Origin of the sequence: Xanthomonas sp. 4461, assembly GCF_024806475.1 — a bacterium.
GTDB classification, from domain to species: domain Bacteria; phylum Pseudomonadota; class Gammaproteobacteria; order Xanthomonadales; family Xanthomonadaceae; genus Xanthomonas; species Xanthomonas arboricola_F.
In genome coordinates this window covers 57,002-111,960 of record NZ_JANTYV010000004.1, presented here as the reverse complement: position 1 = coordinate 111,960, position 54,959 = coordinate 57,002, and the positions used below count along the sequence as shown (strand labels likewise).

Here is a 54,959-nt window from a genome sequence, read left to right as displayed (position 1 = left end):
TGGCGCGCGTCAAGCAGCTGGCCTCCAGCCTGCACGACTGATCCACCCGACGGCATCGCGGCCATGCCGCGATGCCGTCCCCGTCTTGGGAGAGCGATATGCGCACCTTGCTGTTGGTCATGCTGAGCGCCCTGTGCGCGCCAGCCATCGCTGCCTCGCCGTCTGCCACGCCCGCAGCGCCCACGTCATCCACGTCGAGCCCGGAGCAGATCAAGCTGCAGCTGCGTGAGTACTTCTTCGATGCCGCGCGCGAAGGCCGCCAGGACATGCTGGCCGAGTTCATTCGCTCGCACTACGACCTCAACACCCGCGACGAGAAGGGCTATACCGCGCTGATCCTGGCCGCCTACCACGGCCAGCGCCCGGCGGTGGAACAGTTGCTCAGTGCCGGCGCCGACCCCTGCGCGCAGGACAAGCGCGGCAACACCGCGCTGATGGGCGCGATCTTCAAGGGCGAGCTCGGTATCGCCAAGCGCCTGATGCAGGCCGACTGCGCGCCCGACCAACGCAACAACGCCGGCCAGACCGCAGCGATGTACGCAGCGCTGTTCCAGCGCACCGACGTGCTCAAGGATCTGGCCGCCAAGGGCGCAGACCTCAGCCTCAAGGACGGGCAGGGCAACGATGTGACCAAGTTGCAGCGCGGCGAATTCGCCACTGCCCCGGCCCGCTGATCGGGTTTGGTCGAGCGCTTCGCATGCCTTGCGCGCCTTGCCAGTTGCGCGTCTGCTCAAGCTGCTCTTGATACTGCGTCACACCTCGTGGCGTGGACGATGGTCTAGAGCGACACGCGCCAGTCGGCTGCTGACGTCACGCGTGTTGATGCTGCAGGCGATATCGCGCTTGGCGCGCGGAAGCCGCCAACACCGCCATCGCGTCGTACTGCCGCGCAGCCCGCAGGCAGGCGCGACCGATGTCGGGACTTCGGGTCGACCGCGCAGACGCGGCGGCGGTTCCGGAGCGTACGTATCTATCCGATCCTTGCCCGCTACGGGTGTCAGCCGGTCCCGGTACGTCGATAGCGCGCAATGATCGCGGCCGGTACGCGGTCGACGCAGGCGAGTAGGCAGGCGGGTTCAGGGCAGCTCACACAGGGACGGTGCGCCCGCCAGGCGCGCGTCTGCGGCGTCGGTGCGCATGTATCGCTCGTACGACCCTGGGTGCGGGTGCCGTCCACGCCGATCCGATGACTGCCCGCCACGTTGTTGCCGGCTGTTCTCTGTCCCTGCGCCAATTGCGGACAGACGGCGGTAGATCATCCAGTCCGTTGCGCCGGCCCGTCCGGATGGCTCCGCATGTCACTGGCCACGGCGCCCGGACGGATACGTCGTTGATCGGGCTGTCGCCCGCATCTGGACGTCTGTGCGGCGCGCTCATCCCCGTGGGGGCGTGCACATCAGCAGTGCAACGACAGCCGCGATCGCGATGCCCGTGGCCTGGTTTCGCGCGCGCCAAACCGTGACGTCCATCCTGTCGGGTTTCCGTCGCGCCTGCGCTGGAAGTCTGGCGCCAGTGATGATTTTTCCGCCATCCCGTCAGGAGATTTCCGACGCGCAAAGCCTTGCGCGCCAAGGCTTTGACATAAAACTGAGCGCGCGCTGACTTGCTTAAAATTCGCTCAAAAAAAGCGCAGAAAACAGTTCAAGAACGGGCCGGGAACGCCGATGCTTCAGCCATCGCAGCCTGGAACCCCCGCCATGAAGATCGATCCCTCCATCCCTTTCCTGATGTCGCTGCTGGCCATGGTGCTGTGCACCGCAACCGCCGTCGTCGCGCTGGTGTTCGGCCAGGTGCATGTGCTGGCGACCTCGTGGAGCTTCTACGTGGTGATGGGGACCTCGCTGATCGTGCTGGCTGCCTCCTACCACGCCCTCGGCAAGCCGCTGAGCGCCGAAGAGCGTGTGGGTTTTCGTAACCCGTAATCGCATCAGCGTCCAGGTAGCGGGCGCGACGCGCCTATCCGAGCACCGGACGAAAGAAGCTGCGCTCGTAACTGATGATGCAACGCGTTCGCTCCGCATAGGCGAACGCAGCCAGGCACTGCGCATCCTGCAGCGATGCCTCCCGATAGCGCGCGTACTCGGCGAGCGAGGGAAACGAAAACAGCGCCAGGGCGATATTGTTCGCCCCTTCCGAAGGCAGGAAGTAGCCGTGATGCTGGCCGCCGAAGCGCGCCACCAGCGGGATCCACAAGCGAGCGTAGTGTTCGAATTCGGCCAACTGATACGGATCGATCACATAGCGCAGCGAACAGGTGATCATGTAACGCCTCCGGCAGGCAGGGCGCCCCAGCATGCCATGCCGCACCGCCGCAGATTCATCGACGCCCGTGTAAGCTGTTGATCCTGCTTCGCATTCCAATGGTCGCTCGCCGCGGCCAACCGTCGATGACCGTTTCCGCCGATCGCTACGCCGCCTCCCTGCGCCTGTCCGTTGCCCCGATGATGGACTGGACCGACCGCCATTGCCGGGTGTTCCATCGCCTGCTGGCGCCGTCCGCACGCCTGTATACCGAGATGGTGCATGCCAACGCGGTGATCCATGGCGATCGCGCACGGCTGATCGGGTTTGATACGGCCGAACACCCGTTGGCGCTGCAACTGGGCGGCAGCGATCCGGCCCTGCTCGCGCAGGCGGCCGGCATCGCGCAGGAATGGGGCTACGACGAAATCAACCTCAACTGCGGCTGCCCGTCCGACCGCGTGCAGGCCGGGCGCTTCGGTGCCTGCCTGATGCGCGAGCCTGCGCTGGTGGCCGAGTGCGTCGCTACCATGTGTGCGGCCACTGACCTGCCGATCACGGTCAAATGCCGTCTGGGCGTGGACGACGATAACGATTACGCGGTGTTCGCCAGCTTCGTCGACCAGGTGGTCGCGGCCGGCGCGGCGATGGTGGTGGTGCATGCCCGCAATGCCTGGCTCAAGGGCCTGTCGCCGAAGGAAAACCGCGAAGTGCCGCCGCTGCGCTACGACTGGGCATACCGCCTCAAGCAGGAGCGTCCCGGTTTGCCGGTGGTGCTCAATGGGGGCATCGCCGCCGTCGATACTGCGCTGGCGCATCTGCAGCAGGCCGACGGCGTGATGCTCGGTCGCGCCGCGTACCACGACCCATATGTCCTGCATCAGCTCGATGCCGCATTGACCCAGCGCCCGCAACGGCCACGCGAGGCGTTGCTGCGTGCGTTGCGCCCCTACGTGGAGTCGCAACTGAAACAAGGGCTGGCGCTCAAGCACATCACCCGGCACGTGCTGGGCCTGTTCCATGGGCAGCCAGGCGGGCGGGCGTTTCGCCAGGTCCTCAGCGAAGGCGCACACCGCCCGGGCGCTGGCTGGGAGCTGGTGGAGCAGGCGCTGCAGCGCACCGACAGCCGCGCCTGGCGCATTGTGGCGTGACTGGCCCGGCGCTTGCATCAGCTGAATTGGCAGATCGGGACTCTTCCTGGCTGCGGTTTGACGGCCCGGCCTCCAGAGCGAAAGCCTTGCTGGCAGGGCGTCTGCCCGGCAGAGACATTCATTTCACTGAATGGCGTTAACACGAAGCTAAAAAGTTCAGATCGGATTCACCCCCAAAAATCAAGAATTTGGCTCAATTTCTGTCGCCCGGCCCTGTGTGATGCACTGCCGGTTTCACGAATTTTGAATGTTCCTGAACAACCCGCTAGGATCCAGTTGTGACCCATCCGCTCAGCCGCGCTCGCTATGTCGTCCTGGTCGCCCTGTTGGGTGCCATGGCCGCGCCGTCGGCGTGGAGCCAGGGGTACCCGATGGCGCAGGGTGGTCGCGAGGGCATGCCGGCATCGGCGCGCGGCAATAGCCGCACCTTGTCCGACACCATCCGCCATGTGCAGCGGTCCACCGGTGGACAGATCCTGGGGGCCGAGCGCGTGCCGTTCGATGGCGGCAACCTCAATCGGGTCAAGTACATGAAAGACGGGCGCGTCCACACGGTGTACGAGCCGGAGCAGACGCAGGCCGCGCCACCGCGCAGCCCCCCGCCTCCCGACGCGCCACCACGCGACGATAACCACTGAACGTAGATAGTTCGGCGTTCAGTCTCATAAATTCCCCGGCCGTGGGCCGATAACGTTACTAGGGAGAGTGCATGCGTATTCTTTTGGTCGAAGACGAAGCTCCGCTGCGCGAGACCCTTGCCGCGCGTCTGAAGCGTGAAGGCTTTGCTGTCGACGCTGCACAGGACGGCGAAGAAGGCCTCTACATGGGCCGCGAAGTGCCGTTCGATGTCGGCATCATCGATCTGGGCCTGCCCAAGATGTCGGGTATGGAGCTGATCAAGGCGCTGCGCGACGAGGGCAAGAAATTCCCGGTCCTGATCCTGACCGCGCGTTCGAGCTGGCAGGACAAGGTCGAAGGCCTCAAGCAAGGTGCCGACGATTATCTGGTCAAGCCGTTCCACGTCGAAGAGCTGCTGGCTCGCGTCAACGCGCTGTTGCGCCGTGCCGCCGGCTGGAGCAAGCCCACGCTGGAATGCGGCCCGGTGGCACTGGATCTGGCGGCGCAGACAGTGAGCGTCAATGGCGCCAACGTCGACCTGACCAGTTACGAGTACAAAGTGCTCGAGTACCTGATGATGCACGCCGGCGAATTGGTCTCCAAGGCCGATCTCACCGAGCATATCTATCAGCAGGACTTCGATCGCGACTCCAACGTGCTGGAAGTGTTCATCGGTCGCCTGCGCAAGAAGCTCGACCCCGATGGTGAGTTGAAGCCGATCGAGACCGTGCGTGGTCGGGGCTATCGCTTCGCCATTCCGCGCACCGAAGGCTGAGTCCGCGCGTCGGCAGGCAGGAAGACTTAGGTGCCGATGCGCTCCAAGTGGTACAAACGCTGGCGTCCGCGCTCTTTGCAGGCGCGCCAGCTGCTGGCCGCCAGCCTCAGCCTGGTGGCCTTCCTGGCGCTGGCCGGGTACGCCCTGGATGTCGCCTTTGCCGACACCGCCGAGAAGAACCTGCGTGAGCGGCTGAAGAACTACGCCTCGGCTTACGCTGCCAACATCGACTTTGTCCGCGACGGCTCGATCTATATCGGCGGGCAACCACCCGACCCGCGCTTCGATGTGCCAGGCGGCGGTCTGTACGTGGAAGTAGTGCGTCCGGACGAAAGCTGGACCTCGATGTCGGCCGAAGGCCCGAACATTCCGCATGGCCGCATGCTGGAGCCGCGCCAGGAAGAATTCATCGGGCCGCTGGAGATGACCCAGATCGATGGCAGCCTGGGCCAGTTGTATCGCTATGGCCTGGGCGTCAGCTACGTCGAGCGCGAGCACGGCGGCGAGATCCCCTACACCATCTATGTGATGGAAGACGCGCGCTCGATGGGCGCGCAGCTACGTGTTTTCCGTGGCGCGGTATGGTTTTACCTCGGCAGTGCCGGCGTGGTGCTGCTGGTGCTGCAGGCCTTCATCCTGCAATGGAGCCTGCGCCCGCTGCGGCGCGTGATCAACGAGCTGACCAAGGTGCAGCGCGGCGAGATCCAGCGCATGAGCGAGCAGCATCCACGCGAGCTGGAGCCGCTGACCGACAGCATCAACGCCTTCATCGAGAGCGAGCGCGATAATCTGGAGCGCCAACGCAATACGCTGGCCGACCTGGCGCACAGCCTGAAGACGCCGATCGCGGTACTGCGCACGCAGCTCGATAGCGGCGCTTCCGAGCACGACCTGCACAAGGAGATGGACGTGCAGCTGCGGCGCATGAACGACCTGGTGTCGTATCAGCTGGCGCGTGCAGCCTCCAGCGGCCACAAACTGTTTGCCGCCCCCTTGCAGATCGAGCCGTCCGCCGAAGAAATCGTGCGCGGTCTGGAAAAGGTGTATTCGATCAAGGGCGTGCTGTGCGAATTCGATATTTCCCCGGATGCGCGCTTTCATGGCGAGCCGGGCGATCTGCAGGAATTGCTGGGAAACCTGCTGGAAAACGGCTTCAAGTGGGCGCGCAGCCGGGTGCTGCTGACCGCACAGCCCGGCCCGACCACCGGCAGCCGGCGTGCCGGCCTGATCCTGTCGGTGGAAGACGACGGCCCCGGCATTGCGCCGGAAGATGTCGCCAAGATCCTGCAACGTGGCGTGCGTGGCGATGAGCGCGTACAGGGCCATGGCATCGGCATGTCGATCGTGCAGGACCTGATCAAGGCCTACCGCGGTGAGCTGCAGGTGGTGCGCTCGCAGGAACTGGGTGGCGCCCGCTTCGATGTGACCCTGCCTCCGGGGTTGTGACACGCGCGCGTGTCCGGATGAACCGGTGGGCAATGGCCTGCACGGCTCCGACAACCGTTTAACGCCTCGAACGTTTGCTTGACCATACTGGTCCGGTTGCAGGTACCTGCGATGGAGAGCTGCATGAGCGAGCGCGTTGCACAGGTATCTTGCGCGCAGACGCGCCCTTTGCCACGGCGATGGCCGCGCACCTGGCGCCGTGCGTTGCTGCTTGCCGGCTGCGCGTTGGCTGCTGCCGGCCACGCTGCCGAAACGCCGCTGACACCGACCCAGACGCGCTGGCTGCAACGTGCCACCTACGGTGTGGATGCCGATGGCGCAGCGCAGTTGCAGCGGCTCGGCCCGAAACGCTATGGCGCGCTGCTGCTCCAGCCCGGCGACGATGCTGCGTTACCGGCGCCGGTGCGCGCGCAGCTGCAGGGCTTCGATGCGTTGCATACCCCGCTGGAAACCTTGCTGACCCGCTACGAGGCCGACAAGATCCGGCTTCAGGCCATGCCCGATGGCGATGAGAAAGTGGCCTTGCGCAAGGACTGGCAGGCGCGCGGCGGGCAGATGCTCACCCAGGCGCGTCAGGCGCAACTGCTGCGTGCGGTATATGCACCGGATCAGCTGCGCGAGCAACTGGTGTGGTTCTGGCTCAATCACTTCAGCGTGTACGCCGACAAAGGCCGCGTGAAGTGGATGGCCGCCGATTACATGGAAAACGCGATCCGTCCCAATGCGACCGGCAAGTTCGCCGACCTGGTGATGGCCACGCTGCAAAGCCCGGCGATGCTCGAGTATCTGGACAACGCCAAAAATGCCAAGGGCAAGGTCAACGAGAACTACGCGCGCGAACTGATGGAGCTGCACACGTTGGGCGTGCATGGTGGCTACACCCAGCAGGACGTGCAGCAGCTCGCGTTGATCCTGACCGGCGCGGGCCTGGTGCCGATCAAGGCCGATGGTGCGCCGCCGGTGTCGGCGACCGTGCCTGGCCAGCCACAGGCGGTGCGCAAGGGAGTGTTCGAATTCAACCCGGCGCGCCATCAGCCCGGCGACAAGATGCTGCTCGGTCAGCGGATTGCCGGCGGTGGCCTGGATGAGATTGAACGTGCCGTGCAGATGTTGGTGCGCCAGCCGGCATGTGCGCACTTCGTCTCGCAACGCATGGCCGAGTACTTCGTCAGCGACACGCCACCGCCAGCGCTGGTTGCGCGGATGGCCAGCGTCTTCCAGCGCAGCGACGGCGATATCAGCAAGGTCATGCAGACCATGCTGGCTTCTGCGGAATTTGCACAGGCGCAGCCGCGCAAGTTCAAGGACCCCAATCGCTTCGTGGTGTCGGCGATGCGGCTGGCCTACGAGGACCAGCCGGTGATCAATGCCGCCCCGATGGCCAGCTGGGTGCAGCAACTGGGCGAGCCGTTATTCGGCCGCATCACACCGGATGGATGGTCGCTGCAATCGCAGGCCTGGACCAGCTCCGGGCAACTGGCGCGCCGATTCGAAGTGGCGCGCGCGCTGGGCAGCGGCCCCAGACAATTGTTCCGGCGCGATGGCGACAACGACATGCCGATTCCGCCGCTGACGCGCATCGACACGCGCGCGGCGTATCGCTGGATCGCGCCATCGCTGGCGACAGGCACGCAGCAGGCGCTGGAGCAGGCGCGCTCGCCGGCGGAATGGAACGGATTTTTGCTTGCGTCGCCGGACTTCAACTATCGCTGACTCACATCACTGGTTCACCGACGCGGATTCACCGAGTGCGATGCAGTCATCGCCGTGGGAGTACACCATGCAACGACGTCAATTCCTGCTTGCTTCTGCCGCCGCAGCCACAGCGCTGCCTTGGGCCGGCCGCTTGTTTGCCGCGCCACGCGATAGCGCGCGCATGCTGGTGGTGTTCTTGCGCGGCGGCTACGACAGCAACAATCTGTTGGTGCCGCACGGCAGCGATTTTTATTATCAGTCGCGGCCCACGCTGGCGATTGCGCGACCGGATGCGGCCAATCCCGACAGCGCCATCGCGCTGGACGCGCAATGGGGTCTCAACCCGGTGATGCGCGATGCCTTGCTGCCGTTGTGGCAGCGCAATCAACTGGCGTTCGTGCCGTTTGCCGGCACCGACGATGTGTCGCGCAGCCACTTCGAAACCCAGGACGACATCGAATCCGGCCAGGCCGGCAAGCATCGCGATTACCGTTCCGGGTTCATGGCACGCCTGTCGGGCGTGCTCAGCGGTGTGCCGGCGATTGCCTTTACCGATTCGCTGCCGCTGACCTTCCAGGGCGGCGGCGATCTGCCCAACGTGTCGTTGAGGGGCATCGGCAAGGGCGGACTGGACGCGCGTCAATCGCAGATCCTGTCGCAGATGTACGACGCTACGCCACTGGCGACGGCAGCGCGCGAAGGACTTGCGTTGCGCCAGCAGGTCACCGCCCAGTTGCGCGAAGAGATGGAGCAGGCCGGCCGTGGCGCTGCCAGCGCACGCAGCTTTGCCGATGAAACCCGGCGCATGGCGAGCTTGATGCGCGAGCGGTATCGGCTGGGATTTGTGGATGTCGGCGGCTGGGATACGCATGCCAATCAGGGCAGTGTTGCGGGCGGACTGGCCAATAACTTGCGCAATCTCGGCGAAGGGCTGGCTGCGTACGCCGATGCGTTGGGCCCGGCGTGGAACGAGACGGTGGTGGTGGTGATCTCCGAATTCGGCCGCACCTTCCGCGAGAACGGCAGCAAGGGGACCGATCACGGGCATGGCACCACCTACTGGGTGTTGGGCGGTGGCGTGCGCGGCGGGCGCATTGCCGGCGAGCAGGTTGCGGTGGATCAGGCGCAGCTGCTGCAAAATCGCGATTATCCGGTGCTGACCAATTACCGCAGCCTGTTCGGCGGCGTGCTGCAGCGGCTGTGGGGGCTCTCGCCGGCGCAGCTGGAGCGCGTGTTTCCGGGCGCGACACCACGGGATCTTGGCTTGGCGTAGGGCGCGCCGACCGCCGATGGCAGGACCGTTGGGCGCGCAGGGCGGTGTTGAAATCGGCATGCACCGCGCAATGCAGCGGCTCTGGGCCGTGCGCATGAGCTGGCGGCCATGTGCTGTCGATCAGCCGCTCCCGGTGCGCGCCAAAACGATGCTGCTCTCAGGCAACCGAAGCGCCGCTGGCCTTGGGTGCGAGGTGCTGGCGCGTCCGCTCCCGTTGTCCAAGGTTCCGGACCATGCGCTGCTCAGCGATGACGCGTTGCGACACGCGGGTGCATGCGTGCGGGTGTTGAAGCGCCCGGCCGCACTATCTGCAAACCAAGGAATGCTTCAAGCGCTTAATTGCCGCAGCCATGCACAGCCACCGCGCAGCACCATCAACGCGCCGGCGGTGATGCAAACGGCGATGGCCCATAAACACCGACCAGATGTGCGGCCACGGCCGGCATCAGTCGTTCCAGCACCTGCGGCGCGGAGAAGTGGTATTCGCTGACGACCGCGAAGAATTCCTCCGGCGCTTCGGCAGCGTACGGGTCGATCTCGGTGTCTTCGCCGGCATCCACACGTCGGCAGAACGCATCGAAGGCCTGCTGGAAATCGCGTGCCCAGCGGCGCTGCACCTCGTGCGGCAGTGGCGGCGTGCCATCGAGCGCACCATCCAGGGCATCGAGCTTGTGCGCCATCTCATGCACGATCACGTTGAAGCCGGCGCACGGGTCGTGCAGGTCTGCCTGCACGTCGGCCCAGCTGACGATCAGCGGCCCCTGCTCCCACGCTTCGCCGATCAGGGTGTCGTCCCAGGTATGCATGACGCCGGCCGCATCCACATGGGTGCGCTGCACGCGGAAGGCGTCCGGATAGACGATCAGCTGCGACCAGCCGCGCCATCCCGCTGCGCCGATTTCCAGTAACGGCAGGCAGCAGGTGGCAGCCAGCAGGACGTGATCGTGCGGCTGCAGTTGCAATCCATCGACCGGCGAAATGGTCTTCTGATCCAGGAACTGCGCGGTGAGCGCACGCAGACGTTGCTGGCGCTGGGCACCGAGGGCGGCGATCCAGGCGCAGCGGTCCGACACCGGTTGCCAGAGCGCGTCAGGAATCTCGAGCGGCGGCCGGCGTAGCCAGCGCGTCAACCACTGGATCAGCGGAACATACCCGGCAGAAAGCTGTGCCAGCGCGGCATCATGCGCATGCGCGGGAACAGTGCGTCTCCATCGCTGCCACCACCGCCGGTTGCCGGTGCCGGCTTGTGCTGCGGCGCGCGTGCCGGTGTTGCCGGTTCGCCACTGGGCGTTCTGCCGCGTGCGGCCGAGTTGGTGCTGACACAGCTCTCATGATCGCCGTCGACCAACTGGTCCGATGCCAGGGCGGCAAGCGGAGCCAACAAGAACAGCAGGCAAACCGTGAGTCGGCGCATCGTCCACATCCAGGGCAAGCGGCGTGAGTTCCCGATCATAACGCGCTTTTCACTCCCTCACGCAAGCCGCGCTGGGCGGCTGGGAAGGCTTGGCGCATACTTTCACGGATCGATTTGGGAACCGTTGCCGTGGACGACCGCGCGTTGCTGGCCAAACTTGCAAGCGGCCGGCTGTCCGGCGATGCGCTGGCGCGCGATGCCGGGTTGACCCGTGCCGCGGTGTGGAAGCGCATCCAGAACTTGCGCGCGGCCGGTGTCGACATCGACGGGCGGGCAGGCGATGGCTACCGCCTGGCCGCGCCGCTGGACCTGCTGGATGTTGCGCGTATCCGTGCCGCCATGGCGGCCGACGCGGCAGCGGGCCTGGCCGCGCTGGAGCTGGCCTGGACCCTGGAATCCACCAACACCACGCTGCTGGCACGCCCGGCACCCGAGCGCGGGGTGTCCGTGTTGCTGGCCGAGCGCCAGACCGGCGGGCGCGGTCGACGCGGCCGTCAGTGGACCTCGCCGCTGGCCGCACACATCTATCTATCGGCATCGCGCCGTTTCGGTGGCGGGTTGGGCCAGCTGGCCGGGCTGAGCCTGGCGGTAGGCGTGGCAGTGGCCGAAGCCCTGCGCGGGTGCGGGTTTGCCGATGTCGGTCTGAAGTGGCCCAACGACCTGCTGGCGCGCGGACGCAAGCTGGGCGGGCTGCTGATCGAAGGCGGTGGCGAGATGGCCGGCAACGCGCGTGCGGTGATCGGGCTGGGCTTGAACGTGCACATGCCGCCAGCGTCGGCCGCCGCCATCGACCAGCCCTGGGTGGATCTGGATACCCTGGCCGGCCGTGCGGTGGCGCGCGACACGGTGGTGGCCGCGGTGCTATCGGCGCTGTTGCCGGCACTGGACCTGTTCGAGGCGCAGGGGCTGGCGCCGTTTCTGGACCGGTATGCGGCGCTGGATGTGCTGAGCGGGCGCTCCGTGCAGGTCGAGGAAGCCGGGACTTTGCATCACGGCATCGCGCTCGGCCTGGCCGCCGACGGTGCATTGCGGGTGCAACTGGGCGAAACGCTGCGCCTGTTCCACTCCGGAGAAGTCAGTGTGAGACCTGCATGAGCGAGTGGTTGTTCGACCTGGGGAATTCGCGTTTCAAATACGCGCCGCTGCACGGCAACCGCGCCGGCGATGTGCAGGCGTGGGCGCACGGTGCCGAAGCGATGGATGCGGCCGCGCTGTCGGCGCTGCCGTCCGGGCGCATTGCGCACGTGGCCAGCGTGGCGGCGCCCGCATTGACGCAGCGGATGATCGCTTGCCTGCAGGAGCGCTTCGAGCAGGTGCGCATCGTGCGGACCATGGCCGAATGCGCCGGTATCCGCATCGCCTATGCCGACCCGGGCCGCTTTGGCGTGGATCGGTTTCTGGCCTTGCTGGGCGCACGTGGCGATGCGCCGGTGCTGGTGGCCGGGGTGGGCACCGCGCTGACCATCGACGTGCTCGGTGCCGATGGGCAGCACCACGGCGGGCGGATCTCCGCCTCGCCGACCACCATGCGCGAAGCGCTGCATGCACGCGCGGTGCAATTGCCGGCCAGCGGCGGAGTCTATGCCGAGCTGGCCAACGACACCGACGACGCGCTGACCTCCGGCTGCGATGGCGCGGCGGTGGCGCTGATTGAGCGCAGCCTGCACCACGCACAGTGTAGCCTGGGTGTGCCGGTGCGGCTGCTGGTGCATGGCGGCGGCGCGCCACCGCTGCTGCCGTTGTTGCCCGATGCCAGCTTCCGCGCGGCCTTGGTGCTGGACGGACTGGCGACCTGGGCGATGCATTCGTCCTCGCCGTAAAGCGCTGCCTTATGCGGGTTGGACGAGATGCGTCGGGCCCCCGTGGTCCGCATGGATATCCTGTGGTGGCGGGCTGCCTGGCGCGCCGGCGTCGTAGCCTCATGCAGAGCTGCGCGTTGCCGCCGGCCGGGGCAAGGGGGAGTGCGGTGGCGCGCCGAGCGTGCGTTGCGCGCATGCTGCAGTCGCGCCACGGGACGCTTCGCACTCGCCCCAAGCCGCATGACACGCTCTAAAATCGGCGCATGTACGTACGCGCGCTCATCGTTGTCCTGATCATCCTCAATGCCGGGGTGGCACTGTGGTGGGCCTTGCAGCCACCGCCGGCGCCACCGGCCGCGCCGCCGCAGCCGTCCGGGGTTGCCCGATTGGACCTGTTGCCGATGTTGCCAACCAGGGCGACAGCAGCGGTGCCGCGTCCCGACGCGGCGACCGCCGCGACCCCGGATGCCGCTGCAGCGGCTGATTCCACTGCGCCGGCCTCTGCGGCGACAGCAGCAGCGGCGGTGCCTGTGCCAGCGCCGGCGGTGGCCGAGACCGCCGCGCGTCCAGCGGCAGCGAACAGCACGACCAGATCTGTTGACGAAAGCACCGCCCGCGCCAAGCCGGCTCCAGCGCCGACACCGCCGGCCGCCCCGGAGCGCTGCGTCAGCGTGGGGCCGTATGCGGCACGCAGCGAAGCCGATGCCGCACTGGCGCGTGTCCGCGGCCAGGCCAGCCGCGCCGGCGTGCGCGAGGACACCGACGCCGGGGTCAGCACGTTCCGGGTGATGTTGCCCAACGTGGGCGACCGCGCCGCGGCGCAGGCCCTGGTCAAGCGCATTGCGGCCGCCGGCATCGGCGACTACTACGTGATTGCGCAGGGCGAGGACAACACGGTTGCGCTGGGGCAGTATCAAAGCCGCGAGCGCGCGGAGCGGCGTCAGGCCAGTCTGGTCAGTGCAGGCTTTCCGGCGCAGTTGGTGCCCAGCGGCAACGGTCAATCGCGCTGGTGGATCGATGTGCGCAGCACGGCGGCGGCCGCGGCCTTGCAGAGCGCTGCGGGTGCAACGCGTCAACGATCGCTAGATTGCGCCGCGCTGCGCTAGAATGCGCACCGGCGCGCAACGCGCCCACCAGTGCCGGCATAGCTCAGTTGGTAGAGCAACCGCCTTGTAAGCGGTAGGTCCCCAGTTCGAATCCGGGTGCCGGCACCATCTTGGACACTCCCATCAAGCTTTCGATCGCGCGTGCTGCTGGCGCGCTCGCTGCGTTGTGTCTGTGTCATGCGGGAGCGTGCGCGTGCCTGTGGGCAGGTCGACCTTCGCGTTGATGCCTGGCGGTGGCGTCGATGTCGTCGCATGCCGTTCCCCTACCCCAAGGACTGTTCCGGCCAGAACAAACGCGGCGCGCGTTTCGATACTTTTCGCAAGGGCAGGTGTGTCGGGCGGACGGGGTAGTGGCGCGCGGGCGGGCAGGTCCATTCGCAGGACATCTGCGTGCGGCGATGTCCGCTGCGACGCTGTGGTTTCGACGTGGCTGCGTGCCCGTACCCGCCCCCCAGCGCCTTTCCCGGCGGGAGATGGGCTGTGTCACCGGTAGGGCGCGTTATCAGTGTGAGGCGTGGGTGTGGTGTCGGGTTGGGCCGCCGGGAGCACGCGACCTCTCCCTGGCGTGGCGATCAGGCAGGGCGGCCCGCTGACAGCAGGTCCAGCGCGGCCTTGCCGGCGTCTGCGTGCGCGTCGTTGCTCAGGCGCTCGGACAGGGCGGCAATGACGATGGTCAGAGCCTGACGCAGCACGCTATCGGCATCGGCGCTGGCGTCCACCACCTGTTTGCCGGGCAATTGCAGCGCGTTGAAGATCGCGCGGCAGCGTTCCAGGTTGTCCTGGGTTTCGAAGTGGTTGGGCGCGTCGCCACGGGCGCGGATGCGGGCCAGGCCGGTGGGCGGCGGCAGGTCGAGCAGCAACAGCACGTCCGGGCGCGGGGCAAAGGCGTTGCGCTCCAGCAGCGCGTCCAGCGGCAAGCCGGCAGCGCCCTGGTAGGCCACCATCGACGGGAAGTAGCGGTCCAGGATCACGACCTCGCCGCGTGCCAGCGCCGGCGCGATCAAGCTGTCGACGTGTTCGTGGCGGTCGCGGATCAGCAACTCGGCTTCTTCATCGGCGCTGAGGCGGCCAGTGGCGGCGGATTGCCGCAACTGCGTGCCCCAGGGGCCGTTGGTCGGCTCCTTGCTGGAGACCACGCGTGCGCCAGCTGTCTGCAGGGCGGCCGCCAGGTTGCGCGCAAGCGTGGTCTTGCCGGCGCCGTCGATGCCTTCGATCGCGATCAATAGCCCGCCGGGCTTCAGTTCGATTGTCATCGCGCTACTTTATCTGATCGTGGCAATGCAGCAGTAGCCGGCGATCTGGCAGGGCGGTCACCAGGCAGTTGCTGCGGGCGTTGGATCGAGCAACTGCACCGAAGGGCGGGTGCACGACGACCTGAGCAGACATGCGCACATTGCGGCGACCGGCGGCGATGGCAGTACACCGTCGGCAGGCAGCAGTGGTCGCCGTCGCCGCTATTGCCGATGCTGTATCACGGGTATGTCTTGCGCGATGTCGGGAATGTCCCGATGTCCGCGCTTCTGTCCGCTGGGCATACTGAATAAGTCAGACGCAGCGCTCATTCGTAGTACGACTGAGTCGCGTTTCTGGCTTCAAGGAAGAAGGACGCGTCGCCGCCACCCTAGAGGCGGCATCCCCCGCGTGACGCCCGCTCAGGCCCGTCGTGACCGGATTCCTTGTTTATTTTTGCGCGGCTCACCGCCCGCCCGCCGCAGCGGACCCGCGCCGGTGATCAGCTTGCCGAGGTATAGCGATAGGACAGCAGCGATTTCACCAGGAAGGTGATCTGGGTGGCAGAGCGCGCATCCACGCGCATCACCGGAATACGAAAGCCTTCGGCCGCCAGCGCATCGCGAAATGGCGGCAGCAGAAAGTCCTCGACCTCGTCGGTCATGGTGATGCCCACCGCCAGGCTGGCGTCCGGTGCGATCTGCGAAAACTCACCCAGCAGCGCCAGGGTGGCCTGCAGCATCTGCGGGTCGCGCGCATTGGTCAGCACGATCACGCCCAATGCGCCGTCGCAGACCAGCGGCCACATGAAATCCAGATATTTCTGCCCAGGCACGCCGTAGACGTGCAGCAGCTCGCCGTCTTCCAGCTCGATGGAGCTGTAGTCCAGCGCGACCGTGGTGTAGGTCTTGTCGCCGTAGGCATCCTGGCTGAGCGGCATTTCGGTGCTGACCGGCTCCACGTCGGAGATGGCGCGCACCGCGGTGGTCTTGCCGGCACCCATGCCGCCAACGAACACCAGTTTGTTGGCTGGAAGACTCATGACTGCGCCTGAGAAAGAGAGAGGCCAAACCGACGTGCGACCCAGGAAAAGAACCGGGAATTGCTGCTGTCCGGACGACGCGGCGTTGAAGGCACGGAAATCTCCGCAGTCTGGGCAAGGCCGCTGGCAAGTGCAGCGGCGAACAGGCATTCCACCGTCTGCAGCGGCAGCTTGCAAGCATTGGCCAGCGCCTGCGGGCGCCACGGGCGCGCATGCAGGTGAGCGATGGCCAGCAGGTGCGCAGGCGAACTGGTCTCTGCGCTGAGTTCAGGCCACTGCCGTAGCTGCAACGCATGGCTGGGTTCCACTGCCGGCAGCGCGGGGCGCAGGTGCTCGGGCAAGGCGAAATACAGCGCTTCGAACGAGAGGCGTTGCGTCAGTGCGGCATCGGCGTCGTCGGCCACGCGCTGCCAACCGGGCCGATCCAGCGCGGCAACGAGCTCGGGCAGCGACACGCCGGCTGGCAGGTGCATGCAGCGACCGGATGGATCCACGCGCACCTGCAGGCGCGCATGCCGCAGCAACACCGGGCCTGCGCCGAATTCGCCGCGGCAATGGCGCAGCAGCAGCGCCGGTTCGGCGACCTGTGCGGTGTGTGGCGAGGACAGCAGCAGACGCATCTGCTCGTTGAGTTCGCGCACGGTGGCACCGTGCTTGAGCCAGGCGCCGGCAACAGGCGTGCGCGAAACCACCAACACACGCACCGGCTGGCCTTGCAATGCCTGCCATGCGGCAAGACCGTCGGCAGTTTCCAGGCCCAGCACCACCACGTCGGCCGCGTGCTGCGGCCATTCGCCCAGCTGCACGTCGATGCGCTCGGCAAGCAGCAGCGAGCACGCCAGTTTCAGGCGCGTGGTGTGCAGCAGGTCCAGGCCGGCCGTGGCGACCCGCATGGCGTGGATGGGTGTGGTCATGGGAGGGCGCCGTCGGGGCGCAACAGAACGGCGACGCCTGCCGGTCCGCACCGGCAGGCAGGGTCGGCGACGCGGAGGCGCCGCCGGTCAGGCATCAACCGAAATCCAGGGTCTTTTCGAACGCCTTGAGCTCGTGGCGCGCCATGGCCAGATTGGCCTTGGAGCGGTCCAGCACGACATACAGAAACAGCGTGCCGTTGCTTTCGAGCGGACGCAGCAGGTGGTACTGGCGCGACAGCGTGATCAGGATGTCTTCGATCGTGTCGTGCAGACCGAGCTGCTCGGCGATGCGGCGTTTGGCACGCACCACTTCGGTGTTGCCGGCCGCAGCCAGCTCGAGGTTGAGTTCGGTGCCGCCGGTCATGCCCAGGGCCATGCCGCTGTCGCTGTCGACCAGCGCGGCGCCGACAAAACCGGCGAGCGAATGCAGTTGTTCCAGATTGAGTTTCGACATCGGTGGTCCCCTTCCAAACGGTGAGAAAAATTGGTGCGCTCGTGCAAGCACAAACAATGCCAACGGCATCAGCCGGCCGGCTGCGCCAGTGCAGTGGCCAGGCGGCCGGCGCAATCGCGCGCGTTGAACAGCAGTGCGGCGGCATTGAGGTCGGCGCTGCCCACGGCGGTCAGCGTCAGCGGTTTGTCGGCCCGGATGCGGATCAGCACCAACTGCCCGCCACGCGTGCTGATGGTGGCGTAATCGGCTTCGCTCAGGCTCGACTCGCGCGCCAGCGTCTCGCCCAGGGTCAGGAACGAATTGGCCATCGCGGCCAGGCGACGCCCGTCCACACCCAGGCTGGATTGCTCGGTGATGGCGCGGCCATCGGCGGTAGACAGCATCAACAGCCGGATACCCGGCTCGCGCTCGATGGTCTGCGCGAATTCGCGCCCGATCCGGTGCAGGTCGTACTGATGCGACGCCCGCGCGACCTCGCCCACGGCAGCCTTGACGACCTGGTTGACGGCGTTATGCGGCATGAAACTCCCCTGTTGCTGATGGCCCGAGCGCGTACGTGATGCGTGTCCTGCGCTGGCCGGCGCACCATACCATCGAGGTATTAGAGCGCAGTCACACCAGCCTCAGGCGCTTAACTGGGCGGTCAGACAAGCAGAATGTGCAAAGTCCAGCGCGCCACAAACTGCCGTGGCACGTCACTGTAGCGGCGCGTCGAGGCAGATCTAAACCTGTTCGTTTTGTCTGCAGACAGATGCAATCCCCATGCCGTGCTGCGCTGCCGCGCGTCACTGCGCGGGCGCGCCACTAGACTGCACGGCTTTATCGATGCTGGAGCAATACATGGCAACGCAGTACGTGCCGGTTTCCCTGATTGGCGTTCCCACCGACATCGGTGCCGGCCACCGCGGCGCACGGATGGGGCCGGAGGCGCTGCGCATCGCCGGCCTGCAGGAGGCCTTGATCGGCCGTGGCGTGGAGGTGCGCGACCTGGGCAACCTGGACGGCCCGCGCAATCCCTGGCAGGCGCCGCAGGCCGGTTACCGCCATCTGGACGAGGTGGTCGCCTGGAACCAGGCGCTGATGGACGCCAGCTACGCCGAGCTGCAGGCCGGACGCATGCCGATCATGCTGGGCGGCGACCACTGCCTGGGCATCGGTTCGATCACCGCGGTGGCCAGGTACTGCCGCGAGCAGGGGCGCCCGCTGCGGGTGCTGTGGCTGGATGCGCACTCGGATTTCAACACCAGCGAAGTGACCCCGTCTGGCAATGTGCACGGCATGCCGGTGGCCTGCCTGTGCGGGCTGGGCCCGCAGGCGCTGACGCACCTGGGTGGCAGTGCGCCGGCGCTGCTGCCCGAACAGGTGCGGCAGATCGGCATCCGCTCGGTGGACCCGGAAGAAAAACGCCTGATCAAGCAGCACCGCATCGACGTCTATGACATGCGTTACATCGACGAAGCGGGGATGAAGCGCACCATGGAAGCCGCGCTGCAGGGCATGAGCGCCGACACCCACCTACACGTTAGCTTCGATGTGGATTTCCTGGACCCCAGCATCGCGCCGGGCGTGGGCACCACGGTGCCGGGCGGCCCCAATTACCGGGAGGCGCAACTGGTGATGGAGATGATTGCCGATACCGGGCGAATGGGCTCGCTGGATATCGTCGAGCTCAATCCGGTACTGGACAACCGCAACGCCACCGCCGAGCTGGCGGTGGATCTGGTCGAAAGCCTGTTCGGCAAGTCGACCCTGATGCGAGATTGATCCAGCGCTGAACGCAGCGTGCCCTCGTTCACATCAAATCCACGTCCGCGCAGTCAGATTTGGCGCCAAGCGAGGTGCGTTGGCACCGGGCGCAGACCGAGGAAGAGCAATGAAACGACTGCTGACACTAATGGTGCTGGGCCTGTTCTCGGCCGGCGTGATGACGGGCTGCAACACCATGGCCGGCGCCGGCAAGGATATGCAGGGTGCGGGCGACAAGGTCGAAAAGACCGCCGATAAATGCAGCGACGGTAAGTGCTGATTCGTCACCGTCGCGTGGCACGTGTTTGATGTGATTGATCTGCGGCAACACGCCGCTTTACCCACGAAGGAGTTTGTTATGAAGCGTGCAATTGTGCTGCTGGTGCTGTCGATGTTCTCGGTCGCGATGCTGTCGGGTTGCAACACCGTCGCAGGTGCTGGCAAGGACGTGCAGGGCGCCGGCGAGAAAGTGGAAGACGCAGCGCGTAAGTGATCTGACGCCGCATGCAACAAAAAACGGGCCGCAAGGCCCGTTTTTTTTGTCCGGCATCGGGCGCGCTTTGGCCGATGTGCACCGCATCGCCGCCGTCGCCCCGCCTGCCTGCGGATGTGGCACAACGCTGCACGCGCCTGTTCAGTGCGGTGATCGCCGGCTTGACACCTCTTGATGCACAACAAACGCGCGCGTGGGCAACCTGCCGGCACGGTCAATCGCGGCCGCATCAGCGGAGTCAACGCAATGAACACTGACATCATTTCCGGCAAGTGGACCCAACTCAAAGGCAAGGCACAGGCCAAGTGGGGCGACCTCACCGACGACGATTTCAAGGTTGCCGAAGGCAATGCGGAATATCTGCAGGGCAAGCTGCAGGAACGCTATGGCTGGGACCGCGACCGCGCCCAGACCGAGGTCCGCGCGTTCGAGAAGTCGCTGCGCGACGACACCTGATCGGCAGGCACTCGCGCTCCCGCAAGGTGAGCGAGAGTGCCCGGTACCGATGCACGCAACGGGCCGCGCTATGCGGCCCGTTGCGCGTCTGGCAGGGACGTCGTCGGTGGTGATGGGATGGGCAGCACGCGGAACCGTTAAACTCGCGCGCTGACTCCCTGGCATTACGCAGATGACCACTCGCGTTCTCACCGGCATTACCACCTCCGGCACCCCGCACCTTGGCAACTACGTCGGCGCGATCCGCCCGGCCATCCAGGCCAGCGCTGGCGACGACGCGGAGAGCTTCTATTTCCTGGCCGACCTGCACAGCCTGATCAAGGCGCAGGATCCGGCGCGCACGCAGCGCTCCACCCTGGAAATCGCCGCAAGCTGGCTGGCCTGCGGCCTGGACCCGGACAAGGTCTGGTTCTATCGCCAGTCCGATGTGCCCGAGACCACCGAGTTGATGTGGTTGCTCACCTGCGTGGCCGGCAAGGGCATCCTCAATCGCGCCCATGCCTACAAGGCGGCGGTGGACAAGAATCGTGCCGACGGTGAGGACGACGATGCAGGCGTGAGTGCGGGCTTGTTCATGTACCCGGTGCTGATGGCGGCGGATATCTTGATCTTCAACGCGCACAAGGTACCGGTGGGGCGCGATCAGATCCAGCACATCGAAATGGCGCGAGATTTTGCCCAACGCTTCAATCATGTGTACGGCCGCGACTTCTTTACCCTGCCCGATGCGGTGATCGACGAGCAGGTGTCCACCTTGCCGGGCCTGGATGGCCGCAAGATGAGCAAGAGCTACGGCAATACGATTGCGCTGTTCGCCCCGCGCGAGGAGCTGCGCAAGCTGGTGTTCTCGATCCTGACCGATTCGCGTGCGCCGGGCCAGGCCAAGGACACGCAGGGGTCGGCGTTGTTCCAGCTGTATCAGGCTTTCGCCACGCCGCAGGAAACCGCTGCATTTGCCCAGGCATTTGCCGACGGCATCGGCTGGGGCGATGCCAAGCAACAGCTGTTCGAGCGGATCGATCAGGAGATCGCGCCGCTGCGCGCGCGTTACGAAGCATTGATGGCCGAGCCGGCCAAGATCGAAGCGATTCTGCGCGCCGGTGGTGCGCGCCTGCGTGCGCGCTATGCCACGCCACTGCTGGCCGAGCTGCGCAATGCGGTGGGTCTGCGCGATCTATCCGATCAGGCCGGTCCTGCGGCCGCGCAGGCGGGCGAGAAGATCGCCTTGCCGGTGTTCAAGCAATACCGCGAAAACGATGGCCAGTTCTATTTCAAGTTGAACGATGGGGCCGGTGCGCTGCTGCTGCAGAGCGACGGTTTTGCCTCGCCGCGCGATGCAGGCCAGCTGATCGCGCGGCTGAAACAGGCCGGGCAGGCCAGCGATCTGCAGTTGCCGGGCGTGCATGCGCAGGCGCACGTCGATGCGATTCTTGCGGCGATCCAGGTGCTGCGCGACGCGTGACCGAGGCACGCGCGCAAGCGGCGGCGGCAGCCTTGCACGCGTGCTGATCGCATCCCGCGTGCGGCGCCGAGATCGATCACGTCGCCTGCCAGGTGTTTGAATCACTTGCGTTAATTCATCGTTGCCTGGAACCGTCGGCACACCGCGCACGCAGTGCCTGCGCCTACACTGCGGCTGTCTTCATCGTCACGGAGCAGGAATGACAGCACTGGCCGATTCCAGCATCCACACCATCGACACCGGCTTCGGCGGCGTGCAGTTCGACGCGGCGTATCTGATTGTCGAGGCGCAACGCGGGGCGTTCGTCGATTGCGGGACCTCACTGTCGGTGCCGCACATGTTGGCGGCAGTGCAGGCGGCCGGATTGACGCCTGCGCAGGTGGAATGGTTGATCCTGACCCATGTGCACCTGGATCACGCCGGCGGTGCCGGGGCCTTGCTGCAACATCTGCCCAATGCGCGCGTGCTGGTACATCCACGCGGTGCGCCGCATCTGATCGACCCCGCACGCCTGATTGCCGGCGCTACCGCGGTGTATGGCGAGGCGGAAATGGCGCGCAGCTACGGCGAGATCGTGCCGGTGCCGGCCGAGCGCGTGGTGGAGGCGGTCGATGGTCAATCGGTGCTGCTGGGCGAACGTGCGCTGCGCACGATCGATACGCCCGGACATGCGCGCCATCATCTGTGCGTGTGGGACGCGCGCAGTCGCAGCTGGTTCACCGGCGACACGTTCGGGCTGTCGTATCGCCAGCTCGATAGCGCGCAAGGCGCCTTCATCCTGCCGACCTCCTCGCCGGTGCAGTTCGAGCCGGATGCGATGCTGCAGTCGATCGCCCGCTTGATGGAGGTTGCGCCGCAGGCGATGTATCTCACCCATTACGGTCGGGTCACCGCGCCCGAGCCGCTGGCGCGCGCATTGACGCAGCAGATCCATGCGATGACCGAGATTGCGCTGGGCTGCGCAGCACGTGCCGACCGTCATCGCTGCATGGTGGCGGCGTTGACCGAGTTGTATCTGGAGCGCGCGCGCCAACATGGTTGCCGCCTGGACGATGCGGCGGTGGAGCAGTTGCTGGCCATCGATATCGAGCTCAATGCACAGGGCCTGGCGTGCTGGCTGGATCGCGCGACGCGCTAGCCTCTTGGAGCAGCTGGCACTTGCAGCGTGTCCCGCGATGGTGGGTGGGTAAGGCCCTGCAGCAAGTGACAGACCAAGCGCCCCACAACTGCACCATCTACGCTAGCCAATCATTTCAGGATGCCGAGATTTCGCGCCTCGCGGGCGCGGGCTATCTTCAAGCCTGGTGGGCCGAGTGCGCGGTGCCCTCACCGCTTGCGGGACACGCCGTGACCCGTCCATGGGAGCTCGATGGCGGCACCCATGCCGCCAACGGCCCGGCAATCGGCGAGGACACCGCACCAGACAGGTTGCCGGTGACCCTCTTCAACGCTCCATCGTTGCTCGGTTTGGAGTGGGAAGCTTTAGGGCACGCAGCGACAAGAACAATGTCAGTGATGGCCAGATCACAAACACGCACACCGTCCATTTCGACGGTCGTTGCCCGCGCGCACCATCGTGGAAGGTGCTATCGGGACGTACGTGCGGGGTGCTCTGCGATGGCGTGCTGGCCAGCGTCCTGGCGCCAAATCGGGAATCGTCTGCTCTCAGCCAAGCGTCCAGCTCCTCCGATTGGATGCAGTGTCCTGGCATACCCCTCCAGTGTTGGCCGCGCGCTTGTAAACTGTGTGTCATCTACCTGTTGCAAGGCCTTGCCGTGAACCCGATGCGCATCCTGTTGTTGTCTGCCTGCCTGTTCGTGGGAGGTGTGGCGCAGGCCGCCAACGATCTGCCCGGTGGCGGCATCGATGCCGAGGCGTTGTCGCGGCACGTGCGGCTTCTGGCATCGGATGAATTCGAAGGCCGTGCGCCGGCCAGCGCCGGCGAGCAGCGCACGGTCGATTATCTGGTCGAGCAGTTCAAGGCCGCGGGCGTGCAGCCGGGTGGCGAGCAGGGTGGCTGGACCCAGGCCGTGCCGCTGGTCCGTGCGCAGGTGGATGGCCCGGTCGGGGCGATGTTGCGTGTGGGCGGCAAGACGCAGGCGTTGGTCAACGGCACCGATGTGACCTTGCAGAGCCTGCGGCCGATCGACAAGGTGGCGTTGAAGAATGCGCCGCTGGTGTTCGTCGGCTACGGCATCAGCGCGCCGGAGCGGCAGTGGGACGACTACAAGGGCGTGGACCTGCGCGGCAAGATCGCCGTGGTGCTGATCAACGATGCCGACTTCGACACCGCACAGCCCGGTGCGTTCGACGGCAAGGCGGTCACCTACTACGGCCGTTGGACCTACAAGTACGAAGAAGCCGCGCGTCGCGGCGCCGCCGGTGTGTTGATCGTGCACGAGACCGCGCCGGCCGCGTATGGCTGGGCCACGGTGCAGAGCTCGGGCCTGTCGCCGTTGTTCGATATCGAACGCAGCGATGCCGATGCCCGCGCGCAGCATGTGCCGGTGCGCGGCTGGATGCAGCGGACCCTGGCCACGTCGCTGTTCAAGCAGGCCGGGCTGGATTTCGAACAGGCCAAGCAGCGCGCGCAGCAGCGCGACTTCGTACCGATGCCGCTGGGCGATGCCACGTTGTCGGTGGACTTCAAGCTCAAGCGCGAACGCGTGGTGACGCATAACGTGGTGGCCAAGCTCACCGGCAGCCAGCATCCGGACGAGACGGTGATCTTCTCCGCGCACTGGGATGCGTTCGGGATCGGCAAGGCCGATGCCAGCGGCGACACGGTGCGGCGCGGTGCGGTGGACAACGCCACCGGCGTGGCCAGCGTGCTGGAACTGGCGCGCGTGTTCGCCGCCGGCCCCAAGCCGCAGCGCACGCTGTATTTCATTGCATTGACCGCAGAAGAAAAGGGCCTGCTCGGCGCCAACTATTACGCCGCCCATCCGCTGGCGCCGTTGGACAAGACCGTGGCGGTACTCAACATGGAGATGTTCAGCCCGGATGGCCCGACGCGCGATATCGCGTCGTGGGGCCGGGGCCGTGTGTCGCTGGAAGGCGATCTGGAACAGGCGGCCAAGGCGCGCGATCGCACCTACTCGCCGGACCCGAATCTGGAAGCGGGCTTCTTTTACCGCGCCGACCATTTCGCCTTCGCGCGTATGGGCGTGCCGGCGATCACTGCAGGCCCGGGTCTGGACATGCGCAAGGGCGGCGTCAAGGCGGGCAAGGCATTGCGCGATAAATACTTTGCCGACTGCTACCACCAGCCCTGCGACCGCTGGACCCCGCAGTGGGATGCCACCGGGCATGCGGCCGATACCACGCTGGTCTACGACGTGGGCGTGGCGCTGGCCAACGGCCGGCAGTGGCCGAGCTGGCAGGATGGCTCGGAGTTCAAGGCCATCCGCGCCAGGAGCGATGCCGCGCGCAAGTAAGGCCTGACTGGTGTGACGCCCGGCGCGGCTTTACCGGCCCGGGCGTTGCGTGGCCATCGCTGGCCGTGCACGCTGCCTGCAACGGCCCGGGCGCGGAGCATCGGCTGCGGCTTTACGTGTTGCGTTTGCCACATGGATAGCGCTTGCGCAGTGCCTCGATGATCAGGCCGGGGGCCGCCTCGTCCAGGCGCGCATCGGGTAGCGCGACAAGGTCGGCGATGATGGCCTGCAGGTCCGGCAGGTCTGCCTGGCCCGCAGGCAGGCACCATTGCGTGCGATAGCTGGTGCTGGCCACGCCGAGCACATAGGCGCCGGCGCGACTGGCCGACACCATGACCTTGAGTTCGGGCTGGTTCGGCGCGTCGATCTCCGGCGCCAGCGAGCCGTCCAGCCCGGCCTCGATCAATTTGCGTCCACTGAGCTCCCACGGCTCGAGCGTACGTGCCGCTGCAGTGGTGGATAAGACGGTCAGGGCGGCCATGGCCAGCCAGGGAAGGCGACGCTGCATCTGCGCTCCGGCACGAGGGTTGAGCTGCACGATAGCGCGCGAAGCGGGCAAGGGCATGCATGCAGCGGCTCAGGGCAGCTACCGAAACGACTGTGCCTTTGCGCCAGGCGGGCGCGGCCGGTGCTTGGTGCGGCATGTGCCGCGCCTAGACTGCGGTTCCGAGCGCGCCTTGCACACCCACCTGACGATTGCCCGCTACGTGTTGGTAGCCGTTGCTGGAGCGACCAGCACAACGCGTGCGCGACCAGCAACGCGCGCGGCCGGTGCCCGGCAGTGGCAGGGACGGTCGATCGGTTACAGTCCCTGCGCATGGTCCACATCGCGCCTGTCGGCCGGCTCTTGCGTCGCGTCAAACAGCTGCTGCGGTTGCGCGCATCGACACGCCAGCGCTGCCGTGGTGGTGCCGCATGCCGTCCCTGCGCCTGGTACACGCTTGCCAGCTGCCCCCCAGCCGTCTTCGGGTTTGGGCAGGTGCTCTAGAATGGCGGCTTCCGCTGCACTTGGCTCTGTCCCGATGTCTTCCTCTCACGACGCTGCAGCGCCTGCGCGCAGCGGGCTGGTCGCTGTTGCGTTGCTGCTGGTCTATGTGGTCTGGGGCTCGACCTATCTGGCGATCCGGTTTGCGCTGGAAGGCGGCGCGCAGCCGCTGACGATGGTGTCCGGCGCGCGCTTCATCATCGCCGGCAGCGTGCTCTACAGCGTGCTGCGCTGGCGGGGCGTGGCGGCGCCAACGCGTGCGCAATGGAAGAACGTGGCCTTGATGGGCGCAGCGTTGCTGCTGCTGGGCAACGGCATGGTGGTGCTGGCAGAGCGCAGCGTGTCCTCGGGCTTGGCCGCCACGGCGGTGGCGTCGGTGCCGCTGTGGATGGCGCTATTCGGCGCGTTGCGCGGGCAGCACGCCAGCGGCGGCGAATGGCTGGGCATCGTGATCGGATTCGTGGGCGTGGTGTGGCTCAACGCCGGCAGCAGCCTCACCGCAACGCCGGGAGGATTGGTGTTGCTGCTGATCGCGCCGATCGGCTGGGCATTCGGCTCGGTGTGGTCGCGCGGACGCGATCTGCCGTCGCCCTTCATGACCGCCGCCGGGCAGATGCTGTGCGGCGGCGTGTTGCTGGTGAGCACCGGCCTGCTGATCGGCGAGCGCCCGCATGCCTGGCCAACGCCGCATGGACTGATGGCCGTGGCGTATCTGTGCGTGTTCGGCTCGATCGTGGCGTTCACCGCGTACGTGTGGCTGCTGCATCACGTACGCCCGGCGCTGGCCGGCAGCTATGCCTACGTCAATCCGGTGATTGCGGTGGCGTTGGGGGCGTGGCTGGGACATGAGCGCTTCACCGCGCACGACATCGGCGCGATGGCAGTGATTCTGGGTGGCGTGCTGGTGGTCACCCTGGCCAGGGCGCGGCGATGAGCGCGCCTGCGCCGGCGTCGGCGGTGGAAGCGCGGCGCGGTCTGCTGATGACCGCCGCGAGCTTTGTGATCTGGGGCCTGGTGCCGTTGTATTGGCATCTGCTCAAGGTGGTGCCGTCGCTGCAGATCATTGCGCACCGCATCGTGTGGAGCGCGGTGCTGGTGGTGGCTTGGCTGGTGGCGAGCTCGGGGCTGCGTTGGTGGCGCACGATCGCCGCGCAGCCGCGCGCGTTGTGGATGCTGGCCGCCAGCAGCGTGGCGATCGCCTTCAATTGGGGCCTGTATATCTGGGCCATCAACGCCGGGCATGTGATCGAAGCCAGCCTGGGCTACTTCATCAATCCACTGCTGAGCGTATTGCTGGGCGTGCTGGTGCTGAAAGAGCGCCTGCGCGGCATCCAGTGGCTGGCGGTGGCGTGCGCCGCCATCGGCGTGCTGTGGCTGACCATCGATGCCGGCGCACCGCCGTGGATCGCGCTGGGGCTGGCGGTCTCGTTCGGCCTCTACGGATTGCTGCGCAAGCTGGTGGCAGTGGACCCGGTGGCCGGCCTGGGCGTGGAAAGCGTGTACCTGTTCGTGCCGGCACTGCTGCTGGCAGCATGGGGCGAGCAGGGCCACGGCGGCGCGTTCTTCAGCGGCTGGGATCTGCGGACCGATCTGCTGCTGATCTTCGGCGGCGTGGTGACGGCAGTGCCGCTGATCGGATTTGCGTACGGCGTGCGGCGCATCCCGCTGTCGCTGGTGGGCATCCTGCAGTACATCGGGCCGAGCCTGCAGTTGTTGCTGGGGGTGTGGTTCTTCCATGAGCCGTTCGACCAGTGGCGTGCGATCGGCTTTGCTGCGATCTGGGTCGGGCTGCTGCTGTTCGTCGGCGACAGCGTGCTGCGCGCGCGGCAGCCGGTACCGGCGCGCTGAGCGCGTGCCGGGCAGCGTCCTGTACACAGGACGCAGCGGCTGCAGCGATCAGCTACTGGGCACCGGTACCGGCATCGCAACCGCCAGCGTGGAGGTTGGCAGTGCCTGCGGGGCAGGGCAGTGGCCCGGGCTTTGTTGAACCTGCGCCAGCCAGTGGTCGATCGGTGCGCCGAGCAGGTCCAGCCGCAACGGCAGGCTCAGATGCGTTTCGCCGGGCAACTCGACGTAATGCGCGCGCGTGCTGGCCAGCGCCAGGGCGCGGCCATGCGCCACCGGAATGTGCTGGTCGGCATCGCCATGCAGCAGCAGCACGCAGCTGCGCGTGTCGGCCAGCGCCTGCGCCACATCGACGTGGTCCAGATCCAGCTTGAGCTGGGTGTCGGCGGCCGCGATCACCGCATCCAGATTCTGGTCGGCATAGCGCCAGCGCGCATACGCCGCCACCGCGTGCCCGCGCCAGCCGCTGGGCTGGCTGGTCAGCAGATGCGGCACCATGTCGCGGATGCCGCGCCCGGCATTGGCGAAGGATTCCATCGCCACCACGCCGGCCACGCGCGGCCCAAGCTTGTCGGCAGTGAACAGCGCGGTGGCCGCGCCATAGGAAATGCCGAACAGATACAGTGGCCCGTGGATTTCGCCGCGCGGCTGCAGTGCGTTGATGACATCGATCACGTCGTCGGACTCGCGCGTGCCGTAGCCCGACGGCCCGCCGCCGGAATGGCCGTGGTTGCGCAGATCGATGGTGATCACCCGGTAGCCGGCCTGTGCCAGTTGCAGCGACCACGGCAACAGCGAATCGCCGTCCATCATCCAGCCGTGCAACACCACCACGGTGCCACGCGGCGCTGGCGGCGGCACGTGGGGTACGCTGAAGCTGAAGTCCACATCCAGCGCATGCGCCGGGTCGTTGCGCTGGCCCAGGTAGCGGTAGCGCATGGCGTACTGGCCCGGATCGATCGCACGCCAGAAGATCGGCACCTGGTCGCGCGTGGTCACGTGGCCGCTGCGGTTGGGCACCGTGGCGATGGTGGCGGCGATGCGTTCTTCGTCCAGCAACGGCGACACGCCGCCGGGCGCGACCAGGCGCTCGCTGAGCGAGGTGGAGGACGAAGAACAGCCGGCCAGCCACAGGCAGGCGCAGGCCAGCAGAAACAGGCGCGTCATGGCAGTACATCGCTGGATCAAACGGCCGAGCAGGCTACGGCCTGCCCGGCCCGCGCATCTACCGCACTGCGGTGACAAAACGATGACAGCCTGCAATACATTCAGATACCGCGAGCACGCGCCTTGCTCGACTCTACGAATCCCGAATCCCGAATCCCGAATCCCGAATCCCGACGGGCCAAAGGCCCGCCTACACCTCACGCAATGCCGTGGTGATCGGCAAGCGCGCCGCCCGCAACGCCGGGAACAACCCCCCGACCAGGCCAATGCCCAGCGCCCATTTCAAGCCGCTCCACAGCAGCTCCGGCGACACCTTGAACTGGAACACCACCTGGCTGAAGTTGTTGCCCAGCGTGGAGACGGTATAGCCGTTGAACACCGCCCAGGCGATCAATCCGCCCAGCAACCCGCCCAGCAGTGCCAGCAACATGGTTTCCAGCATCAGCGCCATGATCACCGGCGTGCCGCGAAACCCGATCGCGCGCATCGTGGCGATCTCGCGCGCACGCGTGGCCACCGCCGCATACATGGTGTTGAGCGCGCCGAACACCGCGCCCACCGCCATGATCGCGCCGATCACCGTGCCCAGGATGCTGATCAACCTGTTCAATCCGCCGCCCTGCTTGCCGTAATACGCGCGGGTGGTTTCCACATCCAGCTTGAGCCGCGGGTCGGCCGCCATGGCCGTCTTGAACTGATCGAAGCCGGCCTTGCCGGCGGTACGCACGGTGATCGACTGGTACGCGCGGCGGTTGTAGGTGGTGGCCAGCGTCTGCGCATCGGTCCACAGCTCCGAGTCGTGCGCATCGCCGGAGGCGAACACGCCCACCACCGTCCATTGCTGGCTGCCCAGGGTCAGCGTCTTGCCCAGCTCCAGGCCGCGGAACTGGTTCAATGCGCCCTTGCCGACCACCATCTCGCGCAGGCCGGTGGTGAAGCGGCGGCCCTGCACGATCTTGACCTTGTCGTGCACGCCCCAGGCCTGCTCGCCCACGCCACGCAACTGCGCGTTGACGTCGGTGCCATCGGAGCGCGAGGCGATGTTGACCACCTGCGACAACTCCGGCGATACCATCGGGCGCCCGTTGGCATCGGCGGCAATGCCGGGCAGGCTGCCGATCAGTGGCACCAGGTCGCGGGTGATCACCGAGTTGGTTTCCGCCTGCGAGCCGCCACGCAAGACGATCGCGGTGGTGTCGTCGCCGGTGCTGTTGAGCGTGGCCTGGAAGCCCTGGCCCATCGCCAGCATCGCCACCAGCACGCCGACCACGCCGGCAATGCCGACCACGATCACCGACGTGGACCCCCAGCGTTGCGGCAGGCTGGCGATGCCGATGCGCGCGGCCGCCAGCGACAGGCGGCCCGTGCGCGTGACCGCCAGCCACACCGCCACCAGCACCGCGATCGGCAGCAACCACATCCACGGCAGCGCGATCCACAGCCCCAGGCCGAGCGCCAGCAGCACGATGGACAGCAAGGTAACGCCACGATCTTTCCATTTGCGTTGCATGTGTATGCTCCTGTCAGCGGCCGGCGAGGGCATCGACGATCTTCAAGCGCTGCGCGCGTAACGCCGGCAGCACACCCACCACGATGCCGATGCCGGCCATCAGGCCAAACGCCACCAGCCAGGTCTGCAGCGGCACGGTCTGGGTGGGCATCAGCCCGCCGCTGCGCGCGGACACCGCAGGGATGACCAAGGCTGCCAGGCCCATGCCGATCAGGCCGCCCAGGCCGATCAACAACACCGATTCGATCATCACCAGGCTCAGCACCGTACGATCCTGAAAGCCCAGCGTCTTGAGCGTGGCCAGCTCCGGAATGCGCTCGCGTACCGCCTGCGCCATGGTGTTGCCGGTCAGCAGCAGCAAGGTGAAGAACACCGCGGCCATGATCGAGGTGACGATCAGCCCGATATCGGCAAACTGCTTGACGAAGGCCTGCTGAAACGCCGATTCGGTTTGCGATTTGGTCTCGTGATCGGAATTGGCCGACAACGCATCGATGGCCTGCGCCACGCGCGAGGCCTGGTCGGGGTTGCTCAGGGTCACCGTCAACCAGCTCACCTGGTTCTTGATGTAGTCGTTGGATTCGTCGAAGTATTTCCAGTTCATCATCAACTGGCGCTCCTGATTGGCCGCCACGGTGCGGTCTTTCACACGAAAGATGCCGACCAGTTGCAGCGGCCAGTCGTTGCTGCCGCCGCGCGGGAAGATGGTGGCCTGCAACGGGATGGTGTCGCCGAGCTTCCAGCCGAATTCCTTGGCCAGGGTTTCGCCGACCACCGCGCCGGTACGCGTGGTCTGGAACGCCTTGAGCTGATCCTTGGGCAGCGCGTATTCGCTGTAAACATCGAAAAAGTTCGGCGCCACCGAAAAGTTGGCGAAGAAGTTCTTCGGGTCGCGATAGATGCCGCCGAACCACATCGCCGAGGTCACATCGCGTACGCCCGGCACGCTGCGCACCTGCGCTTCCAGCCGGATTGGTAGCGACTGGGTGATCGACAGGCGCGAGGCCACCACCAGGCGGTCGACGCCGCTGACGCTGCCGCCGGAGTTGAAGGCCACGCGTACCGAATCCAGCATGCCGAACAATAAGAACGCAGCCACCACAGACAACAAGGTCAGCAAGGTCCGCGTCTTGCTGCGGAACAACTGCGCCCATACCAGCGAGAAATACTTCATGGCAGCGCTCCCTTAGAGCGCGAGTGGCGCGTCGGCCAGCTCGCCCTTGTCCAGATGGATGGTGTGGGTGGCGTACTCGGCAGCCTTGGGGTCGTGGGTGACCATGACGATGGTCTTGCCGTGCTCGCGGTTGAGTTCCTGCAGCAGGCGCAGGATTTCTTCGGCGTTGTGGCGGTCCAGATCGCCGGTGGGCTCGTCGCAGATCAGAAAGGTCGGGTCGGACACGATGGCGCGCGCAATCGCCACGCGCTGCTGCTGGCCGCCGGACAACTCGCTGGGCTTGTGGTTGCGGCGTTCCTGCAGGCCCACCAGGGTCAAGGCGATCTCCGCATTGCGCTTGCGCTGGCCGGCATTGAGCGAGGTCAGCAGCAGCGGCAATTCCACATTCTTCTGCGCGGTGAGCATCGGCATCAGGTTGTAGAACTGGAACACGAAGCCGACGTGGTGGCTGCGCCAGGTGGCGAGTTGCCCACCACTCATGCGGTCGATGCGCTCGCCTTCGATTTCGATCTCGCCTCCGCTAGGGGTGTCCAACCCGCCGATCAGGTTGAGCAAGGTGGTCTTGCCCGAACCGGACGGGCCCATCAACGCAACGAAATCGCCGGCGGCGATTTCCAGATCGATGCCGTGCAGCACCTGCACCTGCTCCGGGCCGCGTTGGTAGGTCTTGGTGATGTTGCGCAAGCTGACGAGAGCGGTCATGGCGACTCCTGGCGATGCAATGGGATGAGGGAGCGGTGCGGCACAGCGACTGCGACTGCAAGAGCGGCGATGCGATGCACGACGACGGTAAGGCGATCAAGCGGTAGCGCGTTGCTGCGCGGTGTGCGAGGCGAGCCAACCCAGCCGGATCGCCGTATGCAGCACTCGCGGGTAACCTCGTGTTCGATGCCGTTCGAAGCCCCTCAAACAGCACAAAAACCTGCTTCAGGCCGATGGGCTGGATCGCGTTCGGCTCTCCAGCGAGGATGTTTCATTGCAGCAAGCCCATCCGGATGCAGCGTGGTGGGGACAACATCGCTACGGTGCTGCAAGCGATAACGCGGACCGGCGCTGTGTTCGCCGGGCCAGCCATTACTGCGCAGCGTCCGCATCCGCTTCGGCCACGGTGTCGCCATCCTTCAATGCCGCTGGCGGGTTGAGCACCACACTGTCGCCGGCACGCAATCCGGACACCACCTGGCGGTCTTCGCCCATGGTCATGCCGGTGGTGACGGCGCGCTCGCTGACTGCGTTGCGCTCGCCGACCACGAAGGCCACGGTGCGCGTATCGCGTTCGACCAGCGCCGCTGCGGGCACGCGCACGCCTTGCGGCTTGGCGGCTTCCTGCGGCTTGGCCTGCTCCAGAAAGCTCACCCGCACGCCCATTTCCGGCACGATGCGCGGCTCCTTGACCTTGAGCGCCACGCGCACTTTCACCGTCGCCTTGCCGCGGTCTGCGGTAGGGATGATGGCGATCACCTCGCCAGGAATCTTCCATTCCGGGTAGGCGTTGAGCACCGCTTCCACGGGCATCTTCGGCTGCACCCGGCCGATATACGACTCTCCCACTTCCACTTCGATTTCCAGCGATTCCATGTCCACGATGGTGCCGATGCCGGTGCGGGTGAAGCCGCCACCGGCAGACAGTGGCGAGACGATTTCGCCCGGTTGCGCCGCCTTGGCGGTGACCACGCCGGCAAACGGCGCGCGCACCACGTTGAAGTCCGAGCGGATGCCGGCGATGGCCAACTGGTCCGATGCCACCTGCACGTTGCGTTGTGCGTTCTGCAACTGCGCGCGCAATGCGTCGCGCTGCGCGGTGGCTTGTTCGTACTGCGAGCGCGACACCAGTTGCGCACCCACCAGCGATTGCAGGCGTGTGGCATCGGCATTGGCCACGGCCAGTTGCGCCTGCATGTTGTCGACCTGGCTGCGCGCGGCCGACAACTGCGATGCAGACAGCGTGCGCTGCGCATCGGCATCCAATGGGTCGAGCGTGGCCATCACCTGGCCCTGTTCGACGCGCATGCCTTCTTCGATCATCACTTCGCGCACTTTGCCGGTCACCTGCGCCGACACCGTGGCCATGCGGCGCGCCACCACATAGCCCGAGGCATCCAGCACCGAGGCGCTGCTGCTGCCCGCGCTGATCGCCACCACTGGCGCGGTCTGCACCTTCAGCACCGGTGTGCGCGTGAACCACCATGCGCCCACAGCCAGCACGATGACCACGACGATGGTGGCAATGATCCAGCCGGTGCGGCGCGCGGGCGGCGGCGTGGCAGGACGCTGGCGGTCGATGCGGAGTTGCTTGAGCAGATCGGCGGATGTGTTCATCGATAACCAGGACAGAAGGCTGCGCAGAATGTGACCGCCTGCAGGGCGCGCCGCAAGCTGCCGGAAGTCACCAACTGCAGCGAGGCGACCAACGGTCAGCCGGTACGGTGCAACTGCAAGGTGCTGCGCAGCATGCGGCTGGCCGGCCGCCGCGACCAGTGACAGCTGTCACCTGCATGCCATGACAGGCGCGACTGTGGGTGGCCGGCGCGAGCGAGCATGCTTGCGCCGAGGCCTGATTGCCGACTTCGTCTGCGTTGCGGGTGCCGCTCCACCATCGATGCGCTGGCTGCCGCGCCGCCGCAAGGCGTGCCATCCGCAGCCAGCTTCACTCCTCATGTATGAGGCCGCTCACCCATCTCGTCCCGCCACGCAGCACGCCCAGGCGAGCACGGCGGTGGCAGAATCCGCTCACTCCCACGGATCCATTCCGATGCACCTGAGTCTCCCGGCCTGGCTTCGTCCGGCCGCAAATTCGCAAGTGGCCGCGCGCCTGGCGCAGGGCCAATCGCCGTGGATGGATGCGGTGCATCTGCTGTGGTCGGCCTGGGTGTTTGTGGTGCCGGTGTTTTCCACGCGCGGCTACGACAGCACCTGGTGGCTGTGCACGTTGCTGTCTTACCCGGTCTTCCTGTTGTTGTACGCGCGCATGTTGCTGGCGCCGCGCGGCACGCTGTACCGCTATGCCTGGGCGATGGGGGTACTCAGCGCCGCGCTGCTGCCGGTGTACGCGTCGGGCATCAGCTACTTCGTATTTGCCTGCCTGAGCCTGCGCCCTTCCACGCGGCATGCGCTGTGGCGGCATTTCGCCATGCTGCTGCTGATGAACGCGTTGTACCTGGCCTGGGCGCGCTGGCTCGGAATGGCCTGGCAGGGGTTGGTGTGGTTTCCAGTGTCGGTGCTGGGCATGTCCGTGGTGATGGCGGTGTACAGCATCAACGAACGCAAGGATGCGCTGCTGCGGCTATCGCAGGACGAAGTGCGCCGGCTGGCCGCCACTGCCGAGCGCGAGCGCATCGGCCGCGATCTGCACGACCTGCTGGGCCACACCTTGTCGCTGGTGGCGCTCAAATCCGACCTGGCCGCGCGCCTGATCGAGCGCGATCCACAGGCTGCACGGAACGAGATCGATGCGGTGGCGCAGATCTCTCGCGATGCACTGGCGCAGGTGCGGCGTGCGGTCACCGGCATCCGCGCCGCCGGGCTGGTGGCCGAGCTGGCATCGGCCAGGGTGCTGCTGGACATGGACGGCATCGCGCTGGAGCACACGTTGGAGCCGCTGCCGCTGCCGCCCGAGCACGAAACTGCGTTGGCGCTGGTGGTGCGTGAGGCGGCCACCAATGTGCAGCGTCACGCACAGGCACGGCGCGTGCGGGTGAGCCTGCGTGCCCATGGCCAACACGCGTTGCTGGAAATCACCGACGACGGACGCGGTGGGGTGATCGTGCCCGGCAACGGCCTGGACGGCATGCGCGCACGCGTGCAGAGCGTGGGCGGTGCGTTGGAGGTGGAGGCCTTGCCGCGCGGCATGCGCCTGCGCGCCAGCGTGCCATTGCCGCAGTCCGCGTCAGAGCCGGCAAGCGCGCCGCTGTCCGCGCCGCTGATGCCGCAACCGCGCTGATCGCTCCTGGCTGGCACAGCGCTGCCATGCACGTCATGCGTCAGCGCTGTTATCGTGCTCAGCCGTTGCACACAGACGAGCGCGCGCGATGATCCGGGTGTTGTTGGCCGAAGACCAGGCGCTGCTGCGCGGCGCCCTGGTGGCCCTGTTGGGGCTGGAGGAGGACATCGACGTGGTCGGCAGCGCCGGCGATGGCGAAGCCGCCTGGCGCGAGCTGCAGCGGCTGCAGCCGGATGTGCTGGTCACCGATATCGAGATGCCCGGGTTGAGCGGCCTGGAACTGGCGCAGCGCATCCAGCGCCAGGCACTGCCGGTGCGGGTGATGATCGTCACTACCTTTGCCCGGCCAGGATTCCTGCGCCGCGCGCTGGAGGCCGGCGTAGCCGGCTATCTGCTCAAGGACGCGCCGGCCGAACAGTTGGTCAGTGCGCTGCGCCAGGTGCACCGGGGCGGCCGGGTGATCGACCCGCAACTGGCGATGGATGCCTGGGTGGAAGCCGACCCGTTGAGCGAGCGCGAACGCACCGTGCTGCGGCTGGCCGGCGAAGGCCGCTCGGCCAGCGAGATCGCACAGCAACTGCAGCTCTCGCATGGCACCGTACGCAATTATCTGTCCGAGTGCATCGGCAAGTTGGGCGTTGCCAATCGTATCGAAGCGTATCGGTTGGCACGGCAGAAAGGCTGGTTGTAACTGCTGGTGGACGCCGCAGTACGTGATCGCCATCAGCGTGCGTAGCTTGCGACATCTGCACAGTGCTGCTGAGCGCAGAGCGGACGCGGCCAGGGCGGTGAATCGGCAGAGATCCTGCAAGCGGCCGGTCGCCGCACTGCAGCCATGCATCTGGTGCGCGTGCGTGCGGCATCGTGTAAGCAAGCGCACTGCGACGTTGCACGCAGTGCGTGCTTTGCGATCGCGTCGGTACGCAGCCGCCTGCATCGTCCATGCGCTCTGGCGCGAATCACAGCTATTCCAAATGCGTGCAAAGGCATGCCGTCGCCGCGCAGGTACACTGCCCGGCGATCGTCACCACCACGAGTAACTACATGAAACCTGTGTGGCTGTTGGGCTTGCTGCTGATCTGCGCATTCAATGCATCGGCCGAGCAATTCAAGATTCTGGTGGCTGCTATCCCCAACCAGTACCACCACGATTACATCCCGGTGGCCAAGCCGCAGTTCGAGGCGATGGCGCGCAAGCATTACGTCGAGATGGTGTGGGCATGGAATGCTAAGGCCTTCGATGGCGATCTCTCGCAATACGCAGCCATCGTGCTGCTCAACACGCCGGCCACCGATCTGGATCCTGCCCAGCGGGCCAACTTCCAGAAATACGTGCGTAATGGGGGCGGCGTGGTAGCCGTGCACAAGGCATTTGCGATCAGGCGCGGCGAGTGGGAATGGTACGACCATCTGATCGGCCGCTCGTTCCGCACCCATCCGTACATGCAGACCGCGATGGTGGACGTGGTAGAGGCCAATTTCCCCGCCACCGCGGGCCTGCCCAAGCGCTGGGTGTGGAGCGACGAGTGGTACGAATACGACCCGCCCTACAGCGACGATCTGGTCACGCTGCTGACGGTGGATGAAACCAGCTACGACCCAACGCTGATCTGGCCGGGCCAGGTCGCCAAGGGCATGGGCAAACACCACCCGGTGGCGTGGTACCACCATTTCGAAGGCGGCCGTGTCTTCGCAACGGCGCTTGGTCATCTGGTCGAGGCGTACAACGACCCGCGCTATCTGGATCATCTGTACGGCGGGATTTACTGGGCAGCGACCGGCAAGGGCATCGCAGCGCCGGAATCTGCGACAAAAGCAAAACGCGCCCGCTGAACCACCGCGCTCTTGCACACATGCAGGACGAAACCGAGCCGCGCCGCGTCAATGCGAAGCGCAAGGCTGGGTTGCGCAGCTCTCTGCCAACCGAAGTACCCAGCTTGATAAAGCCCCTCTTCCACGGAAGAGGGGTTGGGGCGAGTGGACGGGGCGAAGCCACGCGTGTGGCTCCAACCGCAATAGGCTCCGCCCGTCCCCTCATCCGCCCCGTGGGGCATCTTCTCCCGGCGGGAGGAGGGAATTTGGCGCTGCCGCTGAATGCAGTGGACCATCTGCCGATCTCTCGCAGCTCTCCGTCAATCCACGATCAACCTAAACCCTGTCAACGCGCAGACCGCTCCCCACGCGCCATGCTCGAAAACACGCCGTCGCGGCGCACCCATGCATGGAACAGCGCCGCGCTCAGATGCCCCAGCACGGTGGCGAACAGCAGATACGCCAGCCAGCCATGCGCCGTGCGTAGCCACGCATACAGCGCCGGGTCGTGCGGAGCGATCGCCGGCAGGTTCGCGCCGGGCCACAGCACGATCGGGTAGCCACCGGCCGACAGCATCGCCCAGCCGATCAACGGCATGCCCAGCATCAACGCATACAACAGCCAGTGCGAGGCGATCGCGGCGGCCTTCTGCCAGGCAGGCAAATCCTCAGGCAACGCCGGCGGCCGATGGCGCAGGCGGTTGATCAGGCGCAGCACCGCCAGGACCAGGATCGCGATACCCAACGGGCGATGCAGATCGATCAACCACGGCCGTTGCGTCACCGAGGCGACCATGCCGACGCCGACGAACAGCATGGTCAGGATCATCGCGGCCATCAGCCAATGCAGCACGCGCGCGGGCAGGTTGAAGTGCGTCGGACGGCTCATTGATGTGCTCCCTGGCCGGTGGCGGCACTGCCCTTGCCGCTGGCGATCTCGCGCTCGCGGCGGTTGAACGACTGCGAATACACCGACGAGCGCGCGGCCAGGATCGGATCGTTGGAGGCGGCAAGGCCCTTGGGCAGGATCAGCGGATCGTAGTTCAGATCGCGGCACGGCCCGTTGGCCTGCGGTTGCGCATGATCCAGGGTCAGCGTCCCGGCCACGATCTGCTTGCGGCTCTCCGGCCACGGCTGCGAGGGATCATCCACCGCATCGCCGGGTTCGGCCACGGTCAACACCATGTCCCAGCGCAACGGCCCCTGCGCCAGCCGCGCATCCAGGTCGGTGGCGAGAAAATCGCCATCGGCCTGCTTGCGTTGCTCGGCGCTCAATTCCTTGAACGGCGTATGCGGGCGCATCGACCAGCGGATGTAGCGCTCGCGCCCATCCGCTGCGATCGCGCGGAACGCATTGACGCCGTTGTACTGCGTGTTGGCCCAGCTATCCGACCACGGTGCGGTCTTGGCCCATTGCTGGAATTTGGCGGCCTCTGGATATTGCTTGCCGAAGGCGGCCAGTTTTTCCGGATCCGGTTTGCCAGTGGCCGGGTCCGGCTTGGAGGCCACATTCAGGGCCTGGAAGCCGGCCGGCGTGGCCACCACGAAGAATGGAAAGCTGTTCATCGCGGTGCGCCATTCCTGGCCGTCGTCGCTGCGCAACAGCAGCGCCATGCTGCGCACGCGCGCCGCGCCATCGGCGCCATGCGGGTCGCCGCCGCCGATCGACATGCGCCCCAGCACCGGTGTGCTGGCCTGGCTGAAGATGCGCGCCGACGACAGCCAGCTCGCCTTGCCGCTGGACTGGAATTGCCCGCTCACGCACACGCCCTTGGTATGCGCACGCCGAAAGCCCGGATGCGGCGGCCCGCTGGATTCGATGGTATCGGTCATGCGCGCGGCGGTGAGCCGGTCGCCGCCGATCCAGCCGGCGGTCCAGGCAAAGGCGATGGCGATCCCACCGGCGATGGCAGCAATGCCCAGCAACGGCAGCACCGGGCGGCGCGTGTGTCCGGGGGAGGGAGGTGGCAACGTCATGGCTGGCTCCGGTATCGTGCAATAGGCGGTGTGTTGGCTGGCGCACCGTCGCCACACCCTGGCTTTGGATGAGCACGCCCGCACCGCATCATCTGAAATTCTCCGCCGCCGGGGTGTGATGCCGGTACTTATCGCTCAGTGGAGAGTTCAGAGATCCGGCGTCTGTCTCAGCCATTGTGTGGCTCAATCTCGGTGATACGAAGCACCTGCCGACTGGCTTTCGTCACGGGCAACTCACTCAACGATGTCCGTTGCCGGACTCAGTCAGATGACGCGGTTGAAAGGGTGAGTCCGACAATGCGCCAGGGGCTCACTGCGCATCCTCAGGACGAAGCGGTGAGAATGACCAATCGAACGTTGCCATGAGTTCTTTTGCCGAGTCATCGAACTCGGGCCAATAATGGTGTGCATGCGGTGTTGGGATAACGACCCTCCCCGAGACAAAACCCATTGTCTGCAGTCTTGCGGAAAACCTGTCTAGCGGACCGTAAGCAAACAACTGATTGTGGCGGTCCCATATCACCGTTGCTCTGCTGGTCGGCGAGTGGGCCCATAAGTCATAACGTGCATCTGCCGAGAGAAAGGCGGCAAAGCGCGCTAGAAATGCGCTCACCTCCGAAAGCTCCAATGTGGAAGCTTGATAGCGTCCTGGGTCCGCTTCGCCGCGGGGGGTATGGAGGACGTACAAGAGATGGTATGGGGGCTCCATGCATGCAGTCAGGCTTTCGAAAATCGCTGGATTTCCGTCGGGAACACCCGCGACGATGCGATCTGCCAATTCGAAAACCGCCGAGTGGCAGTGCGCGTGCCACTGCCCATCATGCATATGATCGAGTTTGTACATGGGTGTCTACTACCGCTCTGGTTGGCTAGGCTCATCGGCAGCAGGCCGCTGACAAAGCGTTGCGTATGGTCTGAACCACAACGCTGCGGGGTAATGTCGTTCAGTCCTGCCCGAGCCGCTTGAGTAGATGGGCAGTTCCCCCAATCTATCGCCTTTAGCCCGCGTAGCGTTGCTGCAGCATCGCAAACGCCGAGCGCAGCGCCAGCGCCTCGCCGCCGGCGGGGCGGCCGGGGCGGTCGCTGTCGTTCCAGGCGTAGACGTCCAGGTGCGCCCATTGTTGCCCCGGCGCCACGAAGCGCTCCAGATACAGCGCGGCGGTGACCGCACCGGCCATGCGCGAGCCGGCGTTGGCCATGTCGGCCACGTGGCTGTTGAGATAGCGCAGGTACGGGCGCCACAGCGGCATGCGCCAGACCGGGTCGCGGGTCTGCTCGCCGGCGCTGATCCAGGCCTGTGCCAGCGCATCGTCGTTGGCGAACAGGGCTGGCAGATCCGGGCCCAGCGCGATGCGTGCGGCACCGGTGAGCGTGGCGAAATCCAGGATCAGGTCCGGGCGCTGTTCGGTGGCGTAGCTCAGCGCATCGCACAGCACCAGGCGGCCTTCGGCATCGGTGTTGTCCACTTCCACCGTGACGCCGGCGCGGGTGGTGATGACTTCGCCCGGGCGGAACGCATCCGGGCCGACCGCGTTTTCCACCGCGGCAATCAACAGGGTCAGCCGCACCGGCAACTGCTGCGCCATCACCAGGCCAGCCAGCGCCAACGCATGCGCCGCGCCGCCCATATCCTTTTTCATGTTGCGCATGCCATCGGCGGGCTTGAGATCCAGCCCGCCGGTGTCGAAGCACACGCCCTTGCCGACCAGCACCAGATGCGGATGCGCGGCATCGCCCCACTGCAGCTGGATCAGCCGCGGTGCACGATGCGAGGCGCGGCCCACGGCGTGGATGGTGGGGAAGTTCTGCGCCAGCAGCGCATCGCCCACGATCGCCTCCACCTGCGCGCCGTGGGCCTGCGCCACTGCACGGGTGGCGTCTTCCAGTTGCTGCGGGCCCATGTCTTCGGTCGGCGTATTGACCCAGTCGCGCACCTGCAGGCACGCAGCAATCAGTGCGCGCGTGGCGGCCGATGGCGTGGCCGCCAACTCGGCCGGTGCGCGCGGCACCTTGCGGTAGCGCGCGAAGCGATAGGCACCCAGCCCCCACCCCAGATGCAGCAACCCCAGTTCGGCGTCGCTCAGGCTGTTGGCCAGCGTCCAGCGGCTGGCTGGCGGCAGCGCCATCGGTGCATGCGCATAGGCATATGCATCGGCGCGGTCGCCGACGCCCACGATCGCGCCGGCCAGGCCCTGGTCGCCGGGCAGCAACAACACGCTACCGGGCGCGGCATCGAAGCGCTGCGCCTGCGCCCACGCCAGCACCCGCGTGGGCTGCTCGGCGCACCAGCGCGCAAAGCCCTCGCGGTCGAGCACATACAGCGGCAGCGCGGCGGCGGCGGGATCGGTGAAACCGGTGAGGTGCGACATGGACATCCTTCAATGGCGGTGTGCGCGGTCGGATTGAACTCAGGCGGGAATGCAGACGCCGTCGCGCGCGGCGCCTGGGTGCGGTTGCTGCGCGTCCAGCCAGTCGGCCAGCCCGGTCATGCTGTCGAACTCCAGGTCCGGCTGCTGGGTCGGGTGCGACCACGCTGCGCCGTCGCGATTGATCCAGCAGGCACGCAAGCCGGCATCCAGCGCGCCCAGCACATCCATGCGGATGTGGTCGCCCACATGCAGCACCTGCGCGGGCGGCACCTCCAGCCGCGCGCAGGCCGCCAGAAAGATGCTCGCATCGGGTTTTGCGCTGCCGTGTTCGCGCGAGCCCAGCTGAAACGCGAAGTGGTGCATCAGCCCGATGCGCTGCAGATCGGCATTACCGTTGCTGAGCGCGGCCACCGGCACATGTGCGGCGATGCGTGCCAGCGCGTCGAGCGCATCCGGATAGCATTCCACCTGGTTGCGCGCGGCATAGAACACCTCGTAGGCCGGTTCCAGCAGCTCCAGATCGCCGCCGCTTTCGCGCAGGGCCATTTCCAGCGTCAACCGGCGCAGCGCGCTGAGGTCGTGATGCAGCTGCGGGTTGTCGGCAAAGCTGCGCTCGCGCAACTCGCGCATCGCCTCCACCGGAAACCGCTCGGCAGTGACCGGGCTGTGCTCGCGCATCCAGTCGTACAGCACCTGATCGATGCGCGCACCGATCGGTGCGAAGGGCCACAACGTATCGTCGAGGTCGAGGGTGATGGCGCGGATTGGGAAACTCATCGCGAGATTTTACGGCCGTTACGCGGGAATGGGGAATGGGGAATCGGGAGTGGGGAATGGGTAGAGCAGCGCAGCTGCGGGCAGCATCACTGCTCTTGCGATTCCCAATTCCCAAATCCCGATTCCCGGCTACTCAAGCAGCCTGGCCCAGCGCTGCATTCCCTCCACCCGGCTCAGCACCATCTTGATGCAGACCAGCAGCGGTACCGCCAGCAGCAGGCCGATCATGCCCCACAGCCAGCCGAACAGCATCAGCGCCAGGATCAGCATCAGTGGCGAGATCGCCATGCGCCGGCCCAGTACGATCGGGGTGACCACCTGGCCTTCGATGGTGTGCAGCGCCAGATACAGGATCGCCGGCAGCATCGCCGACAGCGGGGTGCGAAATTCCACAAAGCCCATCAGCAGCATCAGCATTACGCCGATCAGCGGGCCGACGTAGGGCGCGAAATTCAGCAGCGCCACCACCGTGCCCCAGAGCAGGGCTTCGGGCAGCGGAATCTGCAAGACATACAAAATTCCGGCAAAAATCAGCCCGACCAGCGTATTGATCACGCTGATGGTGAGCACATACCGCGAGACCTCGCGCTCGATGTCGAGCATGATCTCGGTGGTGAAGCGTTGCTGCTGCCGGTTGGGTAACAACGCAATCGCATGCCGTTGTAGGCTTTCGCCATAGACCATGAAGAAAAACGTCAGCAGCACCACGGCAAGCACCGAGGCGGCCAGCTTGGGTGTACGTACCAGCGCCTTGTACGGGTCGTCCATCTGCGTGCGCACGATCTGCACGCCGCGCTGGCCTTCGCCACCGGCCGCACGTGCAAAGTTTTCCGCCGCCTGATTGGCCTGCATCACCGGCTTGGTGAAATCGCGCACATCGCGTGCGATCTGCCGCATCTGGCGCGGCGCCTGTTGCACCCATTCGGCGGCAGGGCCGGCCAATTGTGCGGCCAGCGTCACCGTACCGGCCAGGCCCAGGCACAGCACCAGCAGGGCGCCGAGAAAGCGCGGGATGTAGAGCTTGCGCAGTCCACGCAGGATGGGATTGCCGATCAGTGCGAAGAATGCCGCCAGCATGATCGGCAGGATGATCGTCTGCGCCGCCCATAAGGTGTAGCCCACCGCAAGCGTTGCCAGCACCACCAGCGAGGCCGGTGCCCGTGGGCGAGGCGCCGGAGGCGGGGGGAGCGGATCTGCCGGAATGGCAGTGTCCAAGGAATCAACGGGGATAGACATGCGCGCCCTGGCAGCAGACTGGCGTGCTGCCAGCGGTGGGCCATTATCGGCACAATGCGTCAACGGCGCGCACAGGGCCTGTGCGTGCGGTGTCAGTGCGAGGATGCAGAGCTGGCGGCCTCGACCATGCCAGGACGCGGCGCAAGAGCGCCGCATCCAATAGCGACGATCAGGCGGCGCGTTCGGCGGGTACCTGTACCACCGTGACCGTCGGTTCGGCCGCCACTTCTTCGGCATTATCGGCTGCACGCTCGGCCTGCTCGGAGGCTTCCTGCGCGCGGTGCGCCGTAAACAACGCAGAGATCGTGCTGATCATCTGCAGAATCTTGGGAATGCCGCCCAGCTTGCTGGCGATGCTGCCCAGCGCGGCCTGTGGTTCGTTACGGCCGGTGACAAAGCCCAGCCCGAAGCCGACTAGCATGATGCGTGCCGGCGACCAGCCTGCACGCCAGGTCTGGCGCAACTGGCTCCAGTGCGTGCGCGTTTCCTGCGCGCGCCCTTCCACCAACATTTCAGCGCGTTCCACGTGTTGACGCATGGTGCCGAACTTCATGGATGTCCCCCACTTACAGGTTCGGCGGCGGTATCGTCCTCGTTGGAATCGTCGAAGATGCCCAACTTGATCAACTGACGCCGCGTTGCGTTCATGCCGGTGTGATCGAAATAGAAGAACACTCGCCATGCCGCGATACCGGTGACCAGCAAACTGGCCAGGGCGGTGAAAAACATCGCCTGAAACCACGACAAGCCGGCGCGTTGCAGCAAGGCGATGATGGCGCCCGCCAGCAACAGCCATGACGACGCGCCGAACACCACTGCCACGCACGCCCACGCCAGGCCACGCCCGAATGCACTGCGTGCTAACCGTAAGTCGGCCGACACCAACCGGCGCAATGCGCGACCGGTGTCCTTGGCCGAGCCCAGCGTTGCGCGGCCTGCAGCGCCGACCGCACGTACGCTTTCGTCCAGGCCCGGCGTTTCCGGACGCGCCTCTGGCGCGCCGGAACCGGCAGCTGTAGAAGCCTGATCGCTCACGACTTAGTTATCGTTGCTACGTGCCAGCTTGGCGATGACCCAGCCAGCGGCAAACGCAACGCCGAATGCGGCCAACGGACGCTCGCGGATCAGGTCGGTGGCGCTGTCGAGCAAGTCGTTGCCCTTGGCGACCAGCACGTCCATCTGTTCCTTCGCTGCTGCGCCGCCGAACTCGGCCGCGGCCATGCCAGCCAGTGCGGTGTCGGACAGTTCGGCCTTGACGTTGGCACGACCGAGTTTGAGCTCGTCGCCCGCAGCGCTGGTGGCGCCCTTGACGGCTTCACCGGCGGCGCTGGCGGCCGACTTCAGGTGGGTGCCGGCTTCGCTCAGGTTTTCCTTCAGCTGATCGGTATTGGTGGGGCTCATGCGATATCTCCTTCGGTCATTGATGGCAGCCGCCACTTACGTGCGGTCGTGCAGTAGCAATAGCATCGGGGGGGTGTAGGAGGCGTTAGTGGAAACAGCGTGCAGTCACGGCGCCTCAACGCATCAGCGCGTCGTATTGCGCGTTGCCGCGCAGGATCCGCACCACCAGCTGCTGCGGTTTGCGCTGGAAATTGGCGCGCCAGCTGGCCAGGTCCGCAAACTCGCCCACGCTGCTGGCCACGATCACATCGCCGGACACCAGGCCGTTGGCCGCTGCGCGTCCGCCGCGTTTGACCTCGCTGACCATGACACCGGTGATGCCGGACTGACGTAGCGACTCTGGCAGATCCACAAACGTGGCGCCGCCCAGCCGCGGGTCGAGCATGTCGCCGGTGACCGCACGGTCCTGTTCCTTCAGCGTGGCCTTGAGCTTGAGCGGCTTGCCGTCGCGACGGATGTCCAGTGTCACCGCACTGCCAACCGCTTGCAGGCCTTCGTAGTTGTGCAGCGCTTCTGCGCTGTCCACGCGTTGATCGTTGGCGGCCACCACGACGTCGCCGGGCTGCACGCCGGCCGTGGCCGCCGCAGAGCCTGGCAACACGCGCGTCACCAGTGCGCCGCGCAGCGAATCCACACCCAGGCCCTGCAGCATCTGCTGGGTGAGGTTCTGGGTTTCAAGGCCGAGCGTGCCGCGCACCACCACGCCCTTGGTCACCAGTTGCTCGACCACGTTGCGCGCAAGGTTGGAGGGAATCGCCAGCCCCAGGCCGATATTGCCGGCCATGCTGCCCTGCGGGTTGAAGCTGGCGGTGTTGATGCCGACCAGCTGACCCTGCAGGTTGACCAGCGCACCGCCGGAATTGCCAGGGTTGATCGAGGCATCGGTCTGGATGAAGTTCTGGTAGCCCAGGCCGCGAATACCGCTACGTCCCACCGCCGAGACGATGCCGGAGGTCACGGTCTGGGTGAAGCCGAACGGGTTGCCGATCGCCACCACAAAGTCGCCTACGCGCAAGGCGTTGCTGTCGGCCAGCTTGATGTCGGTGAGGTTGTCGGCCTTGATGCGGATCAGTGCGATGTCGGTGTCCGCATCGGAGCCGATGAAGTCGGCCTTGACCGTGCGTCCGTCGCCGAGCGTCACCTGCACGTCGTCGGCATTTTCGATGACGTGATGGTTGGTCAGCACATAGCCTTTTTGCGCATCGATGATCACGCCCGAGCCCAGCGATTCGTTGATGCGGTCCTGCGGAATCTCCGGAAACAGCCGGCGCAGGATGGGATCGTTGAAGAAGGGGTTGCGCACGCGCACCACCTGCTTGGTGTTGACGCTCACCACCGCTGGCATCGCCTGCTGCAGCATCGGTGCCAGCGAGGGCACCGGTTGCCCGGCAACCGCGGCCGGTAACGCGGCTGCTGCCGGCAAGGTGAAGTTGGTGGTGCCGGCCGGCGTGGCTTCGGCGCGGTTGTCCAGCCACGCGTTGATGCCGGTGGCGGCAAAGCCGCCGAAGGCGGCGGCCAGGGAAAGCGTCAGCAAGGTGGGAAGCGGTCGCATGGAACGGATTCCGGGTTATGCGGTGGAGGAGGAATAGGGGGGCTGGCTGCGTAAATCAAGCTGAACGAGAGTGCCAGCCAGCAATTTAACTGCCGGTGAAAGAGCCGCGCATGCCTTGCCGCCATTGCGTTGACAGCCCGCCGAGCCGGGCGTAGCGTCCGCTTGATCCGATGCCTGTTCAGCATATGCATGCCGTCGTGCATCGCCCACGTTTCCCGCACTGACGCCCCTAAGGAGGGTCTATGAGCAACGGCAATGGTGTGACGGCAACCCTGTCCGACGCCGTCGATAGCGTAAAGAGCACTGCAACCGAGCTGACCGACACCATCGCCAGCACCACCAGCGAGGCGGTGACCAGCGCGCAGGAAGCTGCAGGCGTGGCTGTGGCAGAGGTCAAGACGCGCGTCGCCAAGGCCCGCAAGGCGGTGGTCAAGGCGGAGAAGAACGCGGTTGCCAAGGCCGGCGAAGCGGCGACCGCAGTCAAGCGTGGCGTGGCCAAGACCAAGCGCTCATTGACCGCGACCAAGGACGCTGCCAAAGACAAGCTGACGGCCACCAAGGATGCAGCCAAGCAGAAATTGCTTTCCACCAAGGATGCGGCCAGGCACAAGCTGACCTCGACCAAGGATGCCGCCAAGCAGAAGTTGAGCAGCACCAGCGCGGCGGCTAGGAAGAAGATCTCCGATACCAAGGCCAACACCAGGCAGAAGCTGGAAACCGCCAAGGCCAACGCCAAGGCCGAAGCAGCTGCGCTGAGCGCCAAGACCGCCGCCAAGAGTGCGGCGCGCAAGACCGCCGTGGCAACGGTGAGCGCGCACACGGCCGCAAAGAAGGCCGCAGCCAAATCGGCCTCGCTCAAGAAGTCGGTGGCCAAAGGCATCGCCAAGAAAGCACCGGTCGCCAAGCAGACCGCGACCAAGCAGGCGGCAGTGAAGAAGGCCCCGCTGAAGAAGGCCGTGACCAAGACCGCCTTGAAGAAGGCGGCCAAAGTCACCAAGACGCCGGCAACGCGCGCTGTGGCCAAGACTACTGCGGCTCGCAAGGCCGTGGGCAAAAAGGCCGTCAAGCGCGTCACGCGCTGAGGGTTGAGGGTTGAGGGTGGCATTGCGTCGCGTCGCTCGTGCTGTCAGCGCAGACGTGTGCGGCAACTTGGACGTACGTGCAGGACGAGATAGACGTGCAAGTTGAGATTTACGTAACGAGATTTACGTAAAGGTGATGCATATCGAGAGAGGCCGGCGCGGTCGTAGAGCGCCGGCCTTTTTCATGTGCGTAGCAGACGCGTTCGCCGCGGTGGGTAAGCCGGCGCTGAGCTTAAGACCCTCTCCTGCGGGTGGGGTGAGGGCACGGGGCGAAGCGCTCAGGGTGATTCGATTACGGCGCGTGATGCTCCAAAGGGATTTCGACTCCACGTCGCGTTGCGACAACTGCACAAGGCCGCGCGCCCACGCTCATCACTCGCGGTGCTGCGCGCGTACCCTCATCTGCCCCTGCGGGGCGCCTTTTTCTCCCGGTGGGGGAAGGGAAGCAGCTCCTGCTCTTGGCTACTCGAGCCCTTCAACGAGCTGCTCGGCCCCCTTGCGGATTCCCGCCTTTGCCGCATCGTATGCGCCCAGGCTGGCCTTGATGTTCATTGCGCTGGGATACTGCTTCTCGACATACGCGGCGAGCAGGCGATCGCTTTGCGCATCGAAGATCTCCACCGCATAACTGACCGACCCGGAGAATGCGCCTTCCTTGCCGCGTGCGGCCTGTACGGCGTTGTACGAACCGCCGCCCAGATCCACCTTCATGATGGTGCCCAGCACGCGCTTGCTGGGCTTGGCGCCGGTCAGGGTGATGCGTACCCGCAATGTGTCGCGATCGGCCGACGTCGTCGGGCGCCAGCGCCGCGCAATGGCATTGCCGAATTCCTGCTGCATGACGTCGGCCAGCATGCGCTTGTCCTGCTCCGGCACGTTCTCGAACTGCGCGTCCGGACCGCGGTAGATGGCGACCGGCTCGACAATGGCTGCGTGGTAGTGCGTCCAATCCACATCGCTGTGATACGCGTACGGCATGCGATCGCCGCGGCTGCCGTCGTGCGGACGCAGGTAACCGGACGATGGCAACTGGCGATACGGCATGGGGCCGGTGCTGGCGCAGCCGATCAGGGTGATGCCGACAACGGCAAGCGTGCAGCAACGGGTGATGACATGGACAGGCATGACTGGGTCCTGTGAGACACAAAACGGTTGTGAAGGAAGCGGCGTGCGCGAATGCTCAACGCAGCAGAAGACGTGCCAGCGCCAACGCAAACAGCGCACCGGCAGCCGTGAACAACACACCGCGCGTGGCCCAGCGTTGCAGGCGATGTGTCTGGCGTGCGCTGCGGATGTCCGGTAACGCACACCAGATGTCGCGGTTGCGCGTACCGGTGCGGCCGCAGCGAAATTCCGCTGCCGGTGCCAACGCCGTGCTAGACGCGATCACACTGTCGTTGGCGGCGCGTTGCATGGCCAATGGCGACAGCGTGGTCGAAACCTGTGGGGTGGAGCGGGTCGGGCGAATCATCACCATGCATCCTGGATGCGTGCGGTGAGTGCACTCTAGACAGGCAGGTTTAGAAAGTTATTGGAAGCCAACAGCACCCCGCCACAGCGCGCATGACCTCTTGCTGGGATCGGCAAACCCCCTGCGCCCACCGGATGAGCGCGGCCGCTTACGCTGGCGACGCCGTTGTGCGCTGGGTCCTACAGCGAGGTCAGGCCTATGCGATCTCCCCCGCTCGCGCAGGGAAAGCGGCAAGGGGCAGCCGTCCATCCCGGTCTCAAGGCGCCGGCCACACCTGCGTGGCGGCCGCGCCATGTTTGGTCAGCTGCGCTTGGCAGTTGGCGCGCTGGTGCCGGCAAACACCACGCGCACGCAGAGGCCGCGTCCTTCGGTGCCTTCGCAGGTTTCGATCGTCGCGCCATGCAGTCGGGCAATGCCGGCGACCAACGACAGCCCGATTCCGCTGCCCTGCACTTCGCTGCCCGGCACGCGATAAAAGCGCTCGAAGATCGACGCATGCGCGGCCTCCGGCACACCGGGGCCGTCGTCGCTCACCTGCACGAAGGGGTGCAGCACATCGGCACGCAGGCAGTAGCCGCAACTCACTTCCACCGTGCCGTGGGTGCGCCCGTAGCGGATGGCGTTGTCGACCAGGTTGCGGATCAGGATGCCCACCGCATCCACATCGCAGCGCAGCAGGCACGGCGATGCCTCCACCTGGAGGTTGATCTGACGTGCGTCGGCCTGCACGCTGAACTCGTCCAGTACATGCGAAATCAATTCGCCCATGTCGACCTGGTGATAGGCGGCCGAACTGATGCCCGCATCCAGGCGCGCCAGATCCAGCAACTGTTCGGCCAGGCGGTTGCTGCGGCGTGCGGTCTCCAGCAACTGATGCAGCGCCGCGTCCTTGGCCTCCAGCGTGGGCGCACGCAGGGCGACCTCTGCATACGCATGCAGCGCCGACAGTGGCGTGCGCAGCTCGTGTGCTGCGTCGGCAACGAAATCGCGCTCGGCCTGCACGGTTTTTTCCACGCGCGCCAGCAAGGTGTTGAACGAGGCGATCAGCGGGCGGATTTCATCCGGTACACGCTCCAGCGGCACCGGCTCGGTGTCCAGCCCGGTGCGCTGCGCAATGGCGAGCGAGACCGTGCGCAGCGGCCCGAGCGAGGTGCGTACCGCCCACCACACCAGCACGCCCAGGATCGCCAGCTGCAAGGTGTTGAGCACCACGGCGGTCAATGTCTGGTTGAGGCTCATGCGCGAGGACATGGCACCTGTCGTGGCGACAACGCCCGGCGTGCCGGTGGCATCGCTGGCCATATCGAAGCGCCGTTCCAGCGTATCGGGCAGCGCGCTGACCAGGCGGTCGCCAAGCAGGTTGAGTTCCTGCTCGACCACGCTGTGATGGCCCTGGGTGACCAGCGCGATCAGGATCCATAGCGAGGTCGACCAGCTCAGCAGGACGATGGCCGCCAATGCCGCCAGCATGCGCGCCTGCAAGGAGGTCATTCCGGTGCCTTGCCGATCATGTATCCCTGGCCGTAGACGGTGGAGATCAGCTCATCGCCGAGCTTGCGCCGCAACTGATGCACATACACCGCAATCATGTTGCTGCCGCCTTCCGACGGGCCGCCATACACGCCTTCTTCCAGCTGATCCTTGGTGACCACGCGCCCGGCACGCTCCATCAATGCCAGCAGCAATCGATATTCATGCGCGCTCAATGCCACCCAGGTACCTGCACGGGTGACCTTGCGGCTGCTCGGATCCACGCAGACATCGCCCTGGCTGAGCACCGGTACCACGCGGCCCTGGCTGCGCCGGGTGATCGCGCGCAGCCGCGCCATCAGCTCGTCGAACTGGAAGGGCTTGACCAGGTAATCGTCGGCGCCGGCGTCCAGGCCGCGGATGCGGTCGGTGAGCTGGCCGCGTGCGGTCAGCGCAATCACCGGGGTGGCGTCGTAGTGGCTGCGTAAAAAGCGGATCACCGTCAGCCCGGACTCGCCGGGCAGGCCGATATCCAGCAGCACTGCGGTGTAGCGGTGATCCACCAGGGCGGTCTTGGCCGCGTTGGCGCTGCCGACATGGTCGATGGTCCAGCTCTGCTGGCGTACGCCGTCGCAGATGGCATTGGCCAGCATGGTGTCGTCTTCGACGAGGAGCAGGTGCATAAGGGGTCCGCTGGGCATCGGGCAATCCGAGATCCGCGGCACTGTCGAAGATGCGCGTTAGGGAAATATTAGTGCATGCCCCGTCCGGCGCGGCTGCGTCCCCGATGGGCGGCCCAGGAGCCCGAACCGCAGGGCTCGCCGGGCGGCTCAGTGCTGCAGGATGGCGCGCAGCGCCGGCTCCAGTTGCGTGTACTGGAAGCGGAATCCGCCATCGAGCGCACGCTGCGGCAGCACGCGTTGACTGATCAGCAGCAGGTCGGCCATCTCGCCGAATCCCAGCCGCAGCAGCCCGGCCGGCAGCGCCAGCAGCGCGGGGCGATGCAGTGCCTTGGCCAGCGTGCGCGCGAACTCGGCATTGCTGACCGGGTTGGGCGCGGTGGCGTTGTAGGCGCCGGGCTGGCCGTGCTGCAGCAGCCAGACCAGCAGTGCGACCATGTCGGCGCGGTGGATCCAGCTCATCCAGTGCCGGCCGTTGCCGAACGGCCCGCCGCCGCCCAGCCGAAACGCCGGCAGCATGCGTGCCAGCGCGCCGCCGTTGCGGTCCAGCACGATGCCGGTGCGCACCCAGCTCACGCGCGGGCCAAGCGCGCCGATGCGTGCGGCTTCCGCTTCCCAGTCGCGGCACAGCGCGGCCGAGAAGTCATCGCCTGCGGCATCTGCTTCGGTCAAGGTGGTGTCGCCGCGCTCGCCGTAATAGCCCACCGCCGAGCCGGAGATCAGCACCGACGGCCGCTGCGCAGCTGGCTGTTGCGCAATCCAGTCGTGCAGTTGGCGGGTGATGCCCAGCCGCGAATCGCGAAAACGTTGCTTGCGGGCGGCGGTCCAGCGTCCGGCGGCCAATGGTTCGCCGGCCAGGTTGATGACGGCATCGGCCTGCACCCCGTTCAGTGTGTCGACGGCGGTCACGCCGGGCAGGGTACGGCTGGCCCGGCGGATGTCCCGCGTCAGCACGCTGATCTGATGGCCGGCATGCAGCAGCGCGGGGCACAAGGCCTGGCCGATGAAGCCGGTGCCGCCGGTGATGAGCAAACGCATGTGAGGATCCTGGGTCGAGTCGATGCGGCACCATAGGCCAGGGCGGACCCAGGCGCAGTGAAGTGAAGCGGGCGCGCGGAACGCAGGCAACCTTACCGATGCTGCGGCCGATGTCTTCGTGCAGATGGCTCGGGACGGCGGCGTCCAAGGTGGTGACGTGCAACCGCACCTAGCGTGTCGGGCCCGCGAATGCAGCCGCGCTGCAATGCGCTCGATGCACTGCGACGGCCAAAACGCAAACGCGCCGGACAGGCCGGCGCGTTGCAGGGTGCAGCGGCGGTGCGCTTACTTCGACGACGAGACCGCGTGGGCGCGTTCGAAATGTGCCGACACCACGCGACGGGTCTCTTCCAGGTGCTGCTTGACCGGCGCACTTTCGGCGGCGGGCAGCAGTTCGGCGTCGATGATCTTGATGGTGTCGCCATGGTCGATGACCATGTTGCGCATGAAGGCGTTGCGGTACGCGTCCTTGCCGTCGGGCAGGGTGAGCGTCTTGGACAGCGCTTCTACAGCGGCCTTGCCCCTGGCACGCATCGCATCCGCACGCGCGCTGTCTGTTGCCCCCAGCGCCTTGGTCTTCTCCAGGTTGGCTTCGTGGTCGCGCAACATCTGCTGGGCAAACTCGCCGGTAGCGCCGCCCAGGTCTTGCTCGACGGCCTGCTTGGCTAGTGCAATCTCGTTTTCGTCGATCGCAGCCAGCACGCCCAGCGCACCGCCATCGCCCTTGGCCAGTTCGGTTGCTCCGCTCCCGCTCACCGGTGCGGCGGTCGGCTCCGGCGATACTGCCGGTGCAGTGCGCGATGCGTCGCCACCGGGGCGATCGCAGGCGGTAAGGGTCAACATGGCCAGCAACGATGCAGCAACAAGAGTGGATTTCATGAATGTCTCAGGGTGAGTCGGCAATGCCGACGGTGAAATGCAAAGGAGCCGCTACGCGGCTCCGGTACGACGTTGATCAGGCCCACTGCGGCTGGGCGGCCGGTGCCATGCCCAGGGATCTGATCGGTGTGCGGATCGCATCCTGCGCGGTGCGGCACTGGCGTGCCATGCGCACGGTACGTTCGCGAATCATGGCGTGCTCGCTGACTGGGGCGCTGCCCAGCAGGCTGGCCACATGGAAGCCAAGGATTTCCTCCGCGCGGTCGCCCTGGTCGCTGATGATGTGCGGCACCAATCGCTCCAGTCGTTCCAGCTCCTGCTGCACTTGATACGGGGTTTTCATGACGATCTCCAATGAGTAACGGGTCTTGCGTACGACGGATGTGCTCAACTGTTGCGCGCACCCAGGCGCTGCCAGCAATCGGTTGCCAGCTGCTCGTAGTTGGACTGTGTGCTGGACGAAATGAAGTGATGCTCAAGGCGGTCGCGAAACAGACGCAGACGTTCCTGGTCGCTTGAACGCGGTGCCTGCAGATAGATATCGCAGGCCATCTTCACCACCGGAGACAATTCGCTGAACTTGCCTGCACCCAGATTTCCCTGGGCATGCCGCGCCTGCCAATGCGCGATTTCGGCTTGTACATCGATGACGGAGGGGTCTCTGCTCATGACTTGGGGCGTTCCGGGGTTAAACAAACTTGACCCGCAGAGTAACTGCGGGTATGTCAACGAATGATCATCGAACCCGACCATTGGCCTGCACCCACGCAACGCGACGCTTAACTGGTCAGCTTGTTTCCGCGCTTCTACACGCGTTGCATGCAGGCGCATTGGCTTGATCTGTCTCAATGCCGCCGAGCAAACGCGATATGCAGGCCAGCACATGCGATCGGCCAGCTGCAGCGCGCCAAGATGCGGCGTGTCAGTCGCTATCGTGTCGACCGCCACTGCGCGTGCGGTGCTCGCGAGAAGACTGGCGTGCAGTGCCGCATTTTACGGAAGATTCTGAACCGCTCCACACTTGTGTAACGTCTGACCCTTACTCTATGCCATGACGTAATGGAGAGAGCAGACAGGATGCAGGAGAGCGAAAGCAGTCGTCGTAAGCCGCACCACGCCAGCGGTACACCCGAAGCGCGCGTGTGGTGGCAGGCCTTGTTGGAGCTGCGTGGTGGGCGCATGGCCATCAGCCTGATCGTGGTGGTGCTGATCGTGGTAGGCCTCTATCTGGCCATGAAATAAGCGCAGACGCGCACCTGCAACATCGCACTGCGCCGCCCGGCGGTCACGGGATCGGCGCCGGGATGCGGCCTTGCCGCAAGGGGATGTGATGGCAGATCCGCCTTATGGGTTGGTGCGTGGATACACCCTGCGTGCGGTGCCTGCGGATGGACACGAACGTGTCACGCATGCCTGGGTGTGCAGCGACATTGCACGCCTGCTAGGTGCCCGTGATGGCGGGCTCCGCGATCCGGTGATGTGTGAAGAAGGCGCCGAGCATCGCATCTTGCATGTGCCCGACGATACCTTGACCGCGGAACAGGCACGCGCATTGGCCATTGACGATGCGGTCGACCTGTTGGGCGGTATCGTGCCGTACGCATTTGTCGCCACCAAGGTCATTGGCCACCCGTTGATCGGCGAGACAGCCGCGCAGATCCACGGCTGGAACCAGGCACTGGCCACTGCATTGATGCCGGCCACGTTGCCGGGCTACACCGTGTTTTCGCGCGAAGACGCGCTGCTTGCGCTGGATCTGCTGCTGGCCGACGGCGGGGTGCGTCTGAAGCTGCCCACCGGCGTGGGCGGCAATGGGCAATGGCGCATCGCCGACAGCGGCGC

At 66.0% G+C, this 54,959-nt stretch carries 59 protein-coding genes, 1 tRNA gene and 1 other RNA gene (2 of these 61 running past the window's edge); 29 read left to right on the top strand and 32 right to left on the bottom strand.

Annotated features, from left to right (window positions below; all coding sequences use genetic code 11):
• From katB to FHY19_RS15330, 3 genes are all read left to right on the top strand, one after another.
• Positions 1-41: the 3' end of a catalase KatB gene (katB, locus tag FHY19_RS15340; protein WP_259167050.1), read on the top strand. The gene continues 1,465 nt to the left of window position 1, outside the view; 41 of the gene's 1,506 nt are visible here — the last part of the coding sequence; its start codon lies beyond the left edge, outside the window; its stop codon occupies positions 39-41.
• A gap of 57 nt (positions 42-98) precedes the next feature.
• Positions 99-674 carry an ankyrin repeat domain-containing protein gene (locus FHY19_RS15335; protein ID WP_259167048.1) on the top strand — a complete coding sequence of 192 codons (576 nt, stop codon included), beginning with the start codon at positions 99-101 and terminating at the stop codon, positions 672-674.
• Positions 675-1,697: 1,023 nt separating this feature from the next.
• A complete protein-coding gene (locus FHY19_RS15330) occupies positions 1,698-1,922 on the top strand; it encodes a hypothetical protein (RefSeq protein ID WP_259167047.1) in 225 nt (74 codons plus the stop codon).
• A 34-nt stretch (positions 1,923-1,956) separates the two neighbouring features.
• Here the strand turns inward: FHY19_RS15330 and FHY19_RS15325 are convergent, their stop codons facing one another.
• A complete protein-coding gene (locus FHY19_RS15325; protein WP_259157270.1) occupies positions 1,957-2,262 on the bottom strand; it encodes an NIPSNAP family protein in 306 nt (101 codons plus the stop codon).
• Positions 2,263-2,387: 125 nt separating this feature from the next.
• On the opposite strand from FHY19_RS15325, the gene dusA reads away from it, so the two are divergent.
• From dusA to FHY19_RS15295, 6 genes are all read left to right on the top strand, one after another.
• Entirely contained in the window at positions 2,388-3,392 is a 1,005-nt protein-coding gene (dusA, locus tag FHY19_RS15320; RefSeq protein WP_259167045.1) for a tRNA dihydrouridine(20/20a) synthase DusA, read from the top strand.
• 335 nt (positions 3,393-3,727) lie between these two features.
• Positions 3,728-4,030 (top strand): hypothetical protein, encoded by a 303-nt coding sequence (locus FHY19_RS15315; protein WP_039427763.1) that lies wholly within the window; start codon positions 3,728-3,730, stop codon positions 4,028-4,030.
• Between the two features lie 71 nt (positions 4,031-4,101).
• Positions 4,102-4,785 carry a response regulator transcription factor gene (locus FHY19_RS15310; RefSeq protein WP_002808458.1) on the top strand — a complete coding sequence of 228 codons (684 nt, stop codon included), beginning with the start codon at positions 4,102-4,104 and terminating at the stop codon, positions 4,783-4,785.
• 75 nt (positions 4,786-4,860) lie between these two features.
• Entirely contained in the window at positions 4,861-6,231 is a 1,371-nt protein-coding gene (locus FHY19_RS15305) for a sensor histidine kinase (RefSeq protein WP_211287651.1), read from the top strand.
• A 204-nt stretch (positions 6,232-6,435) separates the two neighbouring features.
• The gene (locus FHY19_RS15300) at positions 6,436-7,944 is read left to right on the top strand and encodes a DUF1800 domain-containing protein (RefSeq protein WP_326521146.1); all 1,509 of its coding nucleotides are present in this window, start codon (positions 6,436-6,438) and stop codon (positions 7,942-7,944) included.
• A 67-nt stretch (positions 7,945-8,011) separates the two neighbouring features.
• The gene (locus FHY19_RS15295; protein ID WP_259167043.1) at positions 8,012-9,199 is read left to right on the top strand and encodes a DUF1501 domain-containing protein; all 1,188 of its coding nucleotides are present in this window, start codon (positions 8,012-8,014) and stop codon (positions 9,197-9,199) included.
• Positions 9,200-9,573: 374 nt separating this feature from the next.
• Here FHY19_RS15295 and FHY19_RS15290 read toward each other — a convergent pair whose 3' ends face one another.
• Both FHY19_RS15290 and FHY19_RS15285 read right to left on the bottom strand, forming a co-directional pair.
• The gene (locus tag FHY19_RS15290; protein ID WP_259167041.1) at positions 9,574-10,329 is read right to left on the bottom strand and encodes a M90 family metallopeptidase; all 756 of its coding nucleotides are present in this window, start codon (positions 10,327-10,329) and stop codon (positions 9,574-9,576) included.
• Positions 10,330-10,337: 8 nt separating this feature from the next.
• Positions 10,338-10,652 carry a hypothetical protein gene (locus tag FHY19_RS15285; protein ID WP_259157196.1) on the bottom strand — a complete coding sequence of 105 codons (315 nt, stop codon included), beginning with the start codon at positions 10,650-10,652 and terminating at the stop codon, positions 10,338-10,340.
• A gap of 75 nt (positions 10,653-10,727) precedes the next feature.
• Here FHY19_RS15285 and birA point away from each other — a divergent pair, with 75 nt between their 5' ends.
• The 4 genes from birA (at position 10,728) to FHY19_RS15265 (ending at position 13,626) form a co-directional block, all read left to right on the top strand.
• On the top strand, positions 10,728-11,708 hold the full coding sequence (birA, locus tag FHY19_RS15280; RefSeq protein ID WP_276580867.1) for a bifunctional biotin--[acetyl-CoA-carboxylase] ligase/biotin operon repressor BirA: 981 nt from the start codon (positions 10,728-10,730) through the stop codon (positions 11,706-11,708).
• Positions 11,705-12,433: a type III pantothenate kinase gene (locus FHY19_RS15275; RefSeq protein ID WP_259167037.1), complete on the top strand. Its 729-nt coding sequence runs from the start codon at positions 11,705-11,707 to the stop codon at positions 12,431-12,433. Before birA ends, FHY19_RS15275 begins: the two co-directional genes overlap by 4 nt.
• A 242-nt stretch (positions 12,434-12,675) precedes the next feature.
• Positions 12,676-13,518, top strand: coding sequence for an SPOR domain-containing protein (locus tag FHY19_RS15270; RefSeq protein WP_259167036.1), 843 nt, complete (start codon positions 12,676-12,678; stop codon positions 13,516-13,518).
• 32 nt (positions 13,519-13,550) lie between these two features.
• Positions 13,551-13,626 (top strand) — tRNA-Thr (locus FHY19_RS15265).
• A gap of 464 nt (positions 13,627-14,090) precedes the next feature.
• Here the strand turns inward: FHY19_RS15265 and tmk are convergent.
• From tmk to FHY19_RS15240, 5 genes are all read right to left on the bottom strand, one after another.
• Positions 14,091-14,771 (bottom strand): dTMP kinase, encoded by a 681-nt coding sequence (gene tmk / locus FHY19_RS15260; protein WP_259167035.1) that lies wholly within the window; start codon positions 14,769-14,771, stop codon positions 14,091-14,093.
• A gap of 479 nt (positions 14,772-15,250) precedes the next feature.
• Positions 15,251-15,790: a GTPase gene (locus FHY19_RS15255; RefSeq protein ID WP_046965241.1), complete on the bottom strand. Its 540-nt coding sequence runs from the start codon at positions 15,788-15,790 to the stop codon at positions 15,251-15,253.
• Positions 15,787-16,704 (bottom strand): hypothetical protein, encoded by a 918-nt coding sequence (locus FHY19_RS15250; protein ID WP_259157190.1) that lies wholly within the window; start codon positions 16,702-16,704, stop codon positions 15,787-15,789. Before FHY19_RS15250 ends, FHY19_RS15255 begins: the two co-directional genes overlap by 4 nt.
• Before the next feature lie 94 nt (positions 16,705-16,798).
• Complete coding sequence (locus FHY19_RS15245; RefSeq protein WP_259157189.1) at positions 16,799-17,158, bottom strand: roadblock/LC7 domain-containing protein; 360 nt, start codon at positions 17,156-17,158, stop codon at positions 16,799-16,801.
• A 68-nt stretch (positions 17,159-17,226) separates the two neighbouring features.
• Positions 17,227-17,679, bottom strand: a complete 453-nt coding sequence (locus tag FHY19_RS15240) for a roadblock/LC7 domain-containing protein (protein WP_259157187.1) — start codon at positions 17,677-17,679, stop codon at positions 17,227-17,229.
• 319 nt (positions 17,680-17,998) lie between these two features.
• On the opposite strand from FHY19_RS15240, the gene rocF reads away from it, so the two are divergent.
• From rocF to FHY19_RS15205, 7 genes are all read left to right on the top strand, one after another.
• Complete coding sequence (gene rocF, locus FHY19_RS15235; protein WP_259157185.1) at positions 17,999-18,922, top strand: arginase; 924 nt, start codon at positions 17,999-18,001, stop codon at positions 18,920-18,922.
• A 109-nt stretch (positions 18,923-19,031) separates the two neighbouring features.
• Entirely contained in the window at positions 19,032-19,184 is a 153-nt protein-coding gene (locus FHY19_RS15230) for an entericidin A/B family lipoprotein (RefSeq protein ID WP_039421598.1), read from the top strand.
• A 78-nt stretch (positions 19,185-19,262) separates the two neighbouring features.
• On the top strand, positions 19,263-19,397 hold the full coding sequence (locus FHY19_RS15225; RefSeq protein ID WP_005989324.1) for an entericidin A/B family lipoprotein: 135 nt from the start codon (positions 19,263-19,265) through the stop codon (positions 19,395-19,397).
• A 246-nt stretch (positions 19,398-19,643) separates the two neighbouring features.
• Positions 19,644-19,853, top strand: coding sequence for a CsbD family protein (locus FHY19_RS15220; RefSeq protein ID WP_016904514.1), 210 nt, complete (start codon positions 19,644-19,646; stop codon positions 19,851-19,853).
• Between the two features lie 172 nt (positions 19,854-20,025).
• Complete coding sequence (locus FHY19_RS15215; RefSeq protein ID WP_259167034.1) at positions 20,026-21,315, top strand: tryptophan--tRNA ligase; 1,290 nt, start codon at positions 20,026-20,028, stop codon at positions 21,313-21,315.
• Between the two features lie 199 nt (positions 21,316-21,514).
• Positions 21,515-22,453 carry an MBL fold metallo-hydrolase gene (locus tag FHY19_RS15210; RefSeq protein WP_259167033.1) on the top strand — a complete coding sequence of 313 codons (939 nt, stop codon included), beginning with the start codon at positions 21,515-21,517 and terminating at the stop codon, positions 22,451-22,453.
• Positions 22,454-23,099: 646 nt separating this feature from the next.
• The gene (locus tag FHY19_RS15205) at positions 23,100-24,752 is read left to right on the top strand and encodes a M28 family metallopeptidase (RefSeq protein ID WP_259167340.1); all 1,653 of its coding nucleotides are present in this window, start codon (positions 23,100-23,102) and stop codon (positions 24,750-24,752) included.
• Positions 24,753-24,864: 112 nt separating this feature from the next.
• Here FHY19_RS15205 and FHY19_RS15200 read toward each other — a convergent pair whose 3' ends face one another.
• Positions 24,865-25,260 (bottom strand): Rap1a/Tai family immunity protein, encoded by a 396-nt coding sequence (locus FHY19_RS15200; RefSeq protein ID WP_259157162.1) that lies wholly within the window; start codon positions 25,258-25,260, stop codon positions 24,865-24,867.
• A gap of 134 nt (positions 25,261-25,394) precedes the next feature.
• Here FHY19_RS15200 and FHY19_RS15195 point away from each other — a divergent pair.
• The 3 genes from FHY19_RS15195 (at position 25,395) to rarD (ending at position 27,585) form a co-directional block, all read left to right on the top strand.
• A non-coding RNA gene (locus tag FHY19_RS15195) (sX9 sRNA) lies at positions 25,395-25,471 on the top strand.
• Positions 25,472-25,774: 303 nt separating this feature from the next.
• Positions 25,775-26,671, top strand: a complete 897-nt coding sequence (gene yedA / locus FHY19_RS15190; protein ID WP_046965234.1) for a drug/metabolite exporter YedA — start codon at positions 25,775-25,777, stop codon at positions 26,669-26,671.
• Complete coding sequence (gene rarD / locus FHY19_RS15185; RefSeq protein ID WP_259167032.1) at positions 26,668-27,585, top strand: EamA family transporter RarD; 918 nt, start codon at positions 26,668-26,670, stop codon at positions 27,583-27,585. Before yedA ends, rarD begins: the two co-directional genes overlap by 4 nt.
• A 48-nt stretch (positions 27,586-27,633) precedes the next feature.
• On the opposite strand, the gene FHY19_RS15180 is transcribed toward rarD, so the two are convergent.
• The 5 genes from FHY19_RS15180 to FHY19_RS15160 form a co-directional block, all read right to left on the bottom strand.
• Complete coding sequence (locus FHY19_RS15180; protein WP_259167031.1) at positions 27,634-28,749, bottom strand: alpha/beta fold hydrolase; 1,116 nt, start codon at positions 28,747-28,749, stop codon at positions 27,634-27,636.
• Between the two features lie 190 nt (positions 28,750-28,939).
• Positions 28,940-30,259 carry an ABC transporter permease gene (locus FHY19_RS15175; RefSeq protein WP_259167030.1) on the bottom strand — a complete coding sequence of 440 codons (1,320 nt, stop codon included), beginning with the start codon at positions 30,257-30,259 and terminating at the stop codon, positions 28,940-28,942.
• Between the two features lie 13 nt (positions 30,260-30,272).
• Complete coding sequence (locus FHY19_RS15170) at positions 30,273-31,433, bottom strand: ABC transporter permease (protein WP_259167029.1); 1,161 nt, start codon at positions 31,431-31,433, stop codon at positions 30,273-30,275.
• 12 nt (positions 31,434-31,445) lie between these two features.
• Entirely contained in the window at positions 31,446-32,135 is a 690-nt protein-coding gene (locus FHY19_RS15165; RefSeq protein WP_259157154.1) for an ABC transporter ATP-binding protein, read from the bottom strand.
• Between the two features lie 372 nt (positions 32,136-32,507).
• Positions 32,508-33,752, bottom strand: coding sequence for an efflux RND transporter periplasmic adaptor subunit (locus FHY19_RS15160; RefSeq protein WP_259167027.1), 1,245 nt, complete (start codon positions 33,750-33,752; stop codon positions 32,508-32,510).
• Positions 33,753-34,185: 433 nt separating this feature from the next.
• On the opposite strand from FHY19_RS15160, the gene FHY19_RS15155 reads away from it, so the two are divergent.
• The 3 genes from FHY19_RS15155 (at position 34,186) to FHY19_RS15145 (ending at position 37,206) form a co-directional block, all read left to right on the top strand.
• Entirely contained in the window at positions 34,186-35,373 is a 1,188-nt protein-coding gene (locus tag FHY19_RS15155; protein ID WP_259157151.1) for a sensor histidine kinase, read from the top strand.
• Positions 35,374-35,461: 88 nt separating this feature from the next.
• Complete coding sequence (locus tag FHY19_RS15150; RefSeq protein WP_259167026.1) at positions 35,462-36,064, top strand: response regulator transcription factor; 603 nt, start codon at positions 35,462-35,464, stop codon at positions 36,062-36,064.
• A 353-nt stretch (positions 36,065-36,417) separates the two neighbouring features.
• The gene (locus FHY19_RS15145) at positions 36,418-37,206 is read left to right on the top strand and encodes a ThuA domain-containing protein (RefSeq protein ID WP_259167025.1); all 789 of its coding nucleotides are present in this window, start codon (positions 36,418-36,420) and stop codon (positions 37,204-37,206) included.
• A 325-nt stretch (positions 37,207-37,531) separates the two neighbouring features.
• On the opposite strand, the gene FHY19_RS15140 is transcribed toward FHY19_RS15145, so the two are convergent.
• From FHY19_RS15140 to FHY19_RS15095, 10 genes are all read right to left on the bottom strand, one after another.
• Positions 37,532-38,074: a cytochrome b gene (locus tag FHY19_RS15140; protein WP_259167024.1), complete on the bottom strand. Its 543-nt coding sequence runs from the start codon at positions 38,072-38,074 to the stop codon at positions 37,532-37,534.
• Positions 38,071-39,162 carry a catalase family peroxidase gene (locus tag FHY19_RS15135; protein WP_259157144.1) on the bottom strand — a complete coding sequence of 364 codons (1,092 nt, stop codon included), beginning with the start codon at positions 39,160-39,162 and terminating at the stop codon, positions 38,071-38,073. The genes FHY19_RS15140 and FHY19_RS15135 overlap by 4 nt, the downstream gene beginning before the upstream one ends.
• A gap of 310 nt (positions 39,163-39,472) precedes the next feature.
• Positions 39,473-40,006 carry a hypothetical protein gene (locus FHY19_RS15130; protein WP_259167023.1) on the bottom strand — a complete coding sequence of 178 codons (534 nt, stop codon included), beginning with the start codon at positions 40,004-40,006 and terminating at the stop codon, positions 39,473-39,475.
• 154 nt (positions 40,007-40,160) lie between these two features.
• The gene (locus FHY19_RS15125; RefSeq protein ID WP_259167022.1) at positions 40,161-41,531 is read right to left on the bottom strand and encodes a leucyl aminopeptidase family protein; all 1,371 of its coding nucleotides are present in this window, start codon (positions 41,529-41,531) and stop codon (positions 40,161-40,163) included.
• 39 nt (positions 41,532-41,570) lie between these two features.
• Positions 41,571-42,308 (bottom strand): HAD family hydrolase, encoded by a 738-nt coding sequence (locus FHY19_RS15120; protein WP_259167020.1) that lies wholly within the window; start codon positions 42,306-42,308, stop codon positions 41,571-41,573.
• A gap of 129 nt (positions 42,309-42,437) precedes the next feature.
• Entirely contained in the window at positions 42,438-43,544 is a 1,107-nt protein-coding gene (locus tag FHY19_RS15115; RefSeq protein WP_259157135.1) for an AI-2E family transporter, read from the bottom strand.
• A 169-nt stretch (positions 43,545-43,713) separates the two neighbouring features.
• Complete coding sequence (locus FHY19_RS15110) at positions 43,714-44,097, bottom strand: hypothetical protein (RefSeq protein WP_259167019.1); 384 nt, start codon at positions 44,095-44,097, stop codon at positions 43,714-43,716.
• Positions 44,094-44,579, bottom strand: a complete 486-nt coding sequence (locus tag FHY19_RS15105) for a phage holin family protein (RefSeq protein WP_259167018.1) — start codon at positions 44,577-44,579, stop codon at positions 44,094-44,096. The genes FHY19_RS15110 and FHY19_RS15105 overlap by 4 nt, the downstream gene beginning before the upstream one ends.
• A 3-nt stretch (positions 44,580-44,582) precedes the next feature.
• Entirely contained in the window at positions 44,583-44,945 is a 363-nt protein-coding gene (locus FHY19_RS15100; RefSeq protein ID WP_046965216.1) for a hypothetical protein, read from the bottom strand.
• 115 nt (positions 44,946-45,060) lie between these two features.
• A complete protein-coding gene (locus FHY19_RS15095) occupies positions 45,061-46,497 on the bottom strand; it encodes a Do family serine endopeptidase (protein ID WP_259167017.1) in 1,437 nt (478 codons plus the stop codon).
• Positions 46,498-46,739: 242 nt separating this feature from the next.
• Here FHY19_RS15095 and FHY19_RS15090 point away from each other — a divergent pair, with 242 nt between their 5' ends.
• Positions 46,740-47,579: a histidine biosynthesis protein HisIE gene (locus FHY19_RS15090; protein WP_259167016.1), complete on the top strand. Its 840-nt coding sequence runs from the start codon at positions 46,740-46,742 to the stop codon at positions 47,577-47,579.
• 462 nt (positions 47,580-48,041) lie between these two features.
• Here the strand turns inward: FHY19_RS15090 and FHY19_RS15085 are convergent, their stop codons facing one another.
• From FHY19_RS15085 to FHY19_RS15050, 8 genes are all read right to left on the bottom strand, one after another.
• A complete protein-coding gene (locus FHY19_RS15085; RefSeq protein ID WP_259167015.1) occupies positions 48,042-48,704 on the bottom strand; it encodes a DUF3313 domain-containing protein in 663 nt (220 codons plus the stop codon).
• Positions 48,705-48,759: 55 nt separating this feature from the next.
• On the bottom strand, positions 48,760-49,050 hold the full coding sequence (locus tag FHY19_RS15080) for a hypothetical protein (protein WP_259167014.1): 291 nt from the start codon (positions 49,048-49,050) through the stop codon (positions 48,760-48,762).
• A 300-nt stretch (positions 49,051-49,350) separates the two neighbouring features.
• Entirely contained in the window at positions 49,351-50,541 is a 1,191-nt protein-coding gene (locus FHY19_RS15075; RefSeq protein ID WP_259167013.1) for an ATP-binding protein, read from the bottom strand.
• The gene (locus FHY19_RS15070; RefSeq protein WP_104612320.1) at positions 50,538-51,203 is read right to left on the bottom strand and encodes a response regulator transcription factor; all 666 of its coding nucleotides are present in this window, start codon (positions 51,201-51,203) and stop codon (positions 50,538-50,540) included. Before FHY19_RS15070 ends, FHY19_RS15075 begins: the two co-directional genes overlap by 4 nt.
• 147 nt (positions 51,204-51,350) lie before the next feature.
• Complete coding sequence (locus FHY19_RS15065; protein ID WP_259167011.1) at positions 51,351-52,238, bottom strand: TIGR01777 family oxidoreductase; 888 nt, start codon at positions 52,236-52,238, stop codon at positions 51,351-51,353.
• A 285-nt stretch (positions 52,239-52,523) separates the two neighbouring features.
• On the bottom strand, positions 52,524-53,117 hold the full coding sequence (locus tag FHY19_RS15060) for a DUF4142 domain-containing protein (RefSeq protein WP_259157116.1): 594 nt from the start codon (positions 53,115-53,117) through the stop codon (positions 52,524-52,526).
• Between the two features lie 76 nt (positions 53,118-53,193).
• Positions 53,194-53,460: a hypothetical protein gene (locus FHY19_RS15055; protein WP_259157115.1), complete on the bottom strand. Its 267-nt coding sequence runs from the start codon at positions 53,458-53,460 to the stop codon at positions 53,194-53,196.
• A gap of 44 nt (positions 53,461-53,504) precedes the next feature.
• The gene (locus FHY19_RS15050) at positions 53,505-53,786 is read right to left on the bottom strand and encodes a hypothetical protein (RefSeq protein ID WP_003486531.1); all 282 of its coding nucleotides are present in this window, start codon (positions 53,784-53,786) and stop codon (positions 53,505-53,507) included.
• Positions 53,787-54,194: 408 nt separating this feature from the next.
• Between FHY19_RS15050 and FHY19_RS15045 the strand changes: the two genes are divergently transcribed.
• Both FHY19_RS15045 and FHY19_RS15040 read left to right on the top strand, forming a co-directional pair.
• Positions 54,195-54,359 (top strand): hypothetical protein, encoded by a 165-nt coding sequence (locus FHY19_RS15045; protein WP_259157079.1) that lies wholly within the window; start codon positions 54,195-54,197, stop codon positions 54,357-54,359.
• 88 nt (positions 54,360-54,447) lie between these two features.
• Positions 54,448-54,959, top strand: partial view of a DUF3182 family protein gene (locus FHY19_RS15040; RefSeq protein ID WP_259167010.1) — the 5' portion only. Its footprint extends 595 nt past the window's final position; only the first 512 of its 1,107 coding nucleotides appear in the window; its start codon is at positions 54,448-54,450; its stop codon lies off the right edge, out of view.

Bases quoted from the DNA above. Each gene is read 5' to 3' on its own strand.
- FHY19_RS15270 (WP_259167036.1), top strand. From the start codon at position 12,676: ATGTACGTACGCGCGCTCATCGTTGTCCTGATCATCCTCAATGCCGGG.
- FHY19_RS15150 (WP_259167026.1), top strand. From the start codon at position 35,462: ATGATCCGGGTGTTGTTGGCCGAAGACCAGGCGCTGCTGCGCGGCGCC.
- FHY19_RS15070 (WP_104612320.1), bottom strand. From the start codon at position 51,203: ATGCACCTGCTCCTCGTCGAAGACGACACCATGCTGGCCAATGCCATC.
- FHY19_RS15160 (WP_259167027.1), bottom strand. From the start codon at position 33,752: ATGAACACATCCGCCGATCTGCTCAAGCAACTCCGCATCGACCGCCAG.
- FHY19_RS15170 (WP_259167029.1), bottom strand. From the start codon at position 31,433: ATGAAGTATTTCTCGCTGGTATGGGCGCAGTTGTTCCGCAGCAAGACG.
- FHY19_RS15140 (WP_259167024.1), bottom strand. From the start codon at position 38,074: ATGAGCCGTCCGACGCACTTCAACCTGCCCGCGCGCGTGCTGCATTGG.
- FHY19_RS15085 (WP_259167015.1), bottom strand. From the start codon at position 48,704: ATGCCTGTCCATGTCATCACCCGTTGCTGCACGCTTGCCGTTGTCGGC.
- FHY19_RS15055 (WP_259157115.1), bottom strand. From the start codon at position 53,460: ATGAAAACCCCGTATCAAGTGCAGCAGGAGCTGGAACGACTGGAGCGA.
- FHY19_RS15205 (WP_259167340.1), top strand. From the start codon at position 23,100: ATGCGCATCCTGTTGTTGTCTGCCTGCCTGTTCGTGGGAGGTGTGGCG.
- FHY19_RS15250 (WP_259157190.1), bottom strand. From the start codon at position 16,704: ATGACCACACCCATCCACGCCATGCGGGTCGCCACGGCCGGCCTGGAC.
- FHY19_RS15120 (WP_259167020.1), bottom strand. From the start codon at position 42,308: ATGAGTTTCCCAATCCGCGCCATCACCCTCGACCTCGACGATACGTTG.
- FHY19_RS15310 (WP_002808458.1), top strand. From the start codon at position 4,102: ATGCGTATTCTTTTGGTCGAAGACGAAGCTCCGCTGCGCGAGACCCTT.
- FHY19_RS15065 (WP_259167011.1), bottom strand. From the start codon at position 52,238: ATGCGTTTGCTCATCACCGGCGGCACCGGCTTCATCGGCCAGGCCTTG.
- FHY19_RS15180 (WP_259167031.1), bottom strand. From the start codon at position 28,749: ATGACGCGCCTGTTTCTGCTGGCCTGCGCCTGCCTGTGGCTGGCCGGC.
- FHY19_RS15275 (WP_259167037.1), top strand. From the start codon at position 11,705: ATGAGCGAGTGGTTGTTCGACCTGGGGAATTCGCGTTTCAAATACGCG.
- FHY19_RS15075 (WP_259167013.1), bottom strand. From the start codon at position 50,541: ATGACCTCCTTGCAGGCGCGCATGCTGGCGGCATTGGCGGCCATCGTC.
- FHY19_RS15215 (WP_259167034.1), top strand. From the start codon at position 20,026: ATGACCACTCGCGTTCTCACCGGCATTACCACCTCCGGCACCCCGCAC.
- FHY19_RS15115 (WP_259157135.1), bottom strand. From the start codon at position 43,544: ATGTCTATCCCCGTTGATTCCTTGGACACTGCCATTCCGGCAGATCCG.
- FHY19_RS15145 (WP_259167025.1), top strand. From the start codon at position 36,418: ATGAAACCTGTGTGGCTGTTGGGCTTGCTGCTGATCTGCGCATTCAAT.
- FHY19_RS15095 (WP_259167017.1), bottom strand. From the start codon at position 46,497: ATGCGACCGCTTCCCACCTTGCTGACGCTTTCCCTGGCCGCCGCCTTC.
- tmk (WP_259167035.1), bottom strand. From the start codon at position 14,771: ATGACAATCGAACTGAAGCCCGGCGGGCTATTGATCGCGATCGAAGGC.
- FHY19_RS15240 (WP_259157187.1), bottom strand. From the start codon at position 17,679: ATGCCGCATAACGCCGTCAACCAGGTCGTCAAGGCTGCCGTGGGCGAG.
- FHY19_RS15225 (WP_005989324.1), top strand. From the start codon at position 19,263: ATGAAGCGTGCAATTGTGCTGCTGGTGCTGTCGATGTTCTCGGTCGCG.
- FHY19_RS15220 (WP_016904514.1), top strand. From the start codon at position 19,644: ATGAACACTGACATCATTTCCGGCAAGTGGACCCAACTCAAAGGCAAG.
- FHY19_RS15045 (WP_259157079.1), top strand. From the start codon at position 54,195: ATGCAGGAGAGCGAAAGCAGTCGTCGTAAGCCGCACCACGCCAGCGGT.
- FHY19_RS15315 (WP_039427763.1), top strand. From the start codon at position 3,728: ATGGCCGCGCCGTCGGCGTGGAGCCAGGGGTACCCGATGGCGCAGGGT.
- FHY19_RS15155 (WP_259157151.1), top strand. From the start codon at position 34,186: ATGCACCTGAGTCTCCCGGCCTGGCTTCGTCCGGCCGCAAATTCGCAA.
- FHY19_RS15210 (WP_259167033.1), top strand. From the start codon at position 21,515: ATGACAGCACTGGCCGATTCCAGCATCCACACCATCGACACCGGCTTC.
- FHY19_RS15060 (WP_259157116.1), bottom strand. From the start codon at position 53,117: ATGAAATCCACTCTTGTTGCTGCATCGTTGCTGGCCATGTTGACCCTT.
- FHY19_RS15175 (WP_259167030.1), bottom strand. From the start codon at position 30,259: ATGCAACGCAAATGGAAAGATCGTGGCGTTACCTTGCTGTCCATCGTG.
- FHY19_RS15090 (WP_259167016.1), top strand. From the start codon at position 46,740: ATGAGCAACGGCAATGGTGTGACGGCAACCCTGTCCGACGCCGTCGAT.
- FHY19_RS15125 (WP_259167022.1), bottom strand. From the start codon at position 41,531: ATGTCGCACCTCACCGGTTTCACCGATCCCGCCGCCGCCGCGCTGCCG.
- FHY19_RS15110 (WP_259167019.1), bottom strand. From the start codon at position 44,097: ATGAAGTTCGGCACCATGCGTCAACACGTGGAACGCGCTGAAATGTTG.
- FHY19_RS15100 (WP_046965216.1), bottom strand. From the start codon at position 44,945: ATGAGCCCCACCAATACCGATCAGCTGAAGGAAAACCTGAGCGAAGCC.
- rocF (WP_259157185.1), top strand. From the start codon at position 17,999: ATGGCAACGCAGTACGTGCCGGTTTCCCTGATTGGCGTTCCCACCGAC.
- FHY19_RS15335 (WP_259167048.1), top strand. From the start codon at position 99: ATGCGCACCTTGCTGTTGGTCATGCTGAGCGCCCTGTGCGCGCCAGCC.
- FHY19_RS15330 (WP_259167047.1), top strand. From the start codon at position 1,698: ATGAAGATCGATCCCTCCATCCCTTTCCTGATGTCGCTGCTGGCCATG.
- FHY19_RS15325 (WP_259157270.1), bottom strand. From the start codon at position 2,262: ATGATCACCTGTTCGCTGCGCTATGTGATCGATCCGTATCAGTTGGCC.
- FHY19_RS15080 (WP_259167014.1), bottom strand. From the start codon at position 49,050: ATGATTCGCCCGACCCGCTCCACCCCACAGGTTTCGACCACGCTGTCG.
- FHY19_RS15255 (WP_046965241.1), bottom strand. From the start codon at position 15,790: ATGAGTCTTCCAGCCAACAAACTGGTGTTCGTTGGCGGCATGGGTGCC.
- FHY19_RS15200 (WP_259157162.1), bottom strand. From the start codon at position 25,260: ATGCAGCGTCGCCTTCCCTGGCTGGCCATGGCCGCCCTGACCGTCTTA.
- FHY19_RS15165 (WP_259157154.1), bottom strand. From the start codon at position 32,135: ATGACCGCTCTCGTCAGCTTGCGCAACATCACCAAGACCTACCAACGC.
- FHY19_RS15295 (WP_259167043.1), top strand. From the start codon at position 8,012: ATGCAACGACGTCAATTCCTGCTTGCTTCTGCCGCCGCAGCCACAGCG.
- FHY19_RS15130 (WP_259167023.1), bottom strand. From the start codon at position 40,006: ATGTACAAACTCGATCATATGCATGATGGGCAGTGGCACGCGCACTGC.
- yedA (WP_046965234.1), top strand. From the start codon at position 25,775: ATGTCTTCCTCTCACGACGCTGCAGCGCCTGCGCGCAGCGGGCTGGTC.
- rarD (WP_259167032.1), top strand. From the start codon at position 26,668: ATGAGCGCGCCTGCGCCGGCGTCGGCGGTGGAAGCGCGGCGCGGTCTG.
- FHY19_RS15135 (WP_259157144.1), bottom strand. From the start codon at position 39,162: ATGACGTTGCCACCTCCCTCCCCCGGACACACGCGCCGCCCGGTGCTG.
- FHY19_RS15285 (WP_259157196.1), bottom strand. From the start codon at position 10,652: ATGATCGGGAACTCACGCCGCTTGCCCTGGATGTGGACGATGCGCCGA.
- dusA (WP_259167045.1), top strand. From the start codon at position 2,388: ATGACCGTTTCCGCCGATCGCTACGCCGCCTCCCTGCGCCTGTCCGTT.
- FHY19_RS15050 (WP_003486531.1), bottom strand. From the start codon at position 53,786: ATGAGCAGAGACCCCTCCGTCATCGATGTACAAGCCGAAATCGCGCAT.
- FHY19_RS15245 (WP_259157189.1), bottom strand. From the start codon at position 17,158: ATGTCGAAACTCAATCTGGAACAACTGCATTCGCTCGCCGGTTTTGTC.
- FHY19_RS15230 (WP_039421598.1), top strand. From the start codon at position 19,032: ATGAAACGACTGCTGACACTAATGGTGCTGGGCCTGTTCTCGGCCGGC.